The organism is Xanthomonas massiliensis (genome assembly GCF_900018785.1).
Lineage (GTDB): Bacteria > Pseudomonadota > Gammaproteobacteria > Xanthomonadales > Xanthomonadaceae > Xanthomonas_B > Xanthomonas_B massiliensis.
Map to the genome: position 1 here is coordinate 1,133,124 of NZ_FCOY01000007.1, position 56,818 is coordinate 1,189,941.

The following is a 56,818-nucleotide window of genomic DNA, read 5'->3' on the forward strand; positions in this document are numbered from 1 at the left end:
CAGGGTGGCGGCATCGCCGGACAGGAAGCCGACGAAGCCGCTCAGGCTCAGGCGCGGGAACAGGTCGGCAGTGGCCACGCCGACGCGCGCGGTGGCGGCGGCGAGGCGGCGCTCGGCGGCGCGCACGTCGGGGCGCTGGCGCAGCAGCTGGGCGCTGTCGCCCAGCGCCAGGGCACGGGCGTAGGCCGGCGCCGGGCGCGGCACCAGCACCGCGTCGAGCGCGTCGGGCGTGCGCCCGAGCAGCACCGCCAGGCGGCGGCGATACTGCGCCTGCGCCACGTCCAGCAGCGGGATGTCCGCCTCCACCGCCTTCAGCCGCGCCAGGCTGCTCTGCACGTCCAGCTCGCTGCCCGCGCCCAGGTCGCGGCGGGTGCGGGTCAGCTGCTCGGTGTCGCGCAGGTTGGCCAGCGTGGTGCGGGCCACCTCCAGGCGCTTTTGCGCGCCGCGCAGCTCGAAGTAGTTGCGCGCCACTTCCGCGGCGACGGTGACCCGGGCATCGTCCAGGCCGGCCTGCTCGGCCTCCAGGTCGGCACGCGCGGCCTGCGCGGCGCGGCGCTGGCGGCCGAACAGGTCCAGTTCCCAGCCGGCGTCGAAGCCGAGCGTGGCCGTCTCGCTCATCACCCGCTCGCCGCCGGCATAGGCCGACTGCTCGTGGCGGCGGTCGTAGCCGCCGTCGGCGGTGACGTGCGGCGCCTGGTCGAGGCGGCGCTCGACGAATGCCGCGCGCGCTTCCTGCACGCGGGCCAGGGCGATGCGCAGGTCGTGGTTGGCGGCCAGGGCGTCGTCCACCAGCCGGCCGAGCACCGGGTCGTCGAACTGCGCCCACCAGGCACCGACCGGGGAGGCGTCGCTGAAGGCCGGATCGTGCGCCTCCGCCAGCGTGGCCACCGGCGTCGGCGGCGCGACGTAGTCCGGGCCGACGCTGGCGCAGCCGGCCAGCAGCGCCGCGCCCAGGGCCAGGGCCAGCGGGCGCGCCACCCGGGCGGCGGCCCGCAACCGGCCGGCCGCGCGGAGCCGGTGTGCGCCGGCGCCGGCGCCGGGCGGGGAAACGATGCGGGAAATGGCGTTGGTCACGGGGACTCCGGGGGGAGGGTCGAAGCTGGAATGGCCGTGCTGCACCAGCGGGCGCCGCGCCAGCTTGCGCAGCGCGACGTAGAACACCGGGGTCAGGAACAGGCCGAACAGGGTCACGCCGAGCATGCCGGCGAACACGGTGATGCCGGTGGCCGCGCGCACCTCGGCGCCGGCCCCGTGCGAGAACACCAGCGGCACGGTGCCGGCGATGAACGCGATCGAGGTCATCACGATCGGCCGCAGGCGCAGCCGGCACGCCTGCAGCGCCGCCTCGACGATGCCGCGGCCCTGCAGTTCGAGCTCGCGCGCGAACTCCACGATCAGGATCGCGTTCTTGCACGCCAGGCCCATCAGCACCACCAGGCCGACCTGCACGAACACGTTGTTGTCGCCGCCGCTCAGCCACACCCCGAGCAGCGCCGACAGCAGCGTCATCGGCACGATCAGGATCACCGCCAGCGGCAGCGTCCAGCTCTCGTACAGCGCGGCCAGCACCAGGAAGGCCAGCATCACCGCCACCGGGAACACCAGCAGCGCGGCATTGCCCTGGGTGGACTGCTGGTAGCTCAGGTCGGTCCATTCGATGGCCATGCCGGCCGGCAACACCTGCGCGGCCAGCGCGGTCAGCTTCTGCATCGCCTGCGCCGAGGACAGCACGCGCGCGTCGGCCTCGCCGGCCAGGTCGGCGGCGGTATGACCGTTGTAGCGCAGCACCGGGTCCGGGCCGTAGCTGCGTTTGACCGTCACCATCGAACCGATCGGCACCATCTCGCCGCGGGCGTTGCGGGTGCGCAGGTTGCCGATGTCCTCCTCGCTGGCGCGGAACGGCGCGTCGGCCTGGGCGATCACCTGCCAGGTACGGCCGAACTGGTTGAAGTCGTTGACGTAGGCCGAGCCCAGGTAGGTCTGCAGCGTGTCGAACAGGTCGGTCAGCGCCACGCCCTGGGCCTTGGCCTTGGTGCGGTCGACCTCGGCGTCGAGCTGCGGCACGTTGGCCTGGTAGGTGCCGATCGGGTAGCTCATGCCCGGCACCTGCGACACCGCGCCCTGCAGCGCGCCGACCGCCTGCTGCAGCGCGCCGTAGCCGAGGCCGGCGCGGTCCTCGACGAACAGCTGGTAGCCGTTGCCGTTGCCCAGCCCGAGGATCGGCGGCGGCATGAAGGCGAAGGCCATGCCCTCGCCCAGCGCCGATACCTTCTGGTTGAGCTCGGCATTGATCTCCAGCGCCGAACGATGCCGCTCCGAAAACGGCTTGAGCGGCAGGAACACCACGCCGGTGTTGGGCGTGTTGGTGAACTGCAGCGCGTTCAGGCCGGGGAAGGCGATGACGTGGGCCACGCCCTCGGTGTGCATGGCGATGTCGGCGACCTTGCGCAGCAGCGCGTCGGTGCGCTCGATCGAGGCGCCCTCGGGCAGCTTCACCCCGGCGATCAGGTACATCTTGTCCTGGGTCGGGATGAAGCCGGCCGGCACCGCCTTGAACATCAGCCCGGTGGCCAGCAGCAGCCCCACGTACACCGCGAACACCAGGCCGCGGCGCCCGAGGATGCGCGCCACCGCGCCCTGGTAGCGGCCGGAGCTGCGGTTGAAGAAGCGGTTGAACGGACGGAACAGCCAGTGGCCGAACAGGCGCTCGATCAGGCGCGAGGCCCCGTCCCCGGGCGCGTCGTGCGCCTTCAGCAGGCGCGCGGCCAGCGCCGGCGACAGGGTCAGCGAGTTGATCGCCGAGATCACCGTGGAGATGGCGATGGTCACCGCGAACTGCTTGTAGAACTGGCCGGTCACGCCCGACAGGAACGCCATCGGCACGAACACCGCGCACAGCACCAGGGCGATGGCGACGATCGGCCCGGACACCTCCTTCATCGCCTGGTGCGCGGCGGCCAGCGGCGCCAGGCCCTCCTCGATGTTGCGCTCGACGTTCTCCACCACCACGATCGCATCGTCCACCACGATGCCGATCGCCAGCACCAGGCCGAACAGGGTCAGCGTGTTGATCGAGAAGCCGAGCAGGTACAGCGCGGCGAAGGTGCCCACCACCGACACCGGCACCGCGATCAGCGGGATGATCGAGGCGCGCCAGGTCTGCAGGAACAGGATCACCACCAGCACCACCAGCAGCACCGCCTCCAGCAGCGTGTGCACCACCGCGGCGATCGAATCGCGCACGAAGATCGTGGTGTCGTAGACCGCCTCGTACTTGACCCCCTGCGGGAACTGCGCGGTCAGCTCGTCCATCTTGGCGATGACCTGGTCGCGGATCTGCAGCGCGTTGGCGCCGGGCGCCTGGAAGATGCCGATGCCGACCGCGTTCTTGCCGTCCAGCTGCGAGCGCAGGGTGTAGTCGCCGGCGCCCAGCTCCAGCCGGGCGACGTCGGCCAGCCGCACCACCTGCCCGTCGGCGCCGGTCTTGAGCACGATGTCGCCGAACTCCTGCTCGGTGCGCAGCCGGCCCTGGGCGTTGATCAGGGTGAGGAAGTCGCTGTGCGGCATCGGCTCGGCCCCGAGCTGGCCGGCCGAGACCTGCACGTTCTGCTCGCGCATCGCCGCGACCACGTCGCCGGCGGTCAGGCCGAGCGCGGCGATGCGCTGCGGGTCGAGCCAGGCGCGCATGGCGTAGTCGCCGCCGCCGAAGATCTGCGCATCGCCCACGCCGGGGATGCGCGCCAGCTCGTCCTTGACGTGCAGGCGCGCGTAGTTGCGCAGGTACAGCGTGTCGTACTTGCCGTCGGGCGAGGTCAGGTGCACCACCATCAGGAAGGTCGGCGACTGCTTCTGCACGGTCACGCCCTGGCGGCGCACGTCCTCGGGCAGGCGCGCGTTGGCCTGGGCGACGCGGTTCTGCACCTTGACCGCGGCATCGTCGGCGTCGGTGCCGGGGCGGAAGGTGACGGTCATCTGCAGCACGCCGTCGGAGCCGGCCACCGACTTGAGGTACATCATGTTCTCCACGCCGTTGATCGCTTCCTCCAGCGGCGTGGCGACGGTCTCGGCGATGACCTTGGGATTGGCGCCCAGGTAGACCGTGCGCACCACCACCGAGGGCGGCACCACCTCCGGGTACTCGCCGATCGGCAGCAGCGGGATCGCGATCAGGCCGGCGGCGAAGATCACGATCGACAGCACCGCGGCGAAGATCGGCCGGTCGATGAAGAAGCGGGAAAAATCCATGGACGATTCCTTGGGGTAATGGCGGTCGCCGCCCTTCCCGGCGACGCGGGAAGGACCTGCGGGGCCGGGCACGGCGGCCACGGCCAGGGGACGGGACGGACGGCAGGGCCCGGCGCGACGGCGGGGTCGAGGCCGCCGCCCGCACGCCGGGCGATACGGGGGCTAGTCCAGGGCGGTCTCCCGCCCCGGCCTGCGCGCGATCACGCCCGGCTTGACCTGCACCGGCATGCCCGGCATGAAGACCTTCTGCACGCCGTCCACGATCACCCGGTCGCCGGCGGCCAGGCCCCGCTCGACGATGCGCAGGCCGTCGGCAGTGCGGCCGAGCTGCACGTCGCGGCGCTGCGCCTTGCCGTCGCCGTCGACCACGTAGACGTACTTGCGGTCCTGGTCGGTGAGCACCGCCCGGTCGTCGATCAGCAGCGCCCGGAATTCGCCGCTGCCGGGCAGCTGCACGCGGGCGAACAGGCCGGGGACGAGGCGGCGGTCGGCGTTGTCGATCACCGCGCGCACGCGGATCGTGCCGGTGCTGCGCTCGATCTGGTTGTCGAGGAAATCCACCCGGCCGGCATGGCTGAAGCCGTCCTCGCCGATCAGTCCGACCCGCACCGGCAGGCCGGCCTCGCGCTGATCCGGCCGCTCGCCGGTTCGGGCCATGCGCGCATAGCGCAGGAAGGTGGCCTCGTCGGCGTCGAAGTACACGTACATCCGCTCCTGCGACACCAGCGTGGTCAGCACGCTGGCGCCGTCGCCGGCGGTGACCAGGTTGCCGGCGGTCACCAGCGCGCGCCCGGCGCGGCCGGCGATCGGCGCGCGCACCCGGGTCCACTCCAGGTTGAGCCGGGCCTGCTCGGCCGCCGCCTGCGCGGCCGCCACCTCGGCCACCGCCTGGTCGGCGGCGGCGCGCCGCTGCTCCCAGGTCTCGGTGGAGATCGCCTGCTGGTCGGCCAGCTTCCTGCCGCGTGCGGCCTCGGCGCGCGCCAGCTCGGCCTGGGTGCGGGCCCGGGCCAGCTCGGCCTCGGCGCGGGCGAGCTCGGCGCGGTACGGGCGCGCGTCGATGGTGAACAGCACGTCGCCCTTTTTCACTTCCTGGCCTTCGACGTAGTCGACCTTGTCGATGTAGCCGGACACGCGCGGGCGCAGCTGCACGTTCTCGACCGCCTCGACCCGGCCGCTGAACGCATCCCACTGATGGATCGGCTTGGCCAGCACCGGCGCGGTGCCGACCTGCGGCGGCGCCGGCATGGCCTGCTCGGCGGCACGCGAGCCGCAACCGGCCAGGGCGATGGCCAAGGCGGCGGCAGCCAAGGCGGGGCGCAAGGGGAATCGGAACGGGAGGACACGGTGGTTCAAGGGGAAACCTCGGGGGAAGAAGAAGGCGGGAGGAAGGACGCGCGCGATGCCCGCTGCAGGCGTCGCGGCGACGGCCGCGGGCCGGGCGGGCATGCCGCGGACGGCCGCGACGACCCGCGGGAACGTCCCGCACACGGGACGTTTACTCCCGCATCCGGGACAATCGCGCCGCACAGCGGACGCCGCCCGGCACCGGACCGAGCCTTCCGGCCGGCATCCGGGCGAGGCCGCGATGCCGGCGCGGATCCTCGCCAGACCGTGCCGGCGCCGGCGTTGACGCCGATCGCCGCCGGGAAGGAGGCGATCGCGGTGGCTTCATGGCGATGCAATGCGTGGCCGGGCCAGGCATGGAAGTCCATGGCGGCACTCTCGGGAAGTAGGGACAGGCGCCAAGCTACGCCGCGAACCCGTACTTGATTAGTCTGGATTTAGGGGAATAATCGTCCCTCCCCTGGTCCAATCCTCTGGTCCAATCCCCCGCCCGGAGTCCGCATGTCCCACGATCTCAACGACAGCCTGATCTTCGTGAAGGTGGTCGAGCAGGGCAGCTTCATCGCCGCGGCCAACGCCCTCGGCCTGCCCAAGACCACGGTCAGCCGCAAGGTGCAGGAACTGGAGCAGCGCCTCGGCGCGCGCCTGCTGCACCGGACCACGCGCCGCATCGGCCTGACCGAGGCCGGTTCGGTCTACCACGACCATTGCCGGCGCATCGCGCGCGAGCTGGACGAGGCCGAGAGTGCGGTCAGCCAGCTGCAGTCCGGCCCGCGCGGCTGGCTGCGCTTCACCGTGCCCTACTCGATCGGCATCACCTGGATCGCGCCGCTGCTGGGCGAGTTCCACGCGCGCTATCCGGAGATCCAGCTGGACATGCACCTGGGCAACGAGACCCTGGACCTGATCGCCGGCGAGGCCGACCTGGCGCTGCGCGTGGGCCCGCTGCCCGATTCCAACCTGGTCGCGCGCAAGCTCGGCAGCCTGCGCAGCCAGGTATTCGCCAGCCCGTCCTACGTGGCCCGCTACGGCGAGCCGCAGCACCCGGACGAACTGCAGGCCCACCGCACCCTGGCGATGCGCAAGAACCGCAACGTCCACAACAACCGCTTCTTCTGGACGCTCAGCGACGGCGGCGAGCTGCGCGAGTTCCCGGTCAACCCGCTGGTGGTCGCCAACGACCCGACCGCGCTGAACGGGGCGATGGTCTGCGGCGAGGGGCTGATGCTGACCGGCGACGTGATGGCCAAGCCGTTCGTGGAGTCGGGCATGGTGCAGCGCGTGCTGGCTGGCTGGACCGGGCCGGCGTACGACTTCAACGCGGTGTTCGCCGGCGGCCGGCTGGTCTCGCCCAAGGTGCGCGCGTTCGTCGACTTCCTGGTCGAGCGGCTCAACTTCGACGCCAGCTACATGCTGGCGCAGTGCCCGACGGCGCGGCTGGTCGCGCGGCAGGCCTGCGACGAGGCCAGCGCACTGCAGGCCGCGGGCAAGCGCATCCTGGAGAAGGCCACCGCCGAGTGAGCCGGCGCGGGGGCGCCGGCCGGCGCCGCCGCCACGCCGTCATTCGCGGGGTACCGGCGGCCGGCATCGGCCGTGGCCTGCAGGGCCCCGGGCGCCGCGCACGCCCGTAGGTGCTTTGCCCGGCCGCATCGCCGACGCGATGCGGCGCAGGCGCCGGCTCAGTAGACCTGGCTGGTCGGGCGGAACAGCAATTCGTTGACGTCCACGTCCTCGGGCTGGGACATGGCGAACTCCACCATCCGCGCGAACGCGTCGGCGGGAATGGCGCCGCCGCGGTACATCGCCTCCACCGCCTTGCGCACCTCCGGCGCGGTCACGCTCTCGGGCAGCTCGGTGGCCACCAGCCCGGGCGAGATGATGGTGGTGCGGATGTTCCAGGGCTTGACCTCCTGGCGCAGGCCCTCGCTGATCACCCGCACCGCGTGCTTGGTGGCCGAGTACACCGCGGTGCCGGCGCGCACCTTGTGGCCGGCCACCGAGGACACGTTGATGATGTGGCCCGAGCGCTGCGCCTGCATCGGCGGCAGCGCGGCGGCGATGCCGTAGAGCACGCCCTTGATGTTGACGTCGACCATCCGCTCCCAGTCCTCGACGCGGCGCTCGGCCAGCTCCGACAGCGGCATCAGCCCGGCGTTGTTGAGCATCACGTCGAGGCGGCCGAACCGCTGCAGGGCCAGGTCCACCAGCGCCTGCACCTGCGCGCACGCGGTGACGTCGGTGGCCAGCACCTCCACCTGTGCCCCGCCCTGGCGCAGGCGCGCGGCCAGGGCCTGCAGCCGCTCCAGGCGGCGCGCGCCCAGCACCAGCCGGGCGCCGCGCGCGGCCAGGCGCTCGGCGGCGGCCTCGCCCAGGCCGCTGCTGGCGCCGGTGATCACCACCACCTTGCCGTGGATGCCGTCGTTCTCGCTCATCGCCTGTCTCCTTGCATGGAAAACCGAACCGGGATGCAGGGTAGCGCGCCGCCCCGGGCGCGCGGCGAATGGCCCTCAGGGCATCGCCCGGGATCCGGGCCGGGTCGCCGGCGCGAGCTGGCGGTCGTGCAGGCGCGAGAACAGCAGCAGCGAGACGATCGCCCCGCACAGGCACAGGAACATGTCCCACTGCGTGTCCCACACGTCGCCCTGGGTGGCGAGGAAGGCGTCGGCATCGGCGCCCCAGGCCAGCGCCGCCCACCATTCCAGCAATTCGAAGAACGCCGAGAAGCTCAGGCACGCGGCCAGCACCAGGTAGACCAGCCAGCCGCCGCGGCGCAGCGGGGTGCGGCGCAGCAGCAGTTCGCGCGCCAGGATCGCCGGGACGAGGCCCTGCATCAGGTGGCCGAGCCGGTCCCATGGATTGCGCTGGGTACCGAGCAGGTGCTGCAGCCAGAAACCGCCCGGGGTCTGCGCGTAGGTGTAGGTGCCGCCGTGGATCAGCACCAGCGCGTGCAGCGCCAGCAGCCAGCACAGCAGCCGCGTCAGCGGGAAGCGCGGCCAGGCCCAGGCCAGCAGCGGCAGCGCGGCGATCACCCACACCACCTCCATCAGCCAGGTCAGGCGGTCGCGCGGGGCGATGCCCGACAGCACCAGCGCCAGGGCCACGCCCCACCACAGCAGGCCGCGCTCCAGGCGCCCGGGCACGCCGGCCGGCAGCGCGCTCACGCCAGGTGCCCCAGCGGCACCGCGCCGATCTGCTTGACAGTGCGCAGCACGAAGCTGGAATTGACGTCGGCCACGCCGGCGGCGTTGAGCAGGCGGTCCAGCAGGAACGTGGAGAAGTGCGCCAGGTCGCGCACCATCACGTGCAGCAGGTAGTCCATGTCGCCGGTCAGGGCGTGGCAGGCCACCACCTCGTCCCAGCCGGCCACCGCCTCGGCGAAGCGCTCCACGCCGTCGTGGCCGTGTTTCTCCAGCTGCACGCGCACGAACGCCTGCAGGCCCAGGCCCACCGCCTGCGGCGGCACCCGCGCGGCGTAGCCGGCGATGATCCCGGCCGCCTCCAGGCGCTGCACCCGGCGCAGGCAGGCCGAGGGCGACAGCCGGACCTGCGCGGCGATGTCGGCGTTGCTGGCGCGGCCTTGCTGCTGCAGCAGCGCCAGCAGGCGCAGGTCGGTGCGGTCCAGGGGGGTCGCGGCCATCGTTTGTTGCCTCGCAACACGGATTTACGCAACAAGATTGCGTCACGGCCGCCCCTGCGCGCAACTTCGCAAGCCCGTTGCGGCCATTGCCCGCTAGGATTGCAGGAACCACCGCGCAGGAGCCGGGCGATGAACGAAACCCCGCGTCGCGTCGAACGCCAGCACACCGACAAGGGCTACGTGCCGGTCTACACCACCGCCGTCGTCGAGCAGCCGTGGGAGCGCTACGGCGCCGACGACCACGCCACCTGGGGCACGCTGTACCAGCGCCAGCGCGAACTGCTGGTGGACCGCGCCTGCGCCGAGTTCCTGCAGGCGCAGGACGAGATGGGCATGAGCCCGCACGCGATCCCGCGCTTCGAGCAGCTCAACGAGGTGCTGGGCGCGGCCACCGGCTGGACCCTGGTCGGGGTGGAGGGCCTGCTGCCGGAGCTGGACTTCTTCGACCACCTGGCGCACCGCCGCTTCCCGGTGACCTGGTGGATCCGCCGCCCGGACCAGATCGACTACATCGCCGAGCCGGACCTGTTCCACGACCTGTTCGGCCACGTGCCGCTGCTGATGAACCCGCTGTTCGCCGACTACATGCAGGCCTACGGCCGCGGCGGGGTGAAGGCGCACGGCATCGGCCCGGAGGCGCTGGCGCACCTGACACGGCTGTACTGGTACACGGTGGAGTTCGGCCTGATCGACACCCCGGCGGGGCTGCGCATCTACGGCGCCGGCATCGTCTCCTCGGCGGGCGAATCGCGGCACGCGCTGGAGTCGGCCGCGCCCAACCGCATCGGCTTCGACCTGGAGCGGATCATGCGCACCCGCTACCGCATCGACAGCTACCAGAAGACCTACTTCGTCATCGACGGCTTCGCGCAGCTGATGGCCGCCACCGCACCGGACTTCGCCCCGATCTACGCCGGCCTGGCCGAGCAGGCGCACCTGCCGGCCGGCACCGTGCTGGACGCGGACCGCGTGTTCCAGCGCGGCAGCGGCGAGGGCTGGAGCGCGGACGGCGACGTCTGAGCCGGCGCGGGCTCAGGCCCGCGGCGGCAGTGCCCACACGCTGTTGGGATCACCGTGGCGCGCGCGGCGCAGGGTCGCGCGCGCCATCGTCCAGTAGCTCCAGGCCAGCAGCAGCGCGAACAGGTCCACCAGCACGATCGTGGCGCTGGACCACGGCGCCACCGGGCCGCCGGCACCCATCAGGCCGGCCAGCGGCACCAGCGCGGTCAGCCCGGCGCAGGCCAGCAGCAGCTCGTACGCGCCGCGCGCGGTGGGCCGCAGCAGCGCCCACGCCAGCGCGGCCAGGAACACCGCGTAGTAGACGTACTTTTCCTGCCCCGGCGGCAACAGGCGCGCGGCGATGAACAGCGCCGACACCCCGGCGACGCAGCCCAGGCACACGCCCACGGTGAGCCGCGCCATCACCTGGGTGCGCACCGGCTGGCCGGGCTGGCGGCGCTTGCGCCGCGCCTCCACCCACAGCAGGTTGCCGCTGTAGAACAGGAACGCCCCGGCCAGGCCAAGCAGGAAGTACAGCCACTTCACCGGCGCATGGCCGAAGTTGCCGAAGTGCAGCGCCTGCAGGCCGCGCATCGACGCGGTGCCCGGCGACATCGTGCGCGGCTCCATCACCCGCAGCACCTTGCCGGTGGCCGCCTCCATCGCCACCCCGGCCAGAGTGTTGAGCCGGCGCTGGTCCTGGCTGCCGTAGACCTCCACGCGGGCGTTGGCGTCGCCGGCATCGTGGTAGGACAGGCTGTCGGGCACCAGGCCCGGGCTGGCCGCGCGCGCCCGCGCCAGCAGCGCGGCCACCGGCAGCGACGGCGCGGCTACCCGGGCCGCCTCCACGTGCGGGGTCAGCTCGAAATCCTGCTCCAGCAGCGGCATCAGCCGCTCGCCGAACACCAGGTACTGGAACGGCGTCAGCAGCAGCAGGCCCAGGCACAGCACCGCGCCGGACCAGGCGAAGACCACGTGGAACGGCAGCGACAGCATGCCGATCGCGTTGTGCGCGTCCTGCCACAGGCGCTTGGGGTTGCGCCCCGGCCGCAGCGCGAACAGGTCCTTCAGGAACACCGGCGCGTAGATCACCACGCCGCTGACCAGCGCCAGCCCGTAGAGGATGCTGACCACGCCGAACAGGTAGGTGCCGAAGGTGCGCGGCAGCCCGGCGGTGTAGTGCAGGTCGTAGAGGAAGTCGACGAAGCCGTTGCGCCACGGCAGCTCGCGCGGCACGCCGCCGGGGCCGGGCTCGAACAGGTGGCCGACGTCGCCGCCCGGCCCCTGCTCGTACCAGTACAGCCGCGGCACCGGGCCATGTTCGCCGGCCAGCACCAGGAACAGCGATTCGGCCGCGCGCGGGTGCCGGGCCAGCACCGCGTCCAGCAGCGCCTGCGCCGCCGGCGCCGGATCCGCTTCGGCCGCCGCCGCGCCGGCCGCGGGCCGCGGCCAGTCGTTGAGCTCGTGGCTGAACACGGTGAGCGCACCGGCGTAGAAGGCGATGAACAACGCCATGCCGGCGACCAGGCCGACCCAGGTGTGCACCGCCAGGAAGCTGCGCAGCGTCGCCGCCTTCATGGCGCCAGCTCCGTCCAGCCCAGCGCCTTGACCAGCTGCAGCAGGCCGAAGCACAGCAGCGTCGCCCCGCCCAGCCACAGCCAGGCGCGCAGGCCGCTGCGGCAGGCGAACGCCAGCGCCATCGTCCCGATCCACGCCGGGAACAGCATCAGCAGCCACGGCAGGGTGTTGACCTGCAGCGGGCCGGGCCACAGCAGCGCCGCCAGGCCGACCAGCAGCGTGGCCAGCGGCAGGCCGAGCACCGCGGCCGCCAGCGACTTAGCCCACATCCGCACGCTCTCGGCGCAGGTGCCGCCAGGCGTCCAGGTACGGCAGCGCCACCGCGCCGAGCATGAACATGGTCAGCGCGGCGAACACGCCCGCCCAGGGGCCCAGCGCGGCGACGCCGCAGGCCAGCGCCAGCGCGGCGCAGGCCCAGGCGCCCAGCCGCAGCGCCCGCGCCCGGGTACGCCAGGCCGGGCGCAGGCGCTGGTGCGCGGTGGCCAGGTAGAACCCCAGCGCCGACGCCAGCGCCAGCACCAGGTAGAGGACGGTCACGCCGCGGCCCCGCGGGACGCGCGGTACGGCTGGCCGGCAGCGGCCAACGGCGGCTCCCCGGGACTCGACGGCAATGGCCCAACCCTGCACACGCGATGCACTCCGCAGACGGACGATGGCGGCATGGCGATGGCTGTGCCGGGCCGCCCTGCGGCGGCTTCGAGCTGCGCAATCTAGCAAAGCCGCCGCGGGGTCGCCATCGGCGGCGGCAGGCGCGGCGCGCCCAGCACGGCGGCGCGGCGGCGGCGATCGATGCCGCGCCGGGGCCGGCCATCGCCGCTACCGGGGCGAGGTCGGTGGCCAGGCACCTGCGGGCCGTGCGCACGGGCCGGCGACAGGGGCCGCCGGCAGCCACGCGTGGCCCCGTCCTGCCGGCCAGCCGGGCCCGCTAGATCACCCGCAGCGTGATCGCCTTGAGCACGGCGCGGGTGCGGTCGCGGGTGCCGAGCTTGTCGAGGATGGCCGAGACGTAGTTCTTCACCGTGCCCTCGGCCAGGAACAGCGAGCGCGCGATCTCCTTGTTGGAATAGCCGCCGGCGAGCAGGCGCAGGATCGCCACCTCCTTCTCGCTGAAGGTGTCGCGCGGGGCGTCCTGGTCGCGGTACTGGTAGCGCGCGCGCACCGGGTCGGTGCTGACCGGCTGCAGCAAGGTGGCGCCGGCGGCGACGCGCTCGATCGCCTCGCGCAGGTCCTCCGGCGCGGCGTCCTTGAGCAGGAAGCCCTGGGCGCCGGCCTCGGTCGCGCGCAGCAGCAGGTCGGCCTCGTCGAAGGTGGTCAGCAGCAGCACCGGGGTACCGTCGCCGCGCGCGCGCAGCGCGGCCAGCGCGGCGATGCCGTCCATGCCGGGCATGCGGATGTCGCTGAGCACCACGTCCACCGGGGTTTCGGGCAGGCGCGCGAGCAACTGCTCGCCGTCCTCGGCCTCGAACGCCACCACGATGCCCTGGTGCTCGAGCAGCGCGCGCAGGCCCGCGCGCACCAGGGCCTGGTCGTCGACCAGGGCCACGCGCGGGGGTGGCGCGGCGCTCATGCCGGCAGGCTCGCGTCGATGACCAGGTGCCCGGCCGGGGCGATCGCCAGCCGCAGCTCGCCGCGCGCGGCGACGAGGCGCTCGCGCATGCCGGCCAGACCGCTGCCCTCGCGCAGCGGCACGCGCACGCGCCCGTCGTCCTCGATGTGCAGGCGCAACCCGGCGGGCCCGCGGGCCAGGTGCACGTCGAGCACGCGCGCGTGGCTGTGGCGGGCGGCGTTGGTCAGCGCCTCCTGCACCACGCGCAGCACGGTCTCGGCCTGCGCCGGGTCGGCCACCTGCACGCCGGGGTCGATGCGCAGGTGCAACACCGGCTGCGGCAGCGGCACGGCCAGCGCGCGGATCGCGGTCTCCAGGTCGAGCCCGCGGCTGTCGCGCAGCGTGCGCACCACGCCGCGCAGGTCGTCGAGCAGCTCGCCGGCCAGCTGCCCGGCGACGCGCAGGCCCGGCCGCGCCGCCAGCGCCGGATCGTCGGCCAGCGCGCGCAGGTTGAGCTTGAGTGCGGTGAGCTTGTGCCCGGCCACGTCGTGCAGCTCGCGCGCCACGCGCAGGCGCTCGGCGTCGCGGGCGCTTTCGGCCAGCAGCGCGCGCGTGGCCAGCAGGTCGGCATTGACCCGGACCAGCGCGTCGCGGGCCTGCTCGGCGCTGCGTGCGTAGTGCACGCACAGGCCGGCGAACACCTGGAAGCTGGCGTTGATCAGCATCACCACGAACGGGTTGTCGAAGCCGGCGTGGCGCAGGATCAGCCAGAACGCCGCGTCGGCCAGCAGCGCGGCGGAGACGATGAGGCGCGTCGGCCACAGGCCGATGCCGACCGCCACCCAGATCACCAGCAGCACCGGGGCCACGCCGGGGCGCGGGTCGAGCGCGATCAGCGCCAACGCGAGCAGCGGCATCGGCGTGGTCGCCAGCCACATGCGCCAGTCGCGGCAGCCCGACAGCACGGCGAACATGAACAGGGCGGTGAACGTGCCCAGCAGGGTCCAGCCGGCGGTACGCTGGGCCGAATCGACGTACTGCATCGCCAGCGCCACCGCGCCGAGCGTGAACAGCCCGGCCAGGGTCAGCGGTTGCAGCAAGCGGCGCGGGATCCCGTGCATGCCGCCATGCTGCGCAGCGCGCGCAGCAATGGCAATGGATGCGACGCCGAAAGTGACTTCCGGCAGGGCGCGGCGATGACGGTCGGCACCTGACGATGGGGACCCGCCGGCGGATGCTGGCCATCGTCCTGCCGCCCTGCCCCGCCCGGCCCATGATCCTGCCCCCCGCATGCCCGCCCCGCCCCGCTGCCGCCGTGGCCTCGCCCGGTCATCGGCTGGCGACCTGGCTCGCCTCGTCCGGGTTGATCCTGGCCGCATACGTGGCCTGCGACCTGCTGCACGAAGGCGCGCACCTGGCCGCGGCGCGCTGGCTGCCGCTGGGCGTGCGCACGGTGATGATCTCGACCGTGGCCACCTCCAGCTTCGGCAGCAGCCGGCTCGTGGCCGCCGCCGGGCCGGCCTTCAACCTGCTGCTCGGCGCGTTCCTGGCCGCGGCGCGGTGGCGCCGGCCGGGACCGGGCGTGCGGGTGTTCTGCTGGCTGTTCGGCACGCTCAACCTGTTCGGCGCGACCGCCTACCTGGCATGGTCGGGCCTGACCGGCACGGGCGATGGCGCGGTGGCGCTTTCCGCGTTGCCGGCAGGCCTGTGGCGGCCGCTGGCCGTTGGCGGTGGCGCGGCGGCCTACTTCGGCGCCGTGCGCCTGGCGGCCCGGCAACTGCAGGCCCTGGAGGGCGCCGCGGTGATCGCCCCGGCACGGGCCCGCTGGCTGTGCACGCGCGCCTACTGGGGCGGCGGCGCGCTGCTGGTGCTCGCGGCCGCCTTCAACCCGATCAGCCCGTGGCTTGTCCTCACTTCGGGGGCGACGACCGGGTTCGGCTCGATGCTGGGCCTGGTGTGGATCGCACGCCGGGGTCCTGCCCCGGGCGCGGGCACCGCCGCGGACGCGTTCCGGCCCGGGGCCGGCTGGGCGGCACTGGGCTGGAGCAGTGCCTGGGTCTTCGTATTCGTGTTCGGTCCGGGGGTTTTCCTATGAAGCTCGATCTGCCGCAACTGCTGTTCTTCGTGGCCTGTGCCGCGTGGTGGGCCACGGAGCTGTTCCTCAACCATCGCCGCCGCAGCCAGGACGGGGCCTCGCGCGATGCCGGCACGCTGAAACTGCTGTGGACGGTGCTGTACACGGCGATCTTCGTCGCGGTGGTGCTGTCGTCGCTGGGCATCGGCCGGCTGCCGGCCGCCTGGCGCGTACCGCTGCTGTGGACCGGCACGGCGACGATCGCGGCCGGCCTGGCGTTCCGCAGCTGGGCGATCGCCGTGCTGGGGCGCCAGTTCACCGTGGACGTGGGCATCCAGCCCGGCCACGCGCTGATCCAGTCCGGCCCGTACCGCTGGCTGCGCCATCCCTCCTACACCGGCGCGCTGGCGTGCTTCCTCGGCCTGGGCATCGGCCTGTGCGACTGGGCCTCGCTGGCGGTGATCGCCGTCGCGGTCACCGCCGCGTTCGCGCGCCGCATCCGGGTGGAGGAGGCGGTGCTGGCACAGGCCTTCGGCGCGCGCTGGGACGCCCACGCACACCGCACCTGGCGCCTGCTGCCGTTCGTCTGGTGACCGACGCCCCGGCCCAGGCACGCCTTCCACGCCCGACACGGAGAACGCCGCGATGTATCTCGACCTCACCCTGGCCATCGTCCACCACCTGCTGATCCTGCTGCTGGCCGCCACGCTGGCGGCCGAATGGGCCGTGCTGCGCGCGCCGGTGCAGGGGCCGGCCATCGCCCGCCTGGCCGCGCTCGATGCCGGGTACGGGGCCAGCGCGCTGCTGGTCCTGGCGGTGGGCGCGCTGCGCGTGGCGTACGGCATGAAGGGGCCGCACTACTACCTGCACAACCCGTGGTTCTGGACCAAGCTCGGCGCGTTCGCCGAGCTCGGCCTGGCCTCGATCCCGCCCACGCTGGCGTTCCTGCGCTGGCGCCGGCAGCAGCGCCGGCAACCGGACTTCGCAGTGCCGGCCGCGCAGGTGCGCCCGTTGCGCCGCCTGCTGGGCCTGGAGCTGGTGCTGCTGGCCGCGGTGTTCGCGGCGGCGGCCGCGATGGCGCGCTTCGGCCTGTTCTGAAGCGCTCCCGGCCACAATTGGTCTGTCCAATTACCGAGAAACAGGCCCGGATATCGATGGTCTAATTGACCGGATCGCCCGAAACCCCCTCTAATCCACGCCCTCGACGCAATCCGATTCCGGAAATTGGACAGACCAATGGCCGGGAAGGCTCCGGATCCCCGGACCGGTTGCGCGCATCGCCGGTCCGCCGCCCCGTCCGGGCGCGGCGGGCCCACATTCGCTCCCGGAGGACGGTGGACATGCAACAAGCCTGGCAACAGCTGTACGACCCCGCTGGCAACCTGTGGGTTTCCAGCCTGATCGCGCTGCTCCCGATCGCGTTCTTCTTCGTCGCCCTGGCGGTGCTGCGGATGAAGGGCTGGCTGGCCGGCACGCTCACCGTGGTCATCGCCCTGGCGGTGGCGCTGTTCTTCTACCGCATGCCGGTGGACCGGGCGCTGGCCTCGGCGGTATACGGCTTCTTCTACGGGCTGTGGCCGATCGCCTGGATCATCGTCGGCGCCGTGTTCCTGTACAAGGTCTCGGTCAGGACCGGCCAGTTCGACATCATCCGCTCCTCGATCCTGTCGGTGACCGAGGACCAGCGCCTGCAGATGCTGCTGGTGGGCTTCTCCTTCGGCGCGTTCCTGGAAGGCGCGGCCGGCTTCGGCGCGCCGGTGGCGATCACCGCCGCGCTGCTGGTCGGGCTGGGCTTCCGCCCGCTGTACGCGGCCGGGCTGTGCCTGATCGTCAACACCGCGCCGGTGGCGTTCGGCGCGCTGGGCATCCCGATCATCGTCGCCGGCCAGGTCACCGGGCTGGACGCCTTCGACATCGGCGCGATGGCCGGCCGCCAGCTGCCGTTCCTGGTGCCGATCGTGCTGTTCTGGATCATGGCGATCATGGACGGCTGGCGCGGCGTCAAGCAGACCTGGCCGGCGGTGCTGGTGGCCGGCGGCTCGTTCGCCCTGTCGCAGTACCTGACCTCCAACTTCATCGGCCCGGAGCTGCCGGACATCACCTCCTCGCTGGTGTCGCTGGTGTGCCTGACCGCGTTCCTGAAGGTATGGAAGCCCAGGCACATCTTCCGCTTCGCCCCGGAGCCGGGCGAGGCGGTACCGGCCCAGGCCGCCGCCGCGGTGGCCGGTGCCGGGCGCAAGTACAGCTTCGGCCAGGTGCTGAAGGCGTGGTCGCCGTTCCTGGTGCTGACGGTGATGGTCACGCTGTGGAGCATCAAGCCGTTCAAGGCGCTGTTCGGCAAGGACGGCCCGCTGGCCGGCTGGGTGCTGAGCCTGCCGGTGCCGCACCTGGACAAGCTGGTGCAGAAGATGCCGCCGGTGGTGCCCGAGGCCGTGCCCTACGATGCGGTCTACAAGTTCGACTGGTTCTCGGCCACCGGCACCGCGATCCTGATCGCGGCGATCATCGCCATCGCCCTGCTGAAGATGAAGCCCCGGGCCGCGGTGGCCACCTTCGGCGAGACGCTCAACGAGCTGAAGCTGCCGATCTACTCCATCGGCATGGTGCTGGCGTTCGCCTTCATCGCCAACTACTCCGGGCTGTCGGCGACGCTGGCGCTGGCGCTGGCCCACACCGGCCACGCGTTCACGTTCTTCTCGCCGTTCCTGGGCTGGCTGGGCGTGTTCCTGACCGGCTCGGACACCTCGGCCAACGCCCTGTTCTCGGCGCTGCAGGCCACCACCGCCCAGCAGATCGGCGTGCCCGAGGTGCTGCTGGTGGCGGCCAACACCACCGGCGGCGTGACCGGCAAGATGATCTCGCCGCAGTCCATCGCCGTGGCCTGCGCCGCGGTCGGCCTGGTCGGCAAGGAGTCGGACCTGCTGCGCTTCACCCTCAAGCACAGCCTGGCCTTCACCGTGATGGTGGGCATCATCGTCACCCTGCAGGCCTACGTGCTGCCGTGGATGATTCCCTGAGCCGATGAACGGCCACGACACGCCGTCGCCGGCACCGGGCCGCCATGCCGGCCCGGGCCTGGCGCGGGACAATGGCGGGATGAAGCCATCCCGCCTTTCCGACCGCGTGGCGCTGCAGCTGCGCGCACTGATCGCCGACGCCCGGTTGCAGCCGGGCGAGCGCCTGCCGGCCGAACGGGCGCTGGCGCAGCAGCTCGGCGTGTCCCGCACCTCGCTGCGCGAGGCCATCGCCCAGCTGGCCAGCCAGGGTCTGCTGGTGGCCCGCGTCGGCGGCGGCACCTACGTCCACGAGCCGGCGCAGGCGGTGGTCGAGCCGCTGGCGCCCTACCTGCCGTTGTTCCAGGGCGATCCGGAGTACCGCTTCGACGTGCTGGAAATCCGCCATGCGCTGGAAGGCGCCACCGCCTGGCACGCCGCGCTGCGCGCCACCGACGCCGACCGCGCGCGCATCGCCGCGGCCCACGAGGCGTTGCAGGCGGCCCACGGCAAGAACGACCCGGCCGGCGAGGCCCATGCCGATGCCGCCTTCCACCTGTCCATCGCCGAGGCCTCGCACAACCTGGTCCTGCTGCAGGTGATGCGCGGGCTGTTCGGGCTGCTGCAGACCAACATCTCGCAGAGCCGCGAGAAGCTCTACCTGTCGCCGCGCACGTCCGAGCCCCTGTCGGCACAGCACCGCGAACTGCTGGAGGCCGTGCTCGCCGGCGATCCCGAGCGTGCGCGCGCCGCCGCGCACGACCACCTGGAATTCGTGCACACCTCGCTGCGCACGCTCGACGAGGACGACGCGCGCCGCGCACGCGCATCGCGCCTCCCCCCCCCCCAGAGCCGACACCCATGATCATCTCCGCTTCCACCGATTACCGCGCGGCCGCCGAACGCCGGCTGCCGCCGTTCCTGTTCCACTACATCGACGGCGGCGCCTACGCCGAGCACACCCTGAAGCGCAACGTCGCCGACCTGGAGGACATCGCGCTGCGCCAGCGCATCCTGCGCGACATGACCGCGCTGGACCTGTCCACCGAGCTGTTCGGCGAGAAGCTGGCCATCCCCGCCGCGCTGGGCCCGGTCGGGCTGACCGGCATGTACGCGCGCCGCGGCGAGGTGCAGGCCGCGCGCGCGGCGGCCGCGCGCGGCATCCCCTTCACCCTGTCCACCGTGTCGGTGTGCCCGATCGAGGAAGTGGTGCCGGCCATCGACCGGCCGATGTGGTTCCAGCTGTACGTGCTCAAGGACCGCGGCTTCATGCGCAACGCGCTCGAGCGCGCCCAGGCCGCCGGCTGTTCCACCCTGGTGTTCACCGTGGACATGCCCACCCCCGGCGCGCGCTACCGCGACGCGCACTCGGCCATGAGCGGCCCGCACGCGCCGCTGCGCCGCGCCTGGCAGGCCGCCACCCATCCGCGCTGGAGCTGGGACGTGGGCCTGTGGGGGCGCCCGCACGACCTGGGCAACATCTCCGCCTACCGCGGCCGGCCGACCGGGCTGGAGGACTACATCGGCTGGCTGGCGGCCAACTTCGACCCGTCGATCTCGTGGAAGGACCTGGAATGGATCCGCGAGTTCTGGAAGGGCCCGATGGTGATCAAGGGCATCCTCGACCCGGACGACGCGCGCGACGCGGTGCGCTTCGGCGCCGACGGCATCGTGGTCTCCAACCACGGCGGGCGCCAGCTCGACGGCGTGCTGTCCACCGCGCGCGCGCTGCCGCCGATCGCCGATGCGGTCAAGGGCGACATCAAGGTGCTGGTCGATTCGGGCATCCGCACCGGCCTGGACATCGTGCGCATGATCGCCCTGGGCGCCGACGCGGTGCTGCTCGGCCGCGCCTGGGTGTACGCGCTGGGCGCGGCCGGCCAGGCCGGCGTGGAGAACGTGCTGTCGCTGATGGAGAAGGAGATGCGCGTGGCGATGACCCTGACCGGCGCCAAGACCGTCGCCGGGATCACCCGCGACTCGCTCACCGGCCTCACCCGCGAGGCCATGGCCTCGCCGGCGCAGGCCACCGGCACGGACTGAGCCGGTACGCCCGGCTTCCGTCCCGTGGCCGTGCCGGGGACGGCGCGGCGCGGGCCGCGGGGGCGCCGGCCGTGCGCGCCGCGCCTCCGGTCACTGCGTTTGCCACGCGCCGGCACGCCCGCGCCACGGCCGGCGGATCCGGCATCCGCCGCGATCGCACCGCCCCGGTCATGGCCGGCCTCCGGGCCGGCCGCCCGCGAAGGCCGGCGACGCCACGGAAGGACGCAGCCCCGTCCCCGCCGCAACGCCGATAATCACCGTCGAACCGCCTGGAGACACCGCCATGTCCGCCCTCCCCGTTTCCGCCGACACCCTGCTGCAGCGCCTGCGCGATGCCGTCGGCGCCGGCCACGTGCTCACCGGCGAGGAAGCCACCCGCCGCTACCGCAAGGGCTACCGCTTCGGCGAGGGCCCGGTGCTGGCGGTGGTGGTGCCCGGCACCCTGGTGGAGATGTGGCGCGCGCTGCAGGCCATCGTCGCGGCCGGGCGCATCGTCATCATGCAGGCGGCCAACACCGGCCTGACCGGCGGCTCCACCCCGGACGGCGACGCCTACGACCGCGAGGTCGTGCTGGTCTCCACCCGCCGCCTGGCCGGCGTGCAGCTGATCCACGACGGCCGCCAGGTGGTATGCCTGCCCGGCGCCACCCTGGACCGGCTCGAGCAGGCGCTGCACCCGCTGGGCCGCGAGCCGCACTCGGTGATCGGCTCCTCGTGCATCGGCGCCTCGGTGCTGGGCGGGATCTGCAACAACTCCGGCGGCGCGCTGGTGCGGCGCGGCCCGGCCTACACCCAGCTGGCGCTGTACGCCCAGCTCGGCGAGGACGGCGTGCTGCGGCTGGTCAATCACCTGGGCATCGCGCTGGGCCAGGAACCCGAGCAGATCCTCGCCCGGCTGCAGGCCGGCGACTACGCCGAGGCCGACATCCACGACGATCCGCAGCGCGCGGCCTCCGACCCGTACTACGCCCAGCACGTGCGCGAGGTCGATGCGCCCACCCCTGCGCGCTACAACGCCGATCCGGTGCGCCTGTACGAGGCCGCCGGCTCGGCCGGGCGGCTGGCGGTGTTCGCGGTGCGGCTGGACACCTTCGCGCGCGAGGACGCGGCGGTGTTCTACATCGGCAGCAACGACCCGGACGATCTCACCGAGATCCGCCGCTACATGCTCACCGCCTTCGACGAGCTGCCGATCAGCGGCGAGTACATCCACCGCGATGCCTACGACATCGGCGAGAAGTACGGCAAGGACACCTTCCTGCTGATCGACCGCTTCGGCACCGACCGGGTGCCGGCCGCGTTCGCGCTCAAGAGCCGCATCGACGGCTTGTTCGAGCGGCTCGGCCTGCGCGGGGTCACCGACCGCGCCATTCAGGCGCTGATGGCACTGCTGCCCAGCCACCTGCCGGCGCGCATGCGCCAGTTCCGCGACCGCTACGAGCACCACCTGCTGCTCAAGGTCGGCACGAAGATGGCCCCGGCCACCGAGGTGTTCCTCAAGCAGCACTTCACCGCCTCCACCACCGGCGGCTGGTTCAAGTGCGACGCCGAGGAGGGCCGCAAGGCGTTCCTGCACCGCTTCGCGGTGGCCGGCGCGGCGGTGCGCTACCGCGAGGTGCATCGCCGCGAGGTGGAGGACATCGTCGCCCTGGACGTGGCGCTGCGCCGCAACGACCGCGACTGGGTGGAGACGCTGCCGGCCGACATCGAGGACACGCTGGTGGTCAAGCTCTACTACGGCCACTTCTTCTGCCACGTGTTCCACCAGGACTACGCGGTCAAAAAGGGCCTCAACCCGCTGGCGATCGAGCACGCAATGTGGGCGCTGCTGGACAGGCGCGGGGCCGAGTACCCGGCCGAGCACAACGTCGGCCACCTGTACAAGGCCAAGCCGGCGCTGGAAGCGTTCTACCGCCAGCTCGACCCGACCAACGGCTTCAATCCCGGCATCGGCCAGACCCCGCGCGGGGTGCGCTGGAGCGACTGCGACTGCGGCGGGCACTGAGCCCGCCAGCCGTCCGGGATCGCCGCGCTCAGCCCGGCACCGCCAGCGGCGCGGTGCCCAGCGCCGCCGCCAGGGCCTGCAGCGAAGCGATCGTCGCCGCATCCAGCTCGATCGCCGCGGCATGCCGGGCGCGGTTGCCGGCCTCGTACTCGCCCGGGTACTGCACGGCGGCGAAGCCGGGCGCCGGCGGGCAGCCGTGCAGGTAGTCGATGTAGGCCGCGGCCTCGCGCTCGAGCCAGGCCGGATCGGCCAGCTGCGCCGGGTCGATCACCAGCGCGAACAGGTTGTTGGTGGCCACGGTGGCGCCGTGCTGGTGCTCGGGGGTGACCGTGCCGCCGCCGCTGAGCAGGCCGGCCAGCAGCTCGGTGACCAGGCCCAGGCCGTAGCCCTTGTGGCCGCCGAACGGCAGCAGCGCACCGGGCGGTTCGGCTTCCATCACCCGCCCGTCGGTGGTCGGCCGCCCCTGCGCATCGACCAGCGCGCCGGCCGGTACCGGCTCGCCGGCGGCGGCGAGCACGCGCACCCGGTTCATCGCGATCTGGCTGGTGGCCATGTCCAGCACCAGCGGTTCGCGCCCGGGCAACGGCAGGGCGAAGCACATCGGGTTGGTGGTGAGCCGCGCCTGGCGCCCGCCGAACGGGGCGACCATCGCCGGACGGCCGATGACATTGGTCCAGGCCAGCAGCGCCAGGCCGCCGGCCGCGGCCTGCTCGCCGTAGCTGCCCATGCGCCCGAGGTGGTGGACGTGGCGCAGGGTCAGCACGCAGCTGCCGCGGGCCCGCGCCCGTGCCATCGCCGCGGCCACCACGGCCTTGCCGACGTGCTGGCCGAAGCCCAGCGCCCCGTCCCAGGCCATCAGCATGCCGTCGTCGCGCAGCAGCCGCGCCTGCGCATTGGGTACCAGGTGGCCGTCGGCGATGGCCTGGCGGTAGCGCGGCAGGATCGACAGGCCATGGCTGGCGTAGCCGGCCTGGTCGGCGCCGACCAGGTGGGTGGCGACGTCCTCGGCGATGGCCGGCTCGACCTGCAGGGCGGCAAGCTGGGCACGGCAGAAGTCGAGGGCGGCCGGGAGCGGGATGTTCATGCGGCTCTCCTGGGACAGACGGGATCGGGCCATGCCGCAGCGCAGCATGGGATGGTCACACGATCGCCCATCGGCGCCGCGCCGGCGTTGATCCGGATCACGCTCAGGGCCGCGGCAGCACCTGCCGCAGCGTGGCGATGCCGTCCCACGGATCGCGCCGCAACCGCGCCGCGCGCTGCAGCGCCCTGTCCAGCGGGAACGCCTGCGGCGAATCGATCTTCGCCAGCTCCTCCCAGCGCAGCGGCACGGCCACGGTGGCGTGCTCGCGCGCGCGCAGCGACCAGTTGCACACGCTGGTGTTGCCGCGGCCGTTGCGCAGCCAGTCCACGAAGATCACCCCGTCGCGCCGGGCCTTGCTCATGGTGGCGATGTAGCGTTGCGGCGCCTGCGCGGCCAGGGCATGGGCGAAGGCGTCGCAGAAATCGCGCGCCTGGTCCCAGCCGGCCTGCGCCAGCAGCGGCACCACCACGTGCAGGCCCTTGCCGCCGGACAGGCGCACGAAGCTCTCCAGGCCGGTCTCGCGCAGGCGCGCGCGGATCTCGCGCGCGGCCTGCTTGACGGCATCCCAGGCCACGCCGGGGCCCGGATCGAGGTCGAACACCAGCCGGTCCGGATGCTCGGGATCGTCCACCGTCGCCCCCCACGGATGCAGCTCCAGCGTGTTCATCTGCACCAGCTCGAGCAGGCCCTCCACATCCTCGATGTACAGGTAGTCCTCCACCCCGCTCTTCTGCCGCAGCGGGATGGCGTGCACGTGCGCGCCCAGGCCTTCGGCATGGTGCTTCTGGAAGAAGCACTGGCCGCCGTAGCCGTCCGGGCAGCGCAGCAGCGACAACGGCCGCCGCACCACCTCCGGCAGCAGCCAGCGCGCCACCTGGCGGTAGTAGTCGGCCACCTGCGCCTTGGTGATGCCCGAGGCCGGGTAGACCACGCGCTCGGGATGGGTGATGGCGACATCGTCGGTGGCCACGGCGGCGGCTCCTGGGGTGCGGGATCGGGACGGGCGCCGCGGCGGCGGGTCGGCCGGCGCCGCGGCCTGCGGCACCGGCGGATCGGTATCGGTGGAGGCCAGCTCGGCCACGTCCTTGTCCGGGCGCAGGCGCTTGAAGCTGGCCTGGCGCAGCAGCCCTTCCTTGGCCCAGCCGCGGAACGCCACCTCCACCACCAGCTGCGGCCGCACCCAGTGCACGCTGCGCGCGGAGAACGGCACCTGCGGCGGCAGGTCGACCTGCGCCTGCGCGGTGGCCAGCGCGCGCAGGCGCGTGGACAGCTGCGCCAGCGTGGCCTCGTCGAAGCCGCTGCCGACCCGGCCCACGTACTGCAGCGCGCCGTCGCGCAGGCGCGCCAGCAGCAGCGAGCCGAAGCCGCTGCGCGCGCCCTTGGGATCGGTGTAGCCGACCACGGCGAACTCGTCGCCCTCGCCGCGCTTGATCTTCAGCCAGTCGCCGTCGCGGCCGCTGCCGTAGGGCGCATCGACGCGCTTGCTGACGATGCCCTCGTAGCCCTTGGCCGCCGCCGCGGCGTAGACCTCGCGGCCATGGCCGATGACGTGGTCGCTGTAGGCCAGCACGCCCGGGCCGGGGCCGAGCAGTGCCTGCAGCAGCTGCTTGCGCTGCAGCAGCGGGGTGCGCCGCAGGTCGACCCCGGCCACGCCGAGCAGGTCGAACACCACGTAGCGCAACGGCTGGCGCGCGCTGCCCTCCAGCACCGCCTGCAGCGCGGAGAAGTCGCTGCGCGCATCGGCGTCGAGTACCACCAGCTCGCCGTCCAGGCGCACGTCGTCCACCGGCAGCGCCGCCACCGCCTCGGCCACCGCCGGCACCTTCGCGGTCCAGTCCAGGTCGTTGCGCGAGCGCAGCCGCAGCGTGCCGTCGACGCGGTCGGCCAGCAGCCGGTAGCCGTCCCACTTGATCTCGTTGAGCCAGCCCTCGCCTTCCGGCGCCTGCGGCACCAGCGTGCACAGCTGCGGCGCCAGCCCGGCCGGGCACGGCGCGGCGCGGGCGCCGTCCAGCGCGAGGGCCTGCGCATGCCAGTCCTGGCGGGCGCGTACCGCGCTTGCGCCGGCGATGGTCTTCTTCGCGGCGGTCCGTTTCGCCGTCCTTGCCACGGCCTTCGATGCGGGCTTCGCCGCCGCCGGGGTCCCTGTCGTCTTCCTTGCCGCGGGCCTGGCCCGGGCCGGTGCCGCGGGCGGATCGGCCGCGGCCCCCGCACGGCGGGCCCGCGTCGCCGGCCGGCGTGGCGTGGCCGCCGGCGGATCGTCCACCAGGTCGTCGGCCTCCCGGTCGGCGGCGTAGGCGTCGTGGCGCTTGATCAGCAGCCATTGCGGCTGGCGGCCGGACATGTGGGTACGCACCAGGGTCCAGGCGCCGCGCAGCTTGTCACCGTGCAGTTCGAAATCGAGCTTGCCGGCGGCCAGCGCCGCCAGCGGGTCGCCATCGCACGACCAGGTGCCGTGGTCGAACACGTCGACGTGGCCGGCACCGTACTGCCCGGCCGGGATGTCGCCGTGGAAGGTGGCATAGCCCAGCGGATGGTCCTCCACCTGCACCGCCAGGCGCCTGTCGCCGGGGCGCAGCGACGGCCCCTTGGGCACCGCCCAGCTCTTGAGCACGCCACCGGCCTCCAGGCGGAAGTCGTAGTGGCGGGTACTGGCGTGGTGCAGCTGCACCACGAAGATCGGCACGTGCCCGCCCGTGCGCGGCGGCGCCGATGCGGCCGGCTCCGGGGTCCGGTCGAAGCGGCGTTTGCGGACGTAATCGCGCAGCGACATGCGCGCCTCAGCCGGTCTTGCGGCGGCCGGCCGCCTTCCTGGCCGGGGCGGGCGCCGCCCTGGCGGATTTGCCCGCGGCCTTGGCGGCGGCCTTGGCGGCCTTCTTCGCCGGCGACTTGCGCGCCGGGGCCCTGGCCGCCTTCGCCGCCGGGGTCTTCTTCACCACCGCGCGCGCGGCGGTCTTGCGGGCCGGGGTGCGCTTGTTCGCGTCCAGGCTCTTGCGCAGCAGCGACATGAAATCGACCACGTTGGTGGCCGCGTCGGCCGGGGTGGCCGGGGCTTCCTCCACCGCGGCGGTGCCGCCCTTGGCCTCGATGCGCTGGCGCAGCAGGGCCTCCAGGCGCTCGCGGAACTCGTCGTGGTAGCTGTCCGGGGCCCAGTCCCCGGCCATGGAATCGATCAGCTGCTGCGCCATCTGCCGCTCCCTGGCGCTGATGCGGTAGTCCGCGTCGGTGCCGGCGGGCAGGGCGTAGTCGGCCGGGTCGATCAGTTCCTGCGGCCAGCGCAGCAGCACCAGCACCAGCGCGTCCTCGTGCGGCATCACCGCCGCCAGGTACTCGCGGGTGCGGATGACCACCCGGGCGATGCCGATGCGGTCGCTGGCGCGCAGCGTCTCGCGCAGCAGCACGTAGCCCTTCTCGGCCTTGCGCGCCGGCACCAGCACGTAGGGTTTCTCGAAGTAGCGCGGATCCACCGCGGCGGCGGCGACGAAGGCCTCGACCGCCACCGTCTCGCGGCCCTGCGGCTGGGCGGCGCGGATCTCGTCCTCGTCGAGCACCACGTAGCTGCCCTTGTCGTACTCGAAGGCCTTGACCACGTCCTTCCACGGCACTTCCTCGCCGGTCTCGGCGTTGACCCGCTCGTAGCGGATGCGCTGGTTGTCGCGCGCATCGAGCATGCGGAACTGCGGATCGAGCTGGCGCTCGCCGGGCATCAGCGCGACCGGGATGTTGAGCAGGCCGAACCCGAGCGTGCCCGACCAGATCGGCCGCGCCATCAGGACAGGCTCCCGTGCACCGCGGCGGCGGGCATGTGGTCCAGCGCGCGCCAGGCATCCTCGACCACCGGCCGCGCGCGCGCCCAGGCCAGGTGCGATTCGCCGCGCACCTGCTCCCAGTGCGCGGCCAGCGCCGCCTGGGCCTCGGTATCCTCGCGCGGCCAGTCGTCGGCATGGGTGGCGCGGGCGAAGGCGTAGGCCGGGCGCAGGTCGCGCCAGGGCGGACCGCCGCGGGCGCGGCGGCGGGCGTAATCGGCCAGCATCCACTGGTCGTAGTCCTGCGCGATCGCCCCGGCGCCGCGCTCGCGCAGCTGGCGGCGACGGCACCCGCGCGGCGGCAGGGGTTCGAGATGGCACTGCAGCAGCGAGCGGTCGGGGCGGCGTTCGAGCGGCGTCATGGCGGCATCCCGGGCAAGGGTCGGACCGGCAGCACTAGCGCGCCTCCCGTTACTCCGGCGTGAGCGCGCGGCGTTCGCGGCTGCTTCACCGCCATCGCGCTGCAATCGTCCTTCCAGAGAGCCTGTGGAGATGCCTGCCATGCCACGCGATCCGTTCCGAGAAAACCAGCCGGCACTGCCCGGCGAGCAGCGCGGCAAGCACGACGCCGACGAGAACGACGAGCGCGGCGCCGGCCGCGAACCGGACGAGCTGGTGCCCAGCCCGAGCGATGCGGACGATCCCGCGACGCTGCCGGTGCCGGACAGCCTGCCGGTGGCGGAACCGCCGGCGCACGGCACCCGCGGCCACGCCGGCCGCGATCGCAAGGACCCGCCGGACACGCCCGCGCGCCGCACGCCGGAAAGCGAGTCCGAGCGCCACGAACGCAAGCGCCGCGAAAGCGACAACCAGGACGAGGCGCTGGAGGAGACCTTCCCGGCCAGCGACCCGGTATCGCCGTTCGTGCCGGCCAAGGTGCCGGATTGAACGCCGGCGGGCGGCCGCGTGCCGCCGTGGCGGCAGGATCGCACCGCGCCTAGTTCGGATGACCGCGCAAGGGTGCGCCCAGGGCGGGCGTGCCTTGCGCGCATTTCCCCCGCGCAAGCGGCGGCTATACCCGGCCCGCCTGCTGCAGCGCCGCGTACTCGGCGTCGGTGAACAGGTGCGAGCGCACCAGGAAGCGCACGCCTTCGCCGTTCTCCAGCGAGAACATGCCGCCGCGGCCCTCGACCACGTCGATGATCAGCTGGGTGTGCTTCCAGTATTCGAACTGCGAGGGGCTGATGTAGAACTCCGCGCCGCCGATCTGCCCCAGCAGTACGTCGCGGTCGCCGACGATGAAGTCGCCGACCGGGAAGCACATCGGCGAGGAGCCGTCGCAGCAGCCGCCGGACTGGTGGAACAGCAGCTCGCCGTGCTTGGCGCGCAGGCGTTCGATCAGCTGCAGCGCGGCGAGCGTGGCGGTCACCTGCGGCGGGGGCGCGGCGCCGGACGATGCGAGGGTCATGCCGCCTCCGGGGTAGGGCGGCCGGTCCGCGGGGACCGGCCGCAAGGGACGGACGTCCGCCGGCCCGCGGCCGGCGGGCGAGGGCCGGGTCAGGCCGCCAGGTCGAGCACGATGCGGCCCTCGATCTGGCCCTTGTGCATGCGCTCGAACACCGCGTTGATGTTCTCCAGCCTGTCGGTGGCGACGGTGGCGTGGACCTGGCCGCGCTGGGCGAAATCCAGCGATTCCTGCAGGTCCAGGCGGGTGCCGACGATCGAGCCGCGCACGGTGATGCCGTTGAGCACCAGGCCGAAGATGTCCAGCGGGAAGCTGCCCGGCGGCAGGCCGTTGAGCGCCACCGTGCCGCCGCGGCGGACCGTGCCGATCGCCTGGTCGAAGGCCTTGGGCGAGACCGCGGTGACCAGGGCGCCGTGGGCGCCGCCGATCTCCTTCTTCAGGTAGGCCGCCGGGTCGGTGGTCCGGGCGTTGACGGTGACCGCCGCGCCGAGCTTCTCGGCCAGGCGCAGCTTGGCGTCGTCCACGTCGACGGCGGCCACGTTCAGGCCCATCGCCTTGGCGTACTGCACCGCCATGTGGCCCAGGCCGCCGATGCCGGAGATCACCACCCACTCGCCGGGGCGGGTGTTGGTCATCTTCAGGCCCTTGTACACGGTCACGCCGGCGCACAGCACCGGGGCGATCTCGACGAAGCCCACGTCCTTGGGCAGGTGGCCGACGTAGTCGGCATCGGCAATGGCGTATTCGGCGAAGCCGCCGTTGACCGAGTAGCCGGTGTTCTGCTGCTGCTCGCACAGCGTCTCCCAGCCGCCCAGGCAGTGGTCGCAATGGCCGCAGGCCGAATACAGCCACGGGATGCCGACGCGGTCGCCCTCCTTGACGTAGGTGACGCCCTCGCCGACGGCGACGACGTGGCCCACGCCCTCGTGGCCGGGGATGAACGGCGGATGCGGCTTGACCGGCCAGTCGCCGTCGGCGGCGTGCAGGTCGGTGTGGCAGACGCCGCAGGCCTCGATCTTGACCAGCAGTTCGCCGGCCTTGGGGCGGGGCACCTCCACTTCCTCGATCACCAGCGGCTTGCCGAATTCGCGCACCACGGCGGCCTTCATCGTCTTTTGCATGGCGGTATCTCCTTTCGAAGGAATGCAACCAGCGGGGGAGGCGGCAGCGTCGGCGATCGCCGCCAGCGCCGCTTTGCGCAGGATCAATCGCTCCGGTTCATTGCAGGTGGTGGCTCGGCGCCAGCCGGTATACCGGCGTGTCCAGGCCCTCGTAGCGCGCCTTGAGCTGCAGCGCCAGGTACAGCGAGTAGTGCCGCGACTGGTGCAGGTTGCCGCCGTGGAACCACAGGTTGTCCTGCCGGGTGGGCTTCCACATGTTGCGCAGCTCGCCTTCCCACGGGCCCGGGTCCTTGGTGGTGCCCGAGCCGTAGCCCCAGCATTTGCCCACCCTGTCGGCCACGTCCTGGCTGATCAGCTTCGCCGCCCAGCCGTTCATCGAACCGTAGCCGGTGGCGTAGACGATCAGGTCGGCCGGCAGGCGCGAGCCGTCGTTGAGCACCACCGCGTCGGGCTCGATGTGGTCCACGCCCAGGCCCGGCGCGCTCCTGAGGGCGATGGTGCCGTCGGCGATCAGCTCGGAGGCGCCGACGTCGATGTAGTAGCCCGAGGCGCGGCGCAGGTACTTCATGAACAACCCGGTGTCGTCGTCGCCGAAGTCGAGCATGAAGCCGGCCTGCTCCAGCCGCGCGTAGAAGTCGGCGTCGCGGCGGCGCACCTCGTCGAAGGCGGGACGGTGGAACTGCGGCATCACCTTGTACGGGATCGAGGCGAAGATCAGGTCGGCCTTGTCGGTGGTGATGCCGTTCTCCACCGCCTCCTCCGAGTACAGCGGCCCCAGCACCACCTCCATCAGCGTTTCCGAGCGCACGATGTGGGTGGGCGAGCGCTGCACCATGGTCACCTGCGCGCCGTGCTCGACCAGGTCGGCGCAGATGTCGTGGGCCGAGTTGTTGGCGCCGATCACCACCGCGCGCTTGCCGCGCCAGGCATCGCCGCCGGGATGCTGGCTGGAGTGGTGCTGCTGGCCGGCGAAGCTCTCCGCACCGGGGTACTTCGGCACGTTGGCCACGCCGGACATGCCGGTGGCCAGGACCAGCTGCACCGGATGCAGCTGCACCGGCTCGCCGTCGCGCAGCACCGTCACGTTCCAGTGGCCGGCGGCTTCATCAAAGTCGGCCTTGACGCACTCGGTGCGATTCCAGACGTTGAGCTCCATCGCCTTGGCGTACATCTCCAGCCAGTCGCCGATCTGGTCCTTGGGGGTGAACACCGGCCAGTGCTCGGGGAAGGGCAGGTAGGGCATGTGGTCGTACCAGACCGGGTCGTGCAGGCACAGCGACTTGTAGCGCCCGCGCCACTGGTCGCCCGGGCGCTCGGCCTTGTCCACGATCAGCGTCGGCACGCCCAGGCGCCTGAGCCGCGCGCCCAGCCCCAGTCCGCCCTGGCCGCTGCCGACGATCAGGCAGTACGGCTGCTCGGTGATGCCGAGCGTGGCCTCCTCGTCGCGGCGGCGCTCGGCCCAGTTGCGCTTGTCGGCATGGCCATGGCCGTGCTGCGCGCCGAGCGGGCGGCGGCGCCCACGCGGTTCCTCGAAGCCCTTGAGCTCGCGCATGCTGGTCAGCAGCGTCCAGCACAGCCCGTCCTTGAGGCGCACGTAGCCCTTGCCGCGCGCGACCGCGGTCTCCAGGCTGATCCAGCCCTCGACCACGCCGTCGGCGGCGCCGGCCTCGCCCTCCACCTGCCAATGCGAGGGATCGGTGTCCTGCAGCCGCGCCTCGAGCAGGTCGCGGATCTCGCCCTTGCCCTCGGCGGTGACGATGTTCCAGCTGAACAGCACCAGGTCGCGCCAGTGGCAGTCCTCGGCGAAGCAGGCCAGGGCGGCGTCGATGTCGCGCCGCGCCAGCGCGTCGGCGAAGCCGGCCAGCCAGTGGCGCAGGGTGTCGGTCGGCGCGTCGCTGCGGGCGACGCTGGCGGAGAGGGTTTCTTCGGTGACGGCCATGCGGTGTTTCCTCGCTGCAAGCTTGCGGATGGGGAGGGCGGGCAGCGGCGATCGAGCCGCCTGCCTGCCGGGCACCGACGCGTCCTGGGGGAGGGAGGTGCGCCCGGGCCCCGCCGCCGACCGCGGCGGGGCGACCGTGGCCGGCGTCAGAAGAAGCCGAGTTTCTTGGGCGAATAGCTCACCAGCAGGTTCTTGGTCTGCTGGTAGTGGTCGAGCATCATCTTGTGGTTCTCGCGGCCGATGCCCGACTGCTTGTAGCCGCCGAACGCGGCATGCGCCGGGTAGGCGTGGTAGCAGTTGGTCCACACCCGCCCGGCCTGGATGCCGCGGCCCATGCGGTACAGCCGGTTGACGTCGCGGCTCCACACGCCCGCGCCCAGGCCGTAGAGCGTGTCGTTGGCGATGGACAGCGCTTCCTCCTCGGTCTCGAAGGTGGTCACCGACACCACCGGGCCGAAGATCTCCTCCTGGAAGATGCGCATCTTGTTGTTGCCCTTGAACACCGTCGGCTTGACGTAGAAACCGCCGGACAGCTCGCCCGGCAGCCGGTTCTGCTCGCCGCCGATCAGCACCTGGGCGCCTTCCTGCTTGCCGATGTCGATGTAGCTGAGGATCTTCTCCAGCTGCTCGGAGGAGGCCTGGGCGCCGATCATGGTGTTCGGGTCGAGCGGGTTGCCCTGCTTGATCGCCGCCACCCGCTGCAGCGCGCGCTCCATGAAGCGCTCGTAGATCGAGGCGTGGATCAGCGCGCGCGAGGGACAGGTGCAGACCTCGCCCTGGTTGAAGGCGAACAGCACGAAGCCCTCGATCGCCTTGTCGAGGAAGTCGTCGTCCTCGGCCATCACGTCGGCGAAGAAGATGTTGGGCGACTTGCCGCCCAGCTCCAGGGTCACCGGGATCAGGTTCTGGCTGGCGTACTGCATGATCAGCCGGCCGGTGGTGGTCTCGCCGGTGAAAGCGATCTTGGCGATGCGCGGGTTGGACGCCAGCGGCTTGCCGCACTCCAGGCCGAAGCCGTTCACCACGTTGAGCACGCCGGCGGGCAGCAGGTCGCCGATCACCTCCAGCAGCACCATGATCGAGGCCGGGGTCTGCTCGGCCGGCTTGAGCACCACGCAGTTGCCGGCGGCCAGCGCCGGCGCCAGCTTCCAGCACGCCATCAGCAGCGGGAAGTTCCACGGGATGATCTGGCCGACCACGCCGAGCGGTTCGTGGAAGTGGTAGGCGATGGTGTCGTGGTCGATCTCGGAGATGCCGCCTTCCTGGGTGCGCACGGCGCTGGCGAAGTAGCGGAAGTGGTCCGCGCACAGCGGCACGTCGGCATTGAGCGTCTCGCGGATCGGCTTGCCGTTGTCCCAGGTCTCGGCGTAGGCCAGCAGCTCCAGGTTCTGCTCGATGCGGTCGGCGATCTTCAGCAGCACCGCAGCGCGCTCGCCGGCGCTGGTGGCGGCCCAGGCCGCCTTGGCCGCGTGCGCGGCATCCAGCGCCGCCTCCACGTCGTCGGCGTTGGAACGCGCCACCGTGGTGAAGACCTTGCCGGTGATCGGCGTGGTGTTCTCGAAGTACTGGCCGCTGCGCGGCTCCGCCCACTTGCCGCCGATGAAGTTGCCGTAGCGCGGCTTGAAGATGGCATCGGGATCGGTGGCGTAGGCCTTGGCGGAAGTGACGGCGTTCATGGCGGGATGTCTCCGGGGTGAAGGGATCGTGTCCCCTGGCATCCGCAAGGGCGATGCCAGATCCGGGCTGTTGCGCCGCGTCAGCCGACGCCGCCGCGCCGGGGCTCGCCCCGGGCGCCGGATGTGCTGCGGCGCGCAACGTCTGGTCGTTGCAAGCGCCGCGCAGGTGTGCTGTCTATCGGGACACCCCCTGCAACAGCTGTCGCAGATTGCGACACAGGAGCCCTCCGATGGCCCAGCCGTCACTGCCCCTGCGCATGGACCGGGCACGGCGCGCGTTCTTCGAGCGCGGCGCGTTGCCCGTGGGCGACATTCCCGAGATCGTGCTGCAGTCCTGGCGCCGCTGCCGCCACCAGGGCGTGCCGCTGGACACCGCCACGGAACTGGAACCGCTGCCCGCCACGCGCCTGCGCGAGATGCGCGAGCGCCACGAGCGGCTGTGGCGCCTGGCGCGCCCGGAACTGGACGCGCTGGCCCCGGCCACCGCCGCGGCCGGCAGCATCGTGCTGCTCACCGACGCGGAGGGCTGGGTGCTCGACGCCGAGGGCAATCCCGCCTTCCTGGACAAGGCCGGGCGGGTGGCGCTGATGCCCGGCGTGTGCTGGAACGAGGCGCGCGTGGGCACCAATGCGATCGGCACCGCGATCGTGGAGGGCCGCACGGTGGAGGTGCGCGGCGGCGAGCACTACTCGGCCCCGCACGGCATCCTCAGCTGCGCGGCCACGCCGATCTTCGATCCGTACGGGCGGCTGGCCGGCGTGCTGGACATCTCCGGCGAGGCCGGCGCCCCGCACCGCCACGCGCCCGGGCTGGCCAAGATGGCGGTGGCCGGCATCGAGCACCGCTGGTTCGACGAGGGCATCCCCGGCTGCGAGCTGCTGCGCCTGCACCACGACCCGGCCCTGCTCGGCACCGCGCGCGAGGGCCTGCTGGCATTCCGCGACGGTCGCCTGGTGGCGGCCAACCGCATCGGCCTGAAGCTGTTCGGCCTGGACCGCGCCGAGCTCGGCCGCGCCCCCTACGAGGCCCTGTTCGACGCGCCGCTGGCGCGGTTGCGCGACGAGGGCGTGCTGCAGGACCGGCAGGGGCGGGTACTGTTCGGCCACGTGGATGCCGCCCGCGACGCGGTGTCGATCCGCATCCGTCCTTCCGGCCCGGGACGGCCCGGGACGGCGGCCCGCGCCATGCCCGCCGCCGGCACCGGCGAGGCGCACGCCCCGCGCCTGGACCCGCTGCGCCAGGGCCTGCTCGAACGCGCCCGGCGCGTGCTCGATGCCGGCCTGCCGGTGCTGGTGCAGGGCGCGACCGGGACCGGCAAGGAAGTGTTCGCGCATGCCCTGCACCGGTGTTGCGCCCGTGCCGCCAAGCCATTCGTCGCGGTCAACTGCGCCGCCCTGCCGGAAGGCCTGATCGAGGCCGAGCTGTTCGGCTACGAGGAAGGCGCCTTCACCGGTGCGCGGCGCCAGGGCAGCGCCGGCCTGCTGCGCCAGGCCGAGGGCGGCGTGCTGTTCCTGGACGAGATCGGCGACATGCCGCTGGCGCTGCAGCCGCGCCTGCTGCGCGTGCTGCAGGAACGCGAACTGGTGCCGCTCGGCGGCGGCAAGCCGGTGAAGCTGGATTTCGCCCTGGTCTGCGCCACCCATCGCGACCTGGACGGCGCCATTGCCGAGGGCCGCTTCCGCGCCGACCTGTACTACCGCATCGCCCACCACGTCGCCCGCCTGCCGTCGCTGCGCGAGCAGCCCGACCGTGCCGCGCTGGTGCACCAGCTCTGGGACCGGGCAGGGCAGGGCCGGCGCCTGCGCGAGGACACCCTCGCGGCGCTGGCCGCCTACGACTGGCCCGGCAACCTGCGCCAGCTCGATGCCTGCCTGCGCACCCTGGTGGCACTGAGCGAACCCGGCGACGTCCTCGGCCCCGACGCCCTGCCGGAATACGTGCACCATGCGGTCCCGGCCGCCGCCGGGACTCCCGCGACCCCGCCGGCCGGCGACCTGCAGTCGCTGACGAAAGCCGCCATGCGCCAGGCGCTGGACGCCTGCAACGGCAACGTCAGCCGCGCCGCCCGCCGCCTGGGCATCAGCCGCAGCACCCTGTACCGGCGATTGGGTACCGACGGGCGTTGACCCGCGACCGGTCGCGCGCACGCGGCCGGGCGCGATGGCCGGGCAACGAAGGGCCCGACCCGACGCGGGCGCAGGCCTGCGCGACATCCCGAGGAACGGCATCCGGAGCGGGCCGCCCACGACCGGTTCGAGGAAGCCCGGTGCCCGCCGCCAGTAACGCCGCGCGCATGAAAGGCCGTGGGCCGGACGGCCGGCAGCAGGTCCATCAGCGCATTGGTCTGAGAGTCGTCGTCGTCCCTCCTGTCGCGGAATCAAAGACTCCGCCGGTTGCAGCTCCGGATCCCCGCACGAATGCCCGTGCCACGCCTTGGGACCGGGAAAACCCAGGAAAAGGCTATCCCAATGCCCACACCAAGCAGATGACCAGCGACGCGATACAGATGCCGACAGGCACCAGGCGCCTGAAGCGCATGCCATAGCCACGGCCGTTGCGTACCAGCAGGGCCCCGAGTGCCGCCAGCGGGAGCGACAGCGCCAGATTGAAAACGAACACGGACAGGAACACCAAGGCGGCCCATCCCATCCATTCCCATCGGCTATCCGCGCCGATGTGTACGTGAAGGACGGTCACGACCATCTGCAGCAACAGGAAGGCCCAGGCCAGCACCCAGAATTTGTCCACCCTCATCTTGTCCACCCTCATCCAGCTAACACCCTCGCCGGTTCGGTCATCGACACGTGCTTGCCGGTGGCCGACGCCGGTCAAGTCGTGCCGGGAAGCGAGTCCGGCCGGGACGGACGATCGGGGCCCTCGCATGCCAGGCGCCAGGCGCGGCCCAGGAGGATCGCGAGGTACTGGCCGAGGTGGCCGCTGTATTCGCCGAGGGTACGTCCGGCCAGCCGGCGCGCGGCTCCCGGCAGCCCCCGGGAAGTGATCCGGTCGGTGGCCGCAAGCGCCGGCACCAGGCGACTCCAAGCGTTGATCGCCGCGGGCCCGAGGACGCCCGAGACGAACGAAATCGTCTGCGCGCCCACCAGCAGCAGCAGTGCGTCCAGGCCTATCGCGTCGAGGAAGGGAACCAGCAGGCGCAGCTCCGGATGGGTCGCCAGCGCGAATAACAGGAGCGCGCCGACAATGCCGCCGACGCGCCGCCAGAACTTTCGGCTCTTCCAGAAGGGAGGTGTCATCTCGGTGGATCCTTGCGTCAGGTGGGGCGTTCCGTGGACAGGCTGCCAGGCCGGCGCATCCGGCCGCCGGGACCACCGCCACGACGCGGCATCGGCCTGGACGATGGGTTGGGGCTCACGCCTGGAAAGGCAATCCCACGCATTCCAGCTCGAACACGTGGTTGTCGAAATCCATGAAATACAGGGCGGTATCGTTGCGGGCCATTTGGCAGCGGTGGCCCAGCCGGGCGAGCTTGTCCGCGAAATGGGCCAACTGCTCCTTCGAAACCCTGAAAGCGATGTGGTCGCCGAGAAGCGGCCGATCCACGCTCGCTTCAGGAAGAACCAGCCAGGTGGAACCCAGCTGGACATAGGTCTCGTCATGGCCTTCCTCGTCCCTGTGCCGGCAGATCCTCGCGCCGAAGACGGAATGGAAGAATTCCGCGGTCCTGTCGGGATTACTGACGACCAGGGCGATATGGCTGAGGGGACCGAGCATGTCCATGGGATCACCGCATCGTTGGTGGTACTGCCTGAATCAGGCGACTGTCTACGCCGTGGACTGCACTCTAGCGTAATCGGCCCACGTCAGCCTCCGGCGCGAATTGTTGGCGATCCGCCGGCAACGTCGCGGCGGTTGGCACCAGATCCGCGAAATAAAACCCATCGCGTTCCACGACCTCGCCCACAACGGCATCAAGCGGCTCCCGGAACATCGGCCCGGCCAGAACACATGTGTGGAATTCGCCGTTTTCACCGCAAGGATCCACCCCCGCGGGCAGCTCGTCGACAAAGGCGTGATCGAACACCCGTCCAGCAAACGAGGGAGAAAGTTGCTTTGGATCGACACACGTGACGACAGCGACCACGCCCGCATCGATTATGCGCCGTGCAAGTGTCCCGGTAGGCTCGCGCCAGTTGGGGAAGAGGGGTTGAAGGCCAGAGCCTTCAAGCTGCTTGATGCGATAGTTGCGGATGTCCTCCAGAAACAGGTCGCCAAAGGCAATATGCGTTGCGCCACAAGCAAGCCCATGTCTGAAGGCGGCACGCATTTCGCGCTCGTACACTTCATTGGAGCAAGGCCAGGGCAGCGGGACGACGCGCAGGGAGAGCCCGATAGCGCGGGCCTGCGCCTCGACCAGAGCCAGACGGGTCGAATGCATCGCCACTCGCTCGTGGACGATATTGACGCTCGTCAGCAGACCGACGAGCTCCACGTCCGGGTTTTCCCGGAGCGTGTGCAACGCCCAGGCACAGTCTTTACCCGAACTCCAGGATAGCAGTACGCGCTGTTTCATCTGCTCGGGATTTTCCTCTGCCGGTCGACGTGGCTCAAATGCATGGCCAGTGTGCAGCGACATCCGCCCAATAGGCCATCGCGGTGCTTCCTGCCGCCTCGTTCGCAACCCCATGGCCGTCGCCGACGACCGAGTGGCGAAGCGATCGGCAGCGAGCCACTGCCGCATGGAGGCAGCGAATGCACGAGTCGCGGTCGTAGGCGGCGAGGGTCGCCTGGAGTTGCGCGGCACGGGACGGGGCCGCGGTCTCTACGTGGCGCACACCTGCCGGCTGCGCCCCCGCCTCCACCAGTACGAGGGCCCCAGGACGCGCACGCGCAGGAAGGCGAGGAAATCCACTGCCTCGAACAGCTCGCCCCGGCCGACCTTGAGCGTCGCGTAGCGGATCCATACCCAGAAGCGCCCCTCGATCCAGGCCAGGTCCGGCGGCGGATAACGCGCCTCGGCCGTCCGCAGGACTTGGCTCAATCGCCCCTCACGCTCCCAGAGCACGACCGGTTCGTCCACGCGGGCGGCGGCGTCGGGCAGCGAGACGAAGCTTCAGATCGACACGGGACGGCGCGCCGCCGGCTTCGCCCTCGTGCAGATCAACAGGCGTGGTGCGCCCACACGCTCGTCGGTGAACGCGGCCACGAGCGGACCCGGCCTGGCCGCAAGACGATGATGCTCGCCCACGATGGCTGCCACGGTGCCGGGTTCCACCTCAAGGACCCGGTGCAGGTCGCTGAACTCGTCCCTCCCTCCACCGGCGAACGCGCCGGCAGCGGCTACGCCGACGATGCGCGGATCGGCCCGCAGGTGGGGCATGGCGCGCCCGGGAAGGGATGCATGCGAACGGCGAGTGGTGCCTGCCCTGCATATGAATCCGCGCCTCCACCCCTGATCCTCATGCGGCATCACGTTCACGGAAACGCGAAGTGCCGGCGCCGGAATTGAGCCGGGCCGCGAGGCAGGCTCGGCTTGCATGGATTGTCAGGCACCCTTGAGCTTCCAGCCGCCATCACAGTCGATGACGGTGCCCGTGATGAACGTGTTGGTCGTGACGAACATGATTGCCTGGGCAAGATCATCCGGAGTCCCGACGCGACCGACCGGTACTTTCGTGGCGAGCTGCTCGAAAAGCTTGGTTTTCTCTTGCACCGGAAGCCGCGACCACCAGGGTGTGTCTACGACACCCGGGACGACAGCATTGACCCGGAGCGGTCGGAGCTCGGAGGCCAGAACCGGAATCATCGCCTCCAGTGCGGCATTGATCGCGGCAAGCCCGGCAGTCCCCGGTTGCATTGCTCGTGAGGAAATCGCCCCGATAAACGTAATCGATCCGGTCCCGGAGATTGCTGGCAGGCACGCTTTGGCACAGTTCACTTGTGGCCAGAACTTGCCTTCGAATCCCTTGCGCAGGTCGGCGAGATCGAGATCCCTGAAGTTGCCGGCGCCGGAAGCACCGGATGCACAGACGACCAGATGGTCAAAGGGGCCAAGTTCGGAAAAGACGGCCTGACACTGCACAAGGTTGGAGGCATCGAGGGTGACGGGAAGAGCCCCGATCGCCTGCGCATTGGAAAACTTTCCAGGGTCTCGAGAGGCGGTCACGACTTCGTGACCGCTCGCTACCGCGGCCTTGGCCGCCGCAAGGCCGATTCCCGAAGTGCCTCCGACAATGACGTACTTCACGAATCCTCCGAAGGGTGCCCAAGGCCTGGGCTCAGCCGCACCGCGAAGTGGCATCGGCCTGGATGAGGTGCCGGGCGAGACTGGCCGAGAACCCTGCCCCCAGCCAATGTCCCGACGTGAAAAACACGACAAGGACCGATGATGCCACGGCTCCCAGGACGGGGTTTGCCCTGCAAAGCCTGGCGAACAAATTCGCCGAAGCCGATGACAAGGCGCGTAAGGCAGGCGCAATGCACAGGCCGAACCCCGCGCTGGCCGACAGCAGGAGCGGCGAGGATTGATCGCCGGAACCGACGGGGAAACGGCCAGCCGATTTGCCGAAGCAGAACCCGCCCGCTGGTCTTGACCCACACCGCTTAATGCCAGAATTAAATGGACCCGCGAATCGGCTTGGATTTCAATGGATTGTCAGGCGCTTTCTCGTGCGAACTCGTTTTCACGGTCATTCCATATCCAGCTACAGAGGCCCGGCTCATCCATCACCGAGTCCAGTACTTGATATTGCGCGATAATTGCGCCGCACGATACTTCTTGCAGTTCGTCGGTCAGCGACGCTCCTTTTTCGAGGATGCGCCAACCACTATCGGCGTCGCCTTTTTGCGAAACACGAACCAGCCTGTGAGGCCAGGCTGCATCTTGGACAATGCCTGCACTGACCAGGCATGTTTTACTGTAAGGAAGAACATACTCGTCGGGCAGCGTCACCGAAATGACGTGCTCTGGACGTATTGAGAGGATTGCACCGTTTAGCGAGGGAAAGAGGACAAGACTGTTGTCGATCTCCACCTTGTAGCCGCCATTTCCCACCTCCGTAACCGTCACCCATGGTCTTTCCGCGCTAATGGGGCCTGAGCTCGCGGTAGCCTCTAGAATGATTTTTGCAGTATCGCCGACCCGAAGAGAGCGGCGCTGGTCCGACCTGGGAATCGAGAAGCTTCTTGGATTCTCATCCCGCAACTTTTCTGCGTTGCCGATGACGTAATCCTGTCTGGATAATCCTCCCCGTGCTTTGAGGCCTGCCATTGCCTTTCGGAACCAATTCACCGATATCTCTCCTGGCGCACTTGGCGAGCAAACTAAGCCGACCCGCCAAGCGGGTTCGGCTTGAATGCATTGTTAGGCCGCGTCAAAGCGGATCCGAATAGATGATGATAGATCCGCCATCGGATAGCGCGCCCTGATACATGTCTTCTACGCCTTCAAGCTCGCTCCCCGGGCCAACTTTGCCGGCCTGCTGAAGGTCAGGGTCGTCCCATCCGTTGGTGCTCATGAAATCCTCGGCTACGGCCCAATCAAAGTCGCTTTCCCTGAATTGACGCAAGAACAAAAGGAACGCATGCCTTTCCCCTGGCGGGAATTTGCCCCCGGCTTTGGCAGTTGCTGTCCCGCAGAAGACATGAATTTCGTACACGGCCTGACGCCCAATTGGATCAACCAAACGCGACATAGGCGAAGTATCGCCAGGGCCAGGCGCGGGGCAAGCACGGAATTCCCATCCCCTTGATGTGTTGCGCCGACCGTCGGTATGCGATCGCTGCGTCATGCGGCGTTCCAGCGGGCACAATCCGTGCGCTCGCTGGAACGCGGCCCGGTCCCGGGCACACAGTACGCGCCGGCCTGGAACCCCGCCATTGAATGCCGGGCGACGCGTCGGCGTGCCCGGCGATATCGGCGCTCAGCGCGCGAAGTCCCACTGCAGGCCGACGGTGTAGCCGCGCGAAGGGCCGGGTTCATAATAGCGGCCGTTGCCGTCGTTGACGATGACCGAGCCGATGTAGGCGCGGTCGAACAGGTTGTCGACGCGGGCGAACAGGCGCAGGGGGCCGTGGGCGGTGGACCAGCGGCGCGAGGCTTCCAGGTTGTAGAGGGCGTAGCCGGCGGCGCGGGCGGTGCCCTGGTCGTCGGCCAGGGTGCTGCCCATGGCCACTGCCTCGGCGGCGAACTGCCAGGCGCGCGGCTGCCATTGCCAGCGCGCGGTGAACTGCTGGCGGGCCACGCCGGGCAGCCGCGTGCCGGCGGCGACCACGGCACCGGCGTTGCCGGTGGCATACGGCGAGCGCACGGTGGCGTCGATCCAGGTCCAGGCCAGGGCCAGTTGCTGGGTCTGGCCGATCGGCTGGTTCCAGCTGGCCTCGGCGCCCTGGCGGCGGGTCCGGCCGATGTTGCGGTAGGTGGTGCGTCCGCCACTGCTGGTGGCCACCGCCAGCTCGTCGTCGGTGTCGGCGCGGAACAGCGCCAGCTCGGCGCTGGCCCCGCTCTGCTGCCGCCACTTGGCGCCCACTTCGTAGTTGCGGCTGCGCGCCGGCGCCAGGTCCAGGGCCATGCCGGCGCCACCGTCGGCCCGGTAGCCCAGCTCGTTGAAGGTGGGGGTCTCGTAGCCGCGGCCCAGCGAGGCATGCAGGCGCAGCGTGTCGGTGGCGCGGAACACCACGCCCGCCACCGGCAGGGTGCCGGTGTAGTCGCGATGGCCGCTGTCGTCCGGATTGGTACCGGTGACGTAGCGGTCGCCCACCTTGAAGCGCACGTCGGTGTGGCGCACGCCGACCAGCGCCGACCAGCGTTCGGCGAACTGCCACCAGGCCTGGGTGAACTGGTCGGCGTTGGCCACGGTATCGATCTCGTCGCGGCGCAGCGCGCCCTTCACGCCCAGCACCGTGTCCACATAGTTCTCGTAGCCGGTGCGGTGCTGGTGCTGGCGGTCGGCGTTGGCGCCCACGGTCAGTTCGAACGGGCGGCCGGCCAGCTCGCCGCGCCAGGCCCAGCGCGCGTCCAGGCCGCCGTAGCGCCCGTCCGTGTCGACCACGCCGCCGCTGTGCAGGGGATTGGCCTGGGTCGCCGGCGGGATGGCCAGGTACTGTTCCACCGCACGGCTGCCGGCGTAGGCCATCAGGCGCAGGGTCTGCGCACCCATGTCCTGGGTGTAGACCGCGCCGCCCTGGGTCTGGCGCACCGATTTGCGGGTGTCGTAGGTGCCGGCCACCGCGGTGGCCTGGCGCGGGTTCTGGCGCACCTGCTCGGCGGTCAGGCCCAGCGGGTCCTGCGCATCGGGGGCGTCGAGGTAGTTGAACACCAGGTCCAAGTGCTTGTCCGGCGCCAGGTCCAGGCCGACCTTGCCGTTGACCGATTCGCGCCGGGCACGGCTGTGGTCGCGCCAGCCGTCGGTACGGAAATGGGTGGCGGTCAGGTCGTAGTGGACGATGCCCTGCTGGCCCAGCAGCTGCGCGGCGGCGGTGGCGGTGCCGTGGCTGCCCCAGGTGGTGCGCAGGCGCCACGGGTCGCCGGCCTGGCCGTCGGCGCTCCACAGCTGCAGCACGCCGCCGGAGGAATTGCCGTACAGCGCCGAGAACGGGCCGCGCAGCACCTCGATGCGGTCGGCGCCGAACAGGTTGAAGTGCGAGAGCTGGCCCTGGCCGTCGGGCATGGTGGCGGGCACGCCGTCCAGCAGCAGGCGCACGCCGCGCACGCCGAACGCCGAGCGCGCACCGAAGCCGCGGATGGAGAGCTGGGTGTCCTGGGCGTAGTTCTGGCGGTCGCGCGCCAGCAGGCCGGGCACGCCGGCCAGGGCCTCCGATACCTGCGCCTGCGGCCGGTTGGCGTCGCGGTCGATGTCGACGGTGGTCAGCGAGGCGGGCAGGTCGAAGGCATCGACGCCGCGCACGCGCGCCGCCTGCACCTGCACGGTGGGCAGGGTGCGCGCCGTGCCGTCGACGGCGCTGTCCGGGTCCTGGGCGAAGGCGGGGGCGGCGAGCGCCAGGCCGATGCCCGCCGCGAGAAGGCAGATGCGTTTCATGCGTGCATTGTCGCGGCTGCGGCGCCGGCCTGCAGCCCTGCCCGGGAAACGGCGCATTCCGCCAACGCCGCCGCGCCCTGCTACGATGGGCCGGCTCGGCCGACGGCCTGTTCCGGCGCCGCCCGCCGCATCTCCTCCCGTCACCTGCGAGTCCCACCGTGTCCTTCTTTGCAACTGTCGAACTGGCCCCGGGCGATCCCATCCTGGGCCTGACCGAGGCCTACAACGCCGATCCGCGTCCCAACAAGGTCAACCTGGGCGTGGGCATCTACTACGACGAGCACGGCCGCATCCCGCTGCTGCGCTCGGTGTACCAGATCGAGCAGCAGCTGGGCCAGGACGCCAAGCCGCGCGGCTACCTGCCCATCGACGGCCTGCCGGCCTACAACAAGGCCACCCAGGGCCTGCTGTTCGGCGCCAAGTCGCCGCTGCTGGAGGCCGGGCGCGTGGCCACCTCGCAGACCATCGGCGGCTCGGGCGCGCTGCGCGTGGGCGCGGACACGCTCAAGAAGCTGCTGCCGCACGCCAAGATCGCCATCAGCAACCCGAGCTGGGGCAACCACCACGCCATCTTCGCCGCGGCCGGTTTCGAGTTGGTGGACTACACCTACTATGCGCCGGCCACCCACGGCGTCGATTTCGACGGCATGCTCGCCGACCTGAACAAGCTCGAGCCGGGCACCGTGGTGCTGCTGCACGCGTGCTGCCACAACCCCACCGGCGTGGACCTGAGCCGCGAGCAGTGGGAGCAGGTGGCACTGCTGCTGAAGGAACGCCGCCTGTTCCCGTTCATCGACCTGGCCTACCAGGGCTTCAAGGCCGGCATCGACGAGGACGCCTTCGCGGTGCGCGTGATGGGCGAGATCGGCCCGGCCGAGTTCATCGTCGCCAGCTCGTATTCCAAGTCGTTCTCGCTGTACGGCGAGCGCGTCGGCGCGCTGAGCGTGGTGGCCGCCGATGCCGCCCAGGCCAAGGCGGTGCAGTCGCAGATCAAGCGCGTGATCCGCACCATCTACTCCAGCCCGTCCATGCACGGCGCCCAGCTGGTGGCCGGCGTGCTCGGCAGCCCCGAGCTGCGCGGCATGTGGGAAGAGGAGCTGACCGGCATGCGCGAGCGCATCCACGCGCTGCGCGCCGGCCTGGTGAGCCGGCTGGCCGGCCTCGGTGCCACCCAGTTCGGCTTCATCGAGCAGCAGGCCGGCATGTTCTCCTACTCGGGCCTGGGCAAGGCCCAGGTCGAGCGCCTGCGCGAGGAATTCGCCATCTACGCGGTCGGCTCCGGCCGCATCTGCGTGGCCGCGCTCAACCAGGGCAACCTGGACTACGTGGCCGAAGCGGTGGCCACGGTCAGCCGCGGCTGATCCGCCCGCCGGCGGCCACCACGGCCGCCGGCACCGCTTGCGAGACGGCCGGGCGGCGACGCCGCCCGACATAGCCCTTGCCCTTCATCGGATACCGGTGCCGGCCAGGCAGCCCGCACCGATGCCGTGGCGTGTGCGGCCGACGGCACGCCGGTCGCCAGGCGCTCGCCGGGCCGGCATCGCCCATTCAATCCGGCCACCGCTGGCGCCGCATCGCCGCCGGCGGCGCACGGCGGCGCGCGAATCGAAACCGGCGTTGGCGGCTCCGCCGCCGGAGATCCATCGGCGGCCGGTGCCGGTGGCGGGCGACGCCGCCCCACGCCGCGCCGCCCGCCTCCAGCGGCGGACCGGGATGCGTGCTTGTCCCGGTGCCGGCCGGGCGGGGACAATGGCCGTTCTTCCCGTCAGAAGGCGCGCCCGCCATGTCCGCCCAAGCCTATCCCTCGCTGACCCGCTTCCTGATCGAGGAACAACGCGCCGGCCATATCGACGCCGAGCTGCGCCAGCTGATCACCATCGTCTCGCGCGCCTGCACCAGCATCGCCATCGCGGTGGGCAAGGGCGCGCTGGGCGGCGTGCTCGGCGAGGCCGGCACCGGCAATATCCAGGGCGAGGCGCAGAAGAAGCTGGACGTGATCAGCAACGAGATCCTGCTCGACGCCAACGCCTGGGGCGGCCACCTGGCGGCCAGCGCCTCCGAGGAAATGGAGCACTGCCAGCCGGTGCCGGCGCAGTATCCGCGCGGCGACTTCCTGCTGCTGTTCGATCCGCTCGACGGCAGCTCCAACATCGACGTCAACGTCTCGGTGGGCACCATCTTCTCGGTGCTGCGCCTGCCGGCCGGCGTGGAGCAGGTGCACGACGAACACTTCCTGCAGCCGGGTACCGAGCAGATCGCCGCCGGCTACTGCATCTACGGGCCGAGCACGATGTTGGTGCTCACCGTCGGCCACGGAACCCACGCCTTCACCCTGGACCGCGAGACCGGCGCGTTCCTGCTGACCCGCGCCGACATGCGGATCCCGGCGGACACCAAGGAGTTCGCCATCAACATGTCCAACGAGCGCCACTGGGACGGCGCTGTGCAGCACTACGTGCGCGACATGCTCGCCGGCACCGGGGGCCCGCGCGGCAAGGACTTCAACATGCGCTGGATCGCCAGCATGGTCGCCGACGTGCACCGCATCCTCACCCGCGGCGGCATCTTCATGTACCCGTGGGACCAGCGCGAGCCCGAGCGCGCCGGCAAGCTGCGCCTGATGTACGAGGCCAACCCGATGGGCATGCTGGTGGAGCAGGCCGGCGGCGCGGCCAGCACCGGGCGCGGGCGCATCCTCGAAGTGCAGCCGGCGCGGCTGCACCAGCGCGTGCCGGTCTTCCTGGGCTCGCGCAACGAAGTGGCCGAGGCCGAGCGCTACTATCGCGACCTGGACGCGGCCGCGCCCGCGCGGTGATCCCGATCCGTTCCTTCCCCTGACCAGGTGCTCCCCATGGATGTGGCGACAAGACGGGTTTCGCTGACGATGCTGCTGGCCGCGGCGCTGCTGGCCGGATGTGCCGGCAGGCCGGCCAGGCCGGCGCAACCGGCGGCCGACGCGGCCCCCTGGATCGCGCCGATGCAGGCCGTGCAGCTGGCCGCGGCCGCCAGCGGGCGCGACGTGTCGGGCGTGTTCGCCCTGACCGTGCAGGCCACCGGCGAGGATCGCGGCCGGCTGTTCCTCAACTCCGAACGCGACTACCGCGACCCGCGCAACCTGAGCATCGCCGTGGACCCGCAGGCCGAGGCCGGGCTGGCGCAGCGCTTCGGCACGCCGCTGCAGGCCACGCTGCGCGGCAAGCGGCTGCTGGTCAGCGGCGCTGCACGGCGCGTGCGCATCGACTTCACCGTCGGCGGCAAGCCCAGCGGCAAGTACTACTACCAGACCCACGTGCGGGTCACCGACCCGGACCAGATCCGGGCGCTGTGAGCGATATCGGGCGCGGGACGAGAATCGAGCTACTCGTAGCCGGCCCGGTGTAGCGACGCCGCACAGGCCATGCGCCGCGCGCGGCGGCCGGACGGTGGCCGGCCCCGGGTGCCCCGCAACGGCGGGGCGGCGCAGCGCCGAGTCGTGCTCACCGATGTCCAGGACCATCGCGAACGATGGCTTGCGGTCATCGGATCAATCCGGACGCCACATCCGCGCACCGACGTGTCGCCCGGCAGCGCGCGGAGCGCCGGGAGCCTTGCTGGCAGCACGGTGCGGCCTTCGCGGTCCGGGGGGAATCGATGCGGGGCAGGGCGACCGTCGGAATACGATGGCTGGCACGGGTGCCCCGCAACGGCGGGGCGGCGCAGTGCCGAGTCGTGCTCACCGATGTCCAGGGCCATCGCGAACGATGGCTTGCGGTCATCGAAGCAATCCGGACGCCACATCCGCGCACCGACGTGCCATCCCGCAGCCCGCGAAGCACCTAAGCCCTGCCGCCAGCGCGGTGCGGCCTTCCCGGTCCTGGGGGAATCGACGCGGGTTACGGCGACCGCTGGAATACGATGGCTGGCACAGGTACCCCCGCAACGGCGGCCGGGGGGGCGCTGGGACGCGCACGCGGATGTCGGTGGCCATCGCGAACGATGGCTTGCGGTCATCGGAGCAGTCCGGACACCGCATCCGCGCGCAGACGTGTCACCCCGCAGCCCGCGAAGCACCTAAGCCCTGCCGCCAGCGCGGTGCAGCCTTCCCGATCTCGGGGAATCGACGCGGGGCACGGCGACCGCTGGAATACGTGCGGCCCATGCCGTCGCTGTGTAAGGCGAGCCATCCTCCGCCGGCGTGGCCCGGGCCATCGCGCGGCCTGGCTCATCCCCGACGATCCACAACGCAAGCCGGCCTCGGGCGGGACATTGCAAGCCTTCGTTCTTCGACAGCCGCCAGGATCGACGGAGCCGGGCCTCGGCGGCATGTGCTGGCTTTCCGAGACGGAACGAACCCGTTGCGTTCGACGATCGTCCCTCGCGAACGGCCGGTGCCGAGTACGAGCGCCGCCGCCACCGCAGCGCGGATCCCGAACTCCGCAAGGCAGAAGCGAAGCCCACGTACCGGATCACGTGGCGATCCCGTCCGCGGCCACCGGCAGCGGCAGCGGCAGCGACAGCGACAACGACAGCGACAGCGACAGCGACAGCGACAGCGACAGCGACAGCATGTCCGGCTTCACGGGCCTACACAACCGGTGGGCAGGACGACGCGATCGGGACGCAGCAAAAGCACGTACCGGATCCCGTCCGACACCACCGGCAGCGGCAGCGGCAGCGTGCCCAGCCTCATCGGCTTCCGTGAGCCGGTGGCAGAAGCACGATGCGCGACCCGGAACGCGGCATCCGCCCGCGATGTCCGGCTCGATCGCACGAGCCACGACGAGGCAACGGTGCTTCAGGCGGAAGGCTGCACCGCCGCGGCCCGGCCGGCGCCACGCATGGACGTCTTGTCTCCCTGGCCCGTCGCCTTCATCACGGATCCACGCCGCGGCGGTCCTGGCCGGACGCGGATCCGCCCGCCGGTGCCGCACAGGCCCCCGGCGACGCTAGGCCATGCCCACCCGCTGCAGATCTGCGAGAATCGACGGCTTCGGCCCGCGCCTGCCGCGGCCTGTACAACGAGAACTACGCGCATGTCCGAATCCGCCAGCCCGATCCGCCGCGACGTCGGCCCCTTCGCCCTGATGCTCACCGGCCTGGGCTCGATCATCGGTTCGGGCTGGCTGTTCGGCGCATGGCGCGCGGCCGGCCTGGCCGGGCCCGGCGCGATCTGGGCCTGGGTGATCGGCGCGGTGATCATCACCACCATCGCCCTGTCCTACGCCGAGCTGGGCGCGATGTTCCCCGAGTCCGGCGGCATGGTGCGCTACAGCCACTACTCGCACGGCGCGCTGGTCGGGTTCATCGCCGGCTGGGCCAACTGGATCGCCATCGTCTCGGTGATCCCGGTGGAGGCGGAGGCCTCGGTGCAGTACATGGCTTCCTGGCCGTGGCAGTGGGCGCAGGACCTGTACGTGCACGCCCCCGGCGGGGCCGGCGAGCTGTCGGTGCCCGGGCTGCTGATCGCCGCGGTGCTGGTGCTGGTGTATTTCCTGCTCAACTTCTGGAGCGTGAAGCTGTTCGCGCGCTCCAATTCACTGATCACCGTGTTCAAGCTGGTCGTGCCCGCCGCCACCGGCATCGCCCTGATCGCCAGCGGCTTCCACCGCGAGAACTTCAGCGTCGGCCTGCACGGCGATGCGCACGTGCTGGACTACGCGGCGATCCTGACCGCGGTGGCCACCGCCGGCATCGTGTTCAGCTTCAACGGCTTCCAGAGCCCGGTGAACCTGGCCGGCGAGGCGCGCAACCCGGGGCGCAGCATCCCGTTCGCGGTGCTCGGTTCGATCGCGCTGGCCACGGTGGTGTACCTGCTGCTGCAGGTGGCCTACCTGGGCTCGGTGCCGCCGGACCTGCTGGCCAAGGCCGGCTGGCACGGCATCGACTTCCGCTCGCCGTTCGCCGAGCTGGCCATCATCGTCAACCTGCACTGGCTGGCGATCCTGCTGTACGTGGACGCCTTCATCAGCCCGTCCGGCACCGGCATCACCTACACCGCCACCACCGCGCGGATGATCTACGGCATGGAGAAGAACGGCACGCTGCCCAAGGTGCTGGGCAAGGTGCATCCGCGCTGGGGCGTGCCGCGCCCGGCGATGTTCTTCAACCTGGGCGTGTCCTACCTGTTCCTGTTCTTCTTCCGCGGCTGGGGCACGCTGGCGGCGGTGATCTCGGTGGCGACGATCATCTCCTACCTGACCGGCCCGATCAGCGCGATGACGCTGCGCCGCACCGCCCCGGACGTCGACCGCCCGCTGCGCGTGTTCGCGCTGCCGGTGCTGGCCGGCGCGGCATTCGTGCTCGCCACCGAACTGCTGTACTGGGCGCGCTGGCCGTTGACCGGGCAGATCATCGTGCTGATGGTCGTGGCCCTGCCGGTGTACGCCTGGTACCAGGCCAAGCGCGGCTGGGACGGCTTCGGCCACCAGCTGCGCGGGGCGGCCTGGCTGATCGCCTACCTGCCGGCGATGGCCCTGGTGTCCTGGGCCGGCAGCACGACCTTCGGCGGCCGTGGCTACCTGCCCGACGGGGTCGACCTGGCGGTGGTGGCGGTGATCGGCCTGGTCTTCTACCTGTGGGGCGTGCGCTCGGGCTGGCGTACCCCGGCGATCGAGGCGATCAACCGCCAGGCGCACTGACCCCGCCGCGCTTCAGGCGGCGGCGCCCAGCCGGCCGGCATCCAGGTCGGCGCGCAGGCGCGCCAGGGCGGCCTCGGCACCCCCGGCCACGACCACCGCCGGGACCGCCAGCATCAGGTTGAGCGGCAGGCCGAATTCCTCCAGCTCCCAGCCGGCCACGTCCACCGACGGATCGGCCCCGGCCATCTGCGGATGGCGCGCGCGGATGCGCTCGGCCCAGCTGCCGGTCTCGGGCACGTAGCCGTAGACCGGCTTGCCCTTGGCCACCGCGTAGCCGATCTCGAAACAAGTCCCGCTGTCCGGCTCGGCACCGCGGAAGAAATCCAGGTTCGCCAGCACCGCGTCGGCGCGGTCGAGCAGGCCGACGTCGGCGCGGTAGATCCACGCGGCGCGCTCGGCCGCGGTGGCCACCGCCTGTTCGTGGACCTGGGCATCGAGCGGGAACAGGCCTTCGAAACCGTGGCGGGCGCACAGCGCCTTGAGCTGGCGCGCATGGCCGGCGGCGTCCGGCCGGAACACGTCCGGGCCGGCGAGATAGAGGGTGCGGATCATCGGCATCGACTGCGTGGGGAAGGGCCATTGTCCGCCCCGATCCCCGCCGCGGCCAGTGGACGGGCGGACGCATCCGCCGCCGCCGGCTAGACTTCGGCGATGGAAAAGAACGCGCGCGACGACTTCATCGAGGTCTACGAGGAGGTGCTGCCGCCGCCGCTGTGCGCGGCCATCGTCGCGCGCATGCGCGCCAGCGCGCAGCTCGCGCCCGGCTCGGTCGGCGGCGGCGTGTTCCCGGAACTCAAGCGCAGCCGCGACCTGCGCATCTCCGCGCTCGCCGACTGGGCCGACATGGACCGGCAGATCCAGCAGGCCGTGTTCGGCGCGCTGCTGCACTACCTGCGCCGCTATCCGCAGGCGCTGATCTCGCCCTTGATGCTGCAGGTCCCGGGTGCGGACGGCCGGGCGCGGCGCCTGCAGGCCGACGATTTCGCCACGATGGACGAGGCGACCCTGGCCGACCTGGCGCGTACCTGCCTGCGCCCGGGTGCGGCCAACCTGCAGTGGTACGAGGCCGGGCAGGGCGGCTACCCGTACTGGCATTGCGAGCTGTACCCGCGCGATGCCGGCGCGCAGACGCTGCACCGCCACCTGCTGTGGACGCTGTACCTCAACGACGGCTTCGACGAGGGCGAGACGGAATTCCTGTTCCAGCACCGCAAGATCGCCCCGCGCACCGGCAGCCTGCTGATCGCCCCGACCGCCTTCACCCATACCCACCGCGGCAATCGTCCACTGGGCGGCGACAAGTTCATCGCCACCAGCTGGATCCTGTTCCAGAGCGCCGAGCGGCTCTACGGCGCGCGCTGAGCGGTGCCGTAGGTGCATGCGTCTGCGGATGCGCGGCGCAGGAACAGGCGTCCGCGACGAGTGGAGGACTCATCCTTCAACCGGTAAGCCGGCATGACCCGGCGTGCGGTGCCTGCCGCGATCCCGGACACCGGCGTTGCGCCGCTGCCGGCCATCAAGAGCACGCCGGCTGGTGCGGACACGGCATGCCGTCCGGCAGCAAGCGCGGTTCTCTGCCGGGCCTGGCGATGCATGCATCGATAACCAGTAGATTCGCACTCCCAAGTGCCATCGTCCGCTTGCGGCCCCTCTGGCGAGAGGGCGACCCCCGGCATCTTCGTCGGCCAGCAGTCGCGGCCTTTCGCGCTGGCATCGCCGGTCCTGGCGACGCGTGCAGGATGGCCGGAAAATTCGCACCCCAAGTACCACGGCTCACTTACGAACCCTCTGGCGAGAGGGCGACGCCCAGGCATCTTCGTCGGCCAGCAGTCGCGGCCTTTCGCGCTGGCATCTCCGGTCCTGGCGATGCATGCACGATGGCCGGAGAATTCGCACTCCCTGGTATCCAGGCTACTTACGGGCCTTCTGGCGAAAACGGCGATGCCTGGCATCTCCATCAGCCAGCGGCCGCGATCTTTCGCTTTGGCATCGCCGGTCACGGCGACGCATGAGTGGTTGGAGGATTCGCACTCCCAGGCGCCGTGGCTCGCCCACGGGCCATCTGCAGCGACGGAGATTCGGCATCTCCATGGACCAGCACCGCCATGCCCGGTCCGCGTTGGAGCGATGATCGATGTGGTCGCAACACCGATCGCGCGTGGCAGCAACGACCTGCGAACCGGCCAACCTGCCGATGACAGGCCGGGCAGGTAGGGGCCCTCCCTCCAATCGCCGGCGGGATACCGGACCGCCGGCGACCGATTCAAGCCGCGGCCTCGTGACCGACGACCTCGATCTCCCAGCCGCTCCAGCCGTCTCTACCGCGGTTCGTTCCGTGGACATCGGCCACGATCCATCGCGGGATTCCCGGCGCGGGAAGTGCCACCGGCACCGAAACGCATCGACCAGGCAACGCGGCTCGCTCCAGCGACGCAGGGTGCGCTGGCCGCCGCGCCCCCGCCCGCACTCAGAACAGCTCGCCCTGCGGCGACGCCGGCCGCGGCGGCAACGGCGGCGTGAAACGGCTGCAGTCCAGGCCGGCGAAGCGCCCGCCGTCGAAGCCGAACCGGCGCCGGGCCAGCGCGAAGCGGCGCGCGAGCAACTCCGCGTATACGCCCTGGCCACTCATGCGCGTGCCGAACCGGCTGTCGTAGTCCTTGCCGCCGCGCAGCTGGCGGATCGTGCTCATCACGTGCTCGGCGCGGTCGGGTACGTGCGCTTCCAGCCAGTCCCGGAACAGCGGCGCGACCTCGTGCGGCAGGCGCAGCAGCACGTAGCCGGCGGTGCCGGCGCCGGCCTCGCGCGCCGCTTCCAGTATCGCTTCCAGCTCGGCGTCGTTTACCCACGGGATCATCGGTGCGGCCATCACCCCGACCGGGACCCCGGCCTCGGCCAGGCGCTTCATCGCCCGCAGGCGCGCATGCGGGGCGGCGGCGCGCGGCTCCAGCCGCGCCGACAGGTGTGGGTCCAGGGTGGTCACCGAGAACGCCACGCTCACCAGGTTCTGCTCGGCCAGCGGCACCAGCAGGTCCAGGTCGCGCTCGACCAGCGCGTTCTTGGTGATCAGGGTGAAGGGATGACGCGTCTCCAGCAGCACCTCGATCAGGCGCCGGGTCAGCTGCAGCTTGCGCTCGATCGGCTGGTAGGCATCGGTGTTGATGCCCAGCGCGATCGGCGCGGGCACGTAGCCGGGCCTGGCCAGCTCGCGACGCAGCAGTTCCGGCGCGTTGGTCTTGGCGAACAGGCGTGTCTCGAAGTCCAGCCCCGGCGACAGGTTGAGGTAGGCGTGGCTGGGGCGGGCGAAGCAGTACGAGCAGCCGTGCTCGCAGCCGCGGTACGGGTTCACCGAGCGGTCGAAGCCGACGTCCGGCGAGGTGTTGCGGCTGATGATGCTGCGCGCGGTTTCCTCGGTGACCTGGGTACGCAGCCGCGGCGCGGCGAACTCGTCCGCCTCCGCGCCGTCCCAGCCGTCGTCGAAGGCCTCGCTGACGGTCACCTCGAAGCGCCCGGGCAGGTGCCGGAGTGCACCCCGTCCTTTGATCGGTGTAGCCATTGCACGAGGCTAGCGCGGCCGCGTCTCGCCGCCTGCGACGCGGCCTGAAGGGTTCAGCCGCTCCTCCGGGCCTGGCGAAGGCGGCGGACCGATAGAATCCGCCCATGCCCTTCGCCGCCCTCTCCAGCGCCTGGCAGTGGCTCGCCGGCCTGCCGCACCTGTCGGCGTGGCTGACCGCCGCCTACGTCGCCTACCTGGCCTACCTGCTCGTCTGGATCGTGCTGCAGAAGCGCGAGCCGGCGGCGACGCTGAGCTGGATCCTGTCGCTGGCCGCGCTGCCCTACCTCGGGCTGTTCATCTACTGGCTGCTCGGGCCGCAGCGGATCAAGCGCCAGCGCCTGCGCCGCGGCCGCTCGCGGGCGGGTCTGGAGCAATACGGCGCGATGTGCCCGGTGGATGCCGACTGCAGCGAGCTGGCCCTGCTGGCCCAGGCCAGCACCGGCCTGGCCCCGTCCTCGGCCACCCGCGCGGACCTGCTGGTGGACGGCGCGGCGACCTATGCCGCGCTGCTGGAAGCGATCGCCGCGGCCACCGACCACGTGCACCTGGAGTACTACATCTTCGAGCCGGACACGACCGGCACCCGGGTGCGCGACGCCCTGGTCGAGCGCGCGCGCGCCGGCGTCGCGGTGAGGGTGCTGCTCGACGCGGTCGGCTCCTCGCGCGTGCGCCGCGCGTTCCTGGAACCGCTGCGCCAGGCCGGCGGCGAAGTGCTCTGGTTCCATCCCGCACAGGTGCTCAAGCCGTTCCGGCGGCCCTGGGTGAACCTGCGCACCCACCGCAAGATCGCCATCGTCGACGGGCGCATCGCCTTCACCGGCGGCATCAACGTGACCGACACGGAGAACGAGGCGCTGCGCGCCGACGCCTACCGCGACCTGCACCTGCGCGTGGAAGGCCACGTGGTACGCAGCCTGCAGATGGTCTTCGTCGAGGACTGGCTGTATGCCGGCCGCCAGGCCACCTCGTCGCTGGACGTGCACCGGCTATGGCCGCGCGACATGCCTGCGCGGCGCGACGGCGGCATCCATGCCCAGGTGGTGGTCTCCGGGCCGGATTCGGCGCTGGAGGCCATCCACCGCCTGCACGTCGCCGCCATCCACGGCGCACGCGAGCGCGTGTGGCTGGCCACGCCGTACTTCGTGCCCGGCGAGGCCGCGCGCATGGCATTGACCTCGGCGGCGCTGGCCGGCCTGGACGTGCGCCTGCTGGTGCCGCGGGTCAGCGACTCGCGCTTCGTCACCTGGGCGGCGCGCTCGTACTTCGACGAACTGCTGGCCGCCGGCGTGCGCGTGTTCGAGTACGGCCCGCGCATGCTGCACAGCAAGGCCCTGCTGGTGGACGCGGAGCTGTGCCTGTTCGGCAGCGCCAACTTCGACCACCGCAGCTTCCGCCTCAACTTCGAGGTCTCCATGCTGTTCCGCGACCGCGCCATGGCCGCCGCGCTGGAAGCGGTCCTGGCCGGCGACCTGGCCCAGGCGCGCGAGGTCACCGCCCCGCGCGGCGGCAGCCTGTGGCGCCAGCGCCTGCCCGAGGCGATGGCGCGCCTGGCCTCGCCGTTGCTGTAGCGCGCCACGTGGAACGCGGCACCGCGCAGGCGCTACACTCCGCCGGTCTCCGGGGAGGATGCGCGTGATGCACTGGTTGTTCCTGCTGCTGGCCTTCGGCGCCCTCGTGCTGGCGTTTTCCACGCCGCACATGGGCCTGCTGCTGCTGTCGCTGCTGGCTTCGCTGCTGTTCTTCGTGCTGTGGATCCGCGGCTGGTACCTGGCCCGGATGGGGCAAGCCGACAACCGGACCCCGCTCATGGTCACGCCGGCCGAATTGCAGCGCATGCGCGAGCAGGCGCGGGCGCGGCGCGACCAGGACCCGGCCGGGGACCGGCAGGCACACTGACACCCGGCCGCCGCGCCGGTCGGTCTTGCAGAAGCTCCTCCTGCGACGCCTTCGCCGGTGCGGGCAGGCCCTAGCGACCGGGTGGCCGGCAGGCCACCCCGATTACGTCTCGTGCGTCCGCTCTCCACCAGTTGCGTTCCTGACCCCGCAGCCTCGTGACGGATGCGGCACGCGCGTCCCCGACCGGCAGCCGATAGAGGGCGGCCGCGCGCCGACGCCGGGCCGTCATGCGGTGCCGCGGCCAAGTGCCGGCTCAAGCGTGACTCGGGCGTTGACGGAACCGTCGGACGTATCGCCACCCAGCCGCGACGCCGGTCGGCCAGGCGACGGCCGTCCCGGAGCTCGTGCCGACCGATGCCAGCCGGATATCCCCGCCAAACCTGCCGACCTGAGGTGGTTGGAAAGGCCGGGCATTCCGAACGCCGCGGTCACGTCTCGCACGACCGGCCGCCGCCTCCGGCATTTCGCTCGTGTCCAGCGGCCTCATGGCGATGGTGGCCCTCCGTCGGTGTACCGCCGCCCGGCCGCGACGCCGGTCGGCCAGGCGACGGCCGCCGTCCCGGAGCTCGTGCCGGCCGATGCCCCCCCCAGGCATCCCCGCCAAACCTGCCGATCTGAGGTGGTTGGAAGGACCGGGCTTTCCGAACGCCGCGGTCACGTCTCGCACAACCGGCCGCCGCCTCCGGCATTTCGCTCGTGTCCAGCGGCCTCATGGCGATGGTGGCCCGGGTGTCCTCGAGCGGAAGCCCCAAGGACGAACCAGCGTCGACGCCGGCCTATGAGGTGGTGCCGCGCTGACAGCCGCTCCGCAGGTCCCGGCGATCATGACCCGGGCCTCGCTCGAACTGTCGGACACATCGCTGTGCGACCGCTGCTCCCGTTGGCCGAGCGACGGCCACCATTCTGGAGCTCGTTGCCGTTCCATGCCGCGCTAGGCGCTGCCGCCAAATCCGCCGACTGGAGTAGGGAGGTCACGCTTTCCCGGCCGCCACACCTCGTACGACAGGCCGCCGCTTGCAGCGCTTGCATTCCTGCCCGGCGGCCCGATGGCGATCACGGCGCGCGGGTGTCCTCGACCGGAACCCCGGCGAGGACGCCGTCCGCTATCCGACCAACACGACGATGGTCCCCGCTGACCGGCACCGACCGGAACCATTCGCCACTCGCGCCAACCAAGGCAGAGCGCCGTGCCCGACCGCGCCTTCCCCGATGCATGCCACCCGGGCACCGGAATTCGCCGCAAATCATGCCGCGTAGTACGGCTT

General features: G+C 71.5%; 48 protein-coding genes and 1 pseudogene (1 of these 49 running past the window's edge). 18 read left to right on the top strand and 31 right to left on the bottom strand.

The features are described 5' to 3' along the window. The 3 genes and pseudogenes from BN3794_RS16905 to BN3794_RS15130 form a co-directional block, all read right to left on the bottom strand. On the bottom strand, positions 1–1,119 hold the 5' portion of the coding sequence (locus BN3794_RS16905) for an efflux transporter outer membrane subunit (protein ID WP_425476732.1). Its footprint begins 456 nt before the window's first position; only the first 1,119 of its 1,575 coding nucleotides appear in the window; its start codon is at positions 1,117–1,119; its stop codon lies beyond the left edge, outside the window. 6 nt (positions 1,120–1,125) lie between these two features. Continuing rightward, positions 1,126–4,245 (bottom strand): annotated as a pseudogene (locus BN3794_RS15125) (efflux RND transporter permease subunit); the annotation flags it as partial. A gap of 162 nt (positions 4,246–4,407) precedes the next feature. Next, positions 4,408–5,598, bottom strand: a complete 1,191-nt coding sequence (locus tag BN3794_RS15130; protein WP_066098611.1) for an efflux RND transporter periplasmic adaptor subunit — start codon at positions 5,596–5,598, stop codon at positions 4,408–4,410. A gap of 492 nt (positions 5,599–6,090) precedes the next feature. Here BN3794_RS15130 and BN3794_RS15135 point away from each other — a divergent pair, with 492 nt between their 5' ends. Next, positions 6,091–7,110 carry a LysR family transcriptional regulator gene (locus BN3794_RS15135; protein WP_066098612.1) on the top strand — a complete coding sequence of 340 codons (1,020 nt, stop codon included), beginning with the start codon at positions 6,091–6,093 and terminating at the stop codon, positions 7,108–7,110. Positions 7,111–7,268: 158 nt separating this feature from the next. On the opposite strand, the gene BN3794_RS15140 is transcribed toward BN3794_RS15135, so the two are convergent. The 3 genes from BN3794_RS15140 to BN3794_RS15150 all read right to left on the bottom strand — a co-directional run bounded on the left by BN3794_RS15140 (position 7,269) and on the right by BN3794_RS15150 (position 9,226). Continuing rightward, positions 7,269–8,021: an SDR family oxidoreductase gene (locus BN3794_RS15140; RefSeq protein WP_066098614.1), complete on the bottom strand. Its 753-nt coding sequence runs from the start codon at positions 8,019–8,021 to the stop codon at positions 7,269–7,271. 75 nt (positions 8,022–8,096) lie between these two features. Beyond that, a complete protein-coding gene (locus tag BN3794_RS15145; RefSeq protein ID WP_066098616.1) occupies positions 8,097–8,750 on the bottom strand; it encodes a DUF2238 domain-containing protein in 654 nt (217 codons plus the stop codon). Next, a complete protein-coding gene (locus BN3794_RS15150; protein WP_066098619.1) occupies positions 8,747–9,226 on the bottom strand; it encodes an Lrp/AsnC family transcriptional regulator in 480 nt (159 codons plus the stop codon). Before BN3794_RS15150 ends, BN3794_RS15145 begins: the two co-directional genes overlap by 4 nt. Before the next feature lie 129 nt (positions 9,227–9,355). On the opposite strand from BN3794_RS15150, the gene phhA reads away from it, so the two are divergent. After that, on the top strand, positions 9,356–10,246 hold the full coding sequence (gene phhA / locus BN3794_RS15155; RefSeq protein ID WP_066098621.1) for a phenylalanine 4-monooxygenase: 891 nt from the start codon (positions 9,356–9,358) through the stop codon (positions 10,244–10,246). 12 nt (positions 10,247–10,258) lie between these two features. On the opposite strand, the gene BN3794_RS15160 is transcribed toward phhA, so the two are convergent. From BN3794_RS15160 to BN3794_RS15180, 5 genes are all read right to left on the bottom strand, one after another. Then, on the bottom strand, positions 10,259–11,803 hold the full coding sequence (locus BN3794_RS15160; RefSeq protein ID WP_066098623.1) for a PepSY-associated TM helix domain-containing protein: 1,545 nt from the start codon (positions 11,801–11,803) through the stop codon (positions 10,259–10,261). Further along, positions 11,800–12,072: a hypothetical protein gene (locus tag BN3794_RS15165; protein ID WP_066098625.1), complete on the bottom strand. Its 273-nt coding sequence runs from the start codon at positions 12,070–12,072 to the stop codon at positions 11,800–11,802. Before BN3794_RS15165 ends, BN3794_RS15160 begins: the two co-directional genes overlap by 4 nt. Next, entirely contained in the window at positions 12,062–12,340 is a 279-nt protein-coding gene (locus tag BN3794_RS15170) for a hypothetical protein (protein WP_066098627.1), read from the bottom strand. Before BN3794_RS15170 ends, BN3794_RS15165 begins: the two co-directional genes overlap by 11 nt. Positions 12,341–12,728: 388 nt before the next feature. Further along, positions 12,729–13,370, bottom strand: coding sequence for a response regulator transcription factor (locus BN3794_RS15175; RefSeq protein WP_066098629.1), 642 nt, complete (start codon positions 13,368–13,370; stop codon positions 12,729–12,731). Next, positions 13,367–14,470, bottom strand: coding sequence for a sensor histidine kinase (locus tag BN3794_RS15180; protein WP_066098631.1), 1,104 nt, complete (start codon positions 14,468–14,470; stop codon positions 13,367–13,369). The genes BN3794_RS15175 and BN3794_RS15180 overlap by 4 nt, the downstream gene beginning before the upstream one ends. 194 nt (positions 14,471–14,664) lie before the next feature. Between BN3794_RS15180 and BN3794_RS15185 the strand changes: the two genes are divergently transcribed. From BN3794_RS15185 to dld, 7 genes are all read left to right on the top strand, one after another. Continuing rightward, positions 14,665–15,444, top strand: a complete 780-nt coding sequence (locus tag BN3794_RS15185; protein WP_147675806.1) for a hypothetical protein — start codon at positions 14,665–14,667, stop codon at positions 15,442–15,444. Further along, entirely contained in the window at positions 15,441–16,016 is a 576-nt protein-coding gene (locus tag BN3794_RS15190; protein ID WP_066098636.1) for a methyltransferase family protein, read from the top strand. The genes BN3794_RS15185 and BN3794_RS15190 overlap by 4 nt, the downstream gene beginning before the upstream one ends. Positions 16,017–16,068: 52 nt before the next feature. Continuing rightward, positions 16,069–16,521 (top strand): DUF2214 family protein, encoded by a 453-nt coding sequence (locus BN3794_RS15195; protein WP_066098638.1) that lies wholly within the window; start codon positions 16,069–16,071, stop codon positions 16,519–16,521. Positions 16,522–16,763: 242 nt separating this feature from the next. Then, a complete protein-coding gene (lldP, locus tag BN3794_RS15200) occupies positions 16,764–18,440 on the top strand; it encodes an L-lactate permease (RefSeq protein WP_066098641.1) in 1,677 nt (558 codons plus the stop codon). A 79-nt stretch (positions 18,441–18,519) separates the two neighbouring features. Continuing rightward, entirely contained in the window at positions 18,520–19,281 is a 762-nt protein-coding gene (gene lldR, locus BN3794_RS15205; protein WP_066098985.1) for a transcriptional regulator LldR, read from the top strand. Then, positions 19,278–20,459, top strand: coding sequence for an FMN-dependent L-lactate dehydrogenase LldD (gene lldD / locus BN3794_RS15210; RefSeq protein WP_066098643.1), 1,182 nt, complete (start codon positions 19,278–19,280; stop codon positions 20,457–20,459). Before lldR ends, lldD begins: the two co-directional genes overlap by 4 nt. Before the next feature lie 283 nt (positions 20,460–20,742). Next, positions 20,743–22,464, top strand: coding sequence for a D-lactate dehydrogenase (dld, locus tag BN3794_RS15215; protein ID WP_066098646.1), 1,722 nt, complete (start codon positions 20,743–20,745; stop codon positions 22,462–22,464). 28 nt (positions 22,465–22,492) lie between these two features. Here dld and BN3794_RS15220 read toward each other — a convergent pair whose 3' ends face one another. The 4 genes from BN3794_RS15220 to BN3794_RS15235 all read right to left on the bottom strand — a co-directional run bounded on the left by BN3794_RS15220 (position 22,493) and on the right by BN3794_RS15235 (position 27,713). Continuing rightward, positions 22,493–23,548: an Ldh family oxidoreductase gene (locus BN3794_RS15220; RefSeq protein WP_066098649.1), complete on the bottom strand. Its 1,056-nt coding sequence runs from the start codon at positions 23,546–23,548 to the stop codon at positions 22,493–22,495. A 103-nt stretch (positions 23,549–23,651) separates the two neighbouring features. Then, on the bottom strand, positions 23,652–26,318 hold the full coding sequence (gene ligD / locus BN3794_RS15225; RefSeq protein WP_066098651.1) for a DNA ligase D: 2,667 nt from the start codon (positions 26,316–26,318) through the stop codon (positions 23,652–23,654). Between the two features lie 7 nt (positions 26,319–26,325). Beyond that, positions 26,326–27,315, bottom strand: coding sequence for a non-homologous end joining protein Ku (ku, locus tag BN3794_RS15230; protein ID WP_066098653.1), 990 nt, complete (start codon positions 27,313–27,315; stop codon positions 26,326–26,328). Beyond that, positions 27,315–27,713: a hypothetical protein gene (locus BN3794_RS15235; RefSeq protein ID WP_066098655.1), complete on the bottom strand. Its 399-nt coding sequence runs from the start codon at positions 27,711–27,713 to the stop codon at positions 27,315–27,317. Before BN3794_RS15235 ends, ku begins: the two co-directional genes overlap by 1 nt. A gap of 139 nt (positions 27,714–27,852) precedes the next feature. Between BN3794_RS15235 and BN3794_RS15240 the strand changes: the two genes are divergently transcribed. Beyond that, a complete protein-coding gene (locus tag BN3794_RS15240) occupies positions 27,853–28,239 on the top strand; it encodes a hypothetical protein (RefSeq protein ID WP_078059806.1) in 387 nt (128 codons plus the stop codon). Between the two features lie 124 nt (positions 28,240–28,363). Here the strand turns inward: BN3794_RS15240 and BN3794_RS15245 are convergent, their stop codons facing one another. The 4 genes from BN3794_RS15245 to adh all read right to left on the bottom strand — a co-directional run bounded on the left by BN3794_RS15245 (position 28,364) and on the right by adh (position 33,492). After that, on the bottom strand, positions 28,364–28,759 hold the full coding sequence (locus tag BN3794_RS15245; protein ID WP_066098659.1) for a DUF779 domain-containing protein: 396 nt from the start codon (positions 28,757–28,759) through the stop codon (positions 28,364–28,366). 89 nt (positions 28,760–28,848) lie between these two features. Further along, positions 28,849–29,877 (bottom strand): alcohol dehydrogenase AdhP, encoded by a 1,029-nt coding sequence (gene adhP / locus BN3794_RS15250; RefSeq protein ID WP_066098661.1) that lies wholly within the window; start codon positions 29,875–29,877, stop codon positions 28,849–28,851. Between the two features lie 97 nt (positions 29,878–29,974). After that, positions 29,975–31,816, bottom strand: a complete 1,842-nt coding sequence (locus tag BN3794_RS15255; protein ID WP_066098663.1) for an NAD(P)/FAD-dependent oxidoreductase — start codon at positions 31,814–31,816, stop codon at positions 29,975–29,977. Between the two features lie 146 nt (positions 31,817–31,962). Continuing rightward, positions 31,963–33,492 (bottom strand): aldehyde dehydrogenase, encoded by a 1,530-nt coding sequence (gene adh / locus BN3794_RS15260; protein ID WP_066098665.1) that lies wholly within the window; start codon positions 33,490–33,492, stop codon positions 31,963–31,965. 230 nt (positions 33,493–33,722) lie between these two features. On the opposite strand from adh, the gene BN3794_RS15265 reads away from it, so the two are divergent. Further along, positions 33,723–35,618: a sigma-54-dependent Fis family transcriptional regulator gene (locus tag BN3794_RS15265; protein ID WP_066098667.1), complete on the top strand. Its 1,896-nt coding sequence runs from the start codon at positions 33,723–33,725 to the stop codon at positions 35,616–35,618. Between the two features lie 334 nt (positions 35,619–35,952). On the opposite strand, the gene BN3794_RS15270 is transcribed toward BN3794_RS15265, so the two are convergent. From BN3794_RS15270 to BN3794_RS15310, 10 genes are all read right to left on the bottom strand, one after another. Beyond that, entirely contained in the window at positions 35,953–36,261 is a 309-nt protein-coding gene (locus BN3794_RS15270) for a hypothetical protein (protein ID WP_066098669.1), read from the bottom strand. A 59-nt stretch (positions 36,262–36,320) separates the two neighbouring features. Beyond that, positions 36,321–36,746, bottom strand: coding sequence for a hypothetical protein (locus BN3794_RS15275; protein ID WP_066098671.1), 426 nt, complete (start codon positions 36,744–36,746; stop codon positions 36,321–36,323). A gap of 115 nt (positions 36,747–36,861) precedes the next feature. Continuing rightward, positions 36,862–37,230, bottom strand: a complete 369-nt coding sequence (locus BN3794_RS15280; protein WP_066098673.1) for a VOC family protein — start codon at positions 37,228–37,230, stop codon at positions 36,862–36,864. Between the two features lie 64 nt (positions 37,231–37,294). Further along, on the bottom strand, positions 37,295–38,023 hold the full coding sequence (locus BN3794_RS15285; protein WP_066098675.1) for a Dph6-related ATP pyrophosphatase: 729 nt from the start codon (positions 38,021–38,023) through the stop codon (positions 37,295–37,297). Positions 38,024–38,272: 249 nt separating this feature from the next. Further along, positions 38,273–38,491, bottom strand: coding sequence for a hypothetical protein (locus tag BN3794_RS15290; RefSeq protein WP_147675807.1), 219 nt, complete (start codon positions 38,489–38,491; stop codon positions 38,273–38,275). Positions 38,492–38,563: 72 nt separating this feature from the next. After that, entirely contained in the window at positions 38,564–38,830 is a 267-nt protein-coding gene (locus BN3794_RS15295) for a hypothetical protein (protein WP_066098679.1), read from the bottom strand. A gap of 165 nt (positions 38,831–38,995) precedes the next feature. After that, on the bottom strand, positions 38,996–39,697 hold the full coding sequence (locus BN3794_RS15300; RefSeq protein WP_066098681.1) for an SDR family oxidoreductase: 702 nt from the start codon (positions 39,695–39,697) through the stop codon (positions 38,996–38,998). A 408-nt stretch (positions 39,698–40,105) separates the two neighbouring features. Continuing rightward, complete coding sequence (locus tag BN3794_RS16510) at positions 40,106–40,720, bottom strand: hypothetical protein (protein WP_147675808.1); 615 nt, start codon at positions 40,718–40,720, stop codon at positions 40,106–40,108. 103 nt (positions 40,721–40,823) lie between these two features. Further along, positions 40,824–41,144: a hypothetical protein gene (locus BN3794_RS16515; protein ID WP_147675809.1), complete on the bottom strand. Its 321-nt coding sequence runs from the start codon at positions 41,142–41,144 to the stop codon at positions 40,824–40,826. A gap of 228 nt (positions 41,145–41,372) precedes the next feature. Next, complete coding sequence (locus BN3794_RS15310) at positions 41,373–43,487, bottom strand: TonB-dependent receptor family protein (protein ID WP_066098684.1); 2,115 nt, start codon at positions 43,485–43,487, stop codon at positions 41,373–41,375. Positions 43,488–43,645: 158 nt separating this feature from the next. On the opposite strand from BN3794_RS15310, the gene BN3794_RS15315 reads away from it, so the two are divergent. From BN3794_RS15315 to BN3794_RS15330, 4 genes are all read left to right on the top strand, one after another. Continuing rightward, positions 43,646–44,848, top strand: coding sequence for an amino acid aminotransferase (locus BN3794_RS15315; protein WP_066098686.1), 1,203 nt, complete (start codon positions 43,646–43,648; stop codon positions 44,846–44,848). Positions 44,849–45,270: 422 nt separating this feature from the next. After that, positions 45,271–46,302, top strand: a complete 1,032-nt coding sequence (locus BN3794_RS15320; protein ID WP_066098688.1) for a class 1 fructose-bisphosphatase — start codon at positions 45,271–45,273, stop codon at positions 46,300–46,302. Between the two features lie 69 nt (positions 46,303–46,371). Further along, positions 46,372–46,815, top strand: a complete 444-nt coding sequence (locus tag BN3794_RS15325) for a hypothetical protein (protein WP_066098690.1) — start codon at positions 46,372–46,374, stop codon at positions 46,813–46,815. 1,684 nt (positions 46,816–48,499) lie between these two features. Then, positions 48,500–50,104: an APC family permease gene (locus tag BN3794_RS15330; RefSeq protein ID WP_066098692.1), complete on the top strand. Its 1,605-nt coding sequence runs from the start codon at positions 48,500–48,502 to the stop codon at positions 50,102–50,104. Between the two features lie 12 nt (positions 50,105–50,116). Here the strand turns inward: BN3794_RS15330 and BN3794_RS15335 are convergent, their stop codons facing one another. Then, the gene (locus BN3794_RS15335; protein ID WP_066098988.1) at positions 50,117–50,656 is read right to left on the bottom strand and encodes a nucleoside 2-deoxyribosyltransferase; all 540 of its coding nucleotides are present in this window, start codon (positions 50,654–50,656) and stop codon (positions 50,117–50,119) included. A gap of 99 nt (positions 50,657–50,755) precedes the next feature. Between BN3794_RS15335 and BN3794_RS15340 the strand changes: the two genes are divergently transcribed. After that, positions 50,756–51,466, top strand: coding sequence for a 2OG-Fe(II) oxygenase (locus BN3794_RS15340; protein ID WP_066098694.1), 711 nt, complete (start codon positions 50,756–50,758; stop codon positions 51,464–51,466). A gap of 1,105 nt (positions 51,467–52,571) precedes the next feature. On the opposite strand, the gene BN3794_RS15345 is transcribed toward BN3794_RS15340, so the two are convergent. After that, a complete protein-coding gene (locus BN3794_RS15345; RefSeq protein ID WP_066098696.1) occupies positions 52,572–53,657 on the bottom strand; it encodes a PA0069 family radical SAM protein in 1,086 nt (361 codons plus the stop codon). A gap of 104 nt (positions 53,658–53,761) precedes the next feature. Here BN3794_RS15345 and cls point away from each other — a divergent pair, with 104 nt between their 5' ends. Both cls and BN3794_RS15355 read left to right on the top strand, forming a co-directional pair. Continuing rightward, positions 53,762–55,225, top strand: coding sequence for a cardiolipin synthase (gene cls, locus BN3794_RS15350; protein WP_066098698.1), 1,464 nt, complete (start codon positions 53,762–53,764; stop codon positions 55,223–55,225). Positions 55,226–55,292: 67 nt separating this feature from the next. Beyond that, the gene (locus BN3794_RS15355; RefSeq protein WP_066098700.1) at positions 55,293–55,553 is read left to right on the top strand and encodes a hypothetical protein; all 261 of its coding nucleotides are present in this window, start codon (positions 55,293–55,295) and stop codon (positions 55,551–55,553) included. Positions 55,554–56,818: the final 1,265 nt, after the last annotated feature.

Bases quoted from the DNA above. Each gene is read 5' to 3' on its own strand.
- ligD (WP_066098651.1), bottom strand. From the start codon at position 26,318: ATGTCGCTGCGCGATTACGTCCGCAAACGCCGCTTCGACCGGACCCCG.
- lldR (WP_066098985.1), top strand. From the start codon at position 18,520: ATGAAGCCATCCCGCCTTTCCGACCGCGTGGCGCTGCAGCTGCGCGCA.
- cls (WP_066098698.1), top strand. From the start codon at position 53,762: ATGCCCTTCGCCGCCCTCTCCAGCGCCTGGCAGTGGCTCGCCGGCCTG.
- lldD (WP_066098643.1), top strand. From the start codon at position 19,278: ATGATCATCTCCGCTTCCACCGATTACCGCGCGGCCGCCGAACGCCGG.
- ku (WP_066098653.1), bottom strand. From the start codon at position 27,315: ATGGCGCGGCCGATCTGGTCGGGCACGCTCGGGTTCGGCCTGCTCAAC.
- BN3794_RS15330 (WP_066098692.1), top strand. From the start codon at position 48,500: ATGTCCGAATCCGCCAGCCCGATCCGCCGCGACGTCGGCCCCTTCGCC.
- phhA (WP_066098621.1), top strand. From the start codon at position 9,356: ATGAACGAAACCCCGCGTCGCGTCGAACGCCAGCACACCGACAAGGGC.
- BN3794_RS15270 (WP_066098669.1), bottom strand. From the start codon at position 36,261: ATGAGGGTGGACAAGATGAGGGTGGACAAATTCTGGGTGCTGGCCTGG.
- BN3794_RS15265 (WP_066098667.1), top strand. From the start codon at position 33,723: ATGGCCCAGCCGTCACTGCCCCTGCGCATGGACCGGGCACGGCGCGCG.
- BN3794_RS15240 (WP_078059806.1), top strand. From the start codon at position 27,853: ATGCCACGCGATCCGTTCCGAGAAAACCAGCCGGCACTGCCCGGCGAG.
- BN3794_RS15340 (WP_066098694.1), top strand. From the start codon at position 50,756: ATGGAAAAGAACGCGCGCGACGACTTCATCGAGGTCTACGAGGAGGTG.
- BN3794_RS15140 (WP_066098614.1), bottom strand. From the start codon at position 8,021: ATGAGCGAGAACGACGGCATCCACGGCAAGGTGGTGGTGATCACCGGC.
- BN3794_RS15280 (WP_066098673.1), bottom strand. From the start codon at position 37,230: ATGGACATGCTCGGTCCCCTCAGCCATATCGCCCTGGTCGTCAGTAAT.
- BN3794_RS15320 (WP_066098688.1), top strand. From the start codon at position 45,271: ATGTCCGCCCAAGCCTATCCCTCGCTGACCCGCTTCCTGATCGAGGAA.
- BN3794_RS15245 (WP_066098659.1), bottom strand. From the start codon at position 28,759: ATGACCCTCGCATCGTCCGGCGCCGCGCCCCCGCCGCAGGTGACCGCC.
- BN3794_RS15160 (WP_066098623.1), bottom strand. From the start codon at position 11,803: ATGAAGGCGGCGACGCTGCGCAGCTTCCTGGCGGTGCACACCTGGGTC.
- BN3794_RS16510 (WP_147675808.1), bottom strand. From the start codon at position 40,720: ATGGCAGGCCTCAAAGCACGGGGAGGATTATCCAGACAGGATTACGTC.
- BN3794_RS15165 (WP_066098625.1), bottom strand. From the start codon at position 12,072: ATGTGGGCTAAGTCGCTGGCGGCCGCGGTGCTCGGCCTGCCGCTGGCC.
- BN3794_RS15345 (WP_066098696.1), bottom strand. From the start codon at position 53,657: ATGGCTACACCGATCAAAGGACGGGGTGCACTCCGGCACCTGCCCGGG.
- dld (WP_066098646.1), top strand. From the start codon at position 20,743: ATGTCCGCCCTCCCCGTTTCCGCCGACACCCTGCTGCAGCGCCTGCGC.
- BN3794_RS15220 (WP_066098649.1), bottom strand. From the start codon at position 23,548: ATGAACATCCCGCTCCCGGCCGCCCTCGACTTCTGCCGTGCCCAGCTT.
- BN3794_RS15275 (WP_066098671.1), bottom strand. From the start codon at position 36,746: ATGACACCTCCCTTCTGGAAGAGCCGAAAGTTCTGGCGGCGCGTCGGC.
- lldP (WP_066098641.1), top strand. From the start codon at position 16,764: ATGCAACAAGCCTGGCAACAGCTGTACGACCCCGCTGGCAACCTGTGG.
- BN3794_RS15175 (WP_066098629.1), bottom strand. From the start codon at position 13,370: ATGAGCGCCGCGCCACCCCCGCGCGTGGCCCTGGTCGACGACCAGGCC.
- BN3794_RS15135 (WP_066098612.1), top strand. From the start codon at position 6,091: ATGTCCCACGATCTCAACGACAGCCTGATCTTCGTGAAGGTGGTCGAG.
- BN3794_RS15325 (WP_066098690.1), top strand. From the start codon at position 46,372: ATGCTGCTGGCCGCGGCGCTGCTGGCCGGATGTGCCGGCAGGCCGGCC.
- BN3794_RS15285 (WP_066098675.1), bottom strand. From the start codon at position 38,023: ATGAAACAGCGCGTACTGCTATCCTGGAGTTCGGGTAAAGACTGTGCC.
- BN3794_RS15150 (WP_066098619.1), bottom strand. From the start codon at position 9,226: ATGGCCGCGACCCCCCTGGACCGCACCGACCTGCGCCTGCTGGCGCTG.
- BN3794_RS15295 (WP_066098679.1), bottom strand. From the start codon at position 38,830: ATGCCCCACCTGCGGGCCGATCCGCGCATCGTCGGCGTAGCCGCTGCC.
- BN3794_RS15180 (WP_066098631.1), bottom strand. From the start codon at position 14,470: ATGCACGGGATCCCGCGCCGCTTGCTGCAACCGCTGACCCTGGCCGGG.
- BN3794_RS15235 (WP_066098655.1), bottom strand. From the start codon at position 27,713: ATGACGCCGCTCGAACGCCGCCCCGACCGCTCGCTGCTGCAGTGCCAT.
- BN3794_RS15255 (WP_066098663.1), bottom strand. From the start codon at position 31,816: ATGGCCGTCACCGAAGAAACCCTCTCCGCCAGCGTCGCCCGCAGCGAC.
- adh (WP_066098665.1), bottom strand. From the start codon at position 33,492: ATGAACGCCGTCACTTCCGCCAAGGCCTACGCCACCGATCCCGATGCC.
- adhP (WP_066098661.1), bottom strand. From the start codon at position 29,877: ATGCAAAAGACGATGAAGGCCGCCGTGGTGCGCGAATTCGGCAAGCCG.
- BN3794_RS15310 (WP_066098684.1), bottom strand. From the start codon at position 43,487: ATGAAACGCATCTGCCTTCTCGCGGCGGGCATCGGCCTGGCGCTCGCC.
- BN3794_RS15355 (WP_066098700.1), top strand. From the start codon at position 55,293: ATGCACTGGTTGTTCCTGCTGCTGGCCTTCGGCGCCCTCGTGCTGGCG.
- BN3794_RS15190 (WP_066098636.1), top strand. From the start codon at position 15,441: ATGAAGCTCGATCTGCCGCAACTGCTGTTCTTCGTGGCCTGTGCCGCG.
- BN3794_RS15195 (WP_066098638.1), top strand. From the start codon at position 16,069: ATGTATCTCGACCTCACCCTGGCCATCGTCCACCACCTGCTGATCCTG.
- BN3794_RS16515 (WP_147675809.1), bottom strand. From the start codon at position 41,144: ATGTCGCGTTTGGTTGATCCAATTGGGCGTCAGGCCGTGTACGAAATT.
- BN3794_RS15335 (WP_066098988.1), bottom strand. From the start codon at position 50,656: ATGATCCGCACCCTCTATCTCGCCGGCCCGGACGTGTTCCGGCCGGAC.